This window comes from Sphingorhabdus buctiana (assembly GCF_042680825.1).
Classification (GTDB): Bacteria; Pseudomonadota; Alphaproteobacteria; order Sphingomonadales; family Sphingomonadaceae; genus Sphingorhabdus_B; species Sphingorhabdus_B buctiana.
In genome coordinates this window covers 218831-276501 of the sequence record NZ_JBHUEL010000008.1, presented here as the reverse complement: position 1 = coordinate 276501, position 57671 = coordinate 218831, and the positions used below count along the sequence as shown (strand labels likewise).

The 57671-nt window shown below is 57.3% G+C and carries 49 protein-coding genes and 1 riboswitch (2 of these 50 running past the window's edge); of the genes, 25 read left to right on the top strand and 24 right to left on the bottom strand.

The features are described from left to right. A protein-coding gene (locus tag ACFSAG_RS09570) for a hypothetical protein (RefSeq protein WP_381514020.1) crosses the window boundary here: on the bottom strand, window positions 1-256 show its beginning. The gene continues 3527 nt to the left of window position 1, outside the view; the window shows 256 of its 3783 coding nt (coding positions 1-256); the start codon lies at window positions 254-256; the stop codon falls past the left edge of the window. A gap of 232 nt (window positions 257-488) precedes the next feature. Here ACFSAG_RS09570 and ACFSAG_RS09565 point away from each other — a divergent pair, with 232 nt between their 5' ends. From ACFSAG_RS09565 to ACFSAG_RS09530, 8 genes are all read left to right on the top strand, one after another. Then, window positions 489-4973 (top strand): NACHT domain-containing protein, encoded by a 4485-nt coding sequence (locus tag ACFSAG_RS09565; RefSeq protein WP_381514017.1) that lies wholly within the window; start codon window positions 489-491, stop codon window positions 4971-4973. A gap of 560 nt (window positions 4974-5533) precedes the next feature. Continuing rightward, window positions 5534-6181, top strand: a complete 648-nt coding sequence (locus ACFSAG_RS09560) for a TetR/AcrR family transcriptional regulator (RefSeq protein WP_381514014.1) — start codon at window positions 5534-5536, stop codon at window positions 6179-6181. Between the two features lie 136 nt (window positions 6182-6317). Next, on the top strand, window positions 6318-8681 hold the full coding sequence (locus ACFSAG_RS09555) for a TonB-dependent receptor (RefSeq protein WP_381514011.1): 2364 nt from the start codon (window positions 6318-6320) through the stop codon (window positions 8679-8681). 24 nt (window positions 8682-8705) lie between these two features. Continuing rightward, window positions 8706-9674, top strand: coding sequence for an MBL fold metallo-hydrolase (locus ACFSAG_RS09550; protein ID WP_381514008.1), 969 nt, complete (start codon window positions 8706-8708; stop codon window positions 9672-9674). A gap of 39 nt (window positions 9675-9713) precedes the next feature. Beyond that, window positions 9714-10955, top strand: a complete 1242-nt coding sequence (locus ACFSAG_RS09545) for a thiolase family protein (RefSeq protein WP_381514005.1) — start codon at window positions 9714-9716, stop codon at window positions 10953-10955. Between the two features lie 11 nt (window positions 10956-10966). Further along, on the top strand, window positions 10967-11848 hold the full coding sequence (locus ACFSAG_RS09540) for an SMP-30/gluconolactonase/LRE family protein (RefSeq protein WP_381514002.1): 882 nt from the start codon (window positions 10967-10969) through the stop codon (window positions 11846-11848). Window positions 11849-11862: 14 nt separating this feature from the next. Then, window positions 11863-12708 (top strand): SDR family NAD(P)-dependent oxidoreductase, encoded by an 846-nt coding sequence (locus ACFSAG_RS09535; protein ID WP_381513999.1) that lies wholly within the window; start codon window positions 11863-11865, stop codon window positions 12706-12708. Window positions 12709-12712: 4 nt separating this feature from the next. Further along, window positions 12713-14248, top strand: coding sequence for a class I adenylate-forming enzyme family protein (locus ACFSAG_RS09530; protein WP_381513996.1), 1536 nt, complete (start codon window positions 12713-12715; stop codon window positions 14246-14248). A 483-nt stretch (window positions 14249-14731) separates the two neighbouring features. On the opposite strand, the gene ACFSAG_RS09525 is transcribed toward ACFSAG_RS09530, so the two are convergent. From ACFSAG_RS09525 to ACFSAG_RS09490, 8 genes are read right to left on the bottom strand one after another with little or no spacing between them, the layout of a single operon-like run. Next, window positions 14732-15268, bottom strand: a complete 537-nt coding sequence (locus tag ACFSAG_RS09525; RefSeq protein WP_381513993.1) for a molybdenum cofactor synthesis domain-containing protein — start codon at window positions 15266-15268, stop codon at window positions 14732-14734. 2 nt (window positions 15269-15270) lie between these two features. After that, the gene (gene moaA / locus ACFSAG_RS09520) at window positions 15271-16284 is read right to left on the bottom strand and encodes a GTP 3',8-cyclase MoaA (protein WP_381513990.1); all 1014 of its coding nucleotides are present in this window, start codon (window positions 16282-16284) and stop codon (window positions 15271-15273) included. Then, window positions 16281-17093 (bottom strand): peptidylprolyl isomerase, encoded by an 813-nt coding sequence (locus tag ACFSAG_RS09515; RefSeq protein ID WP_381513987.1) that lies wholly within the window; start codon window positions 17091-17093, stop codon window positions 16281-16283. Before ACFSAG_RS09515 ends, moaA begins: the two co-directional genes overlap by 4 nt. Then, the gene (narI, locus tag ACFSAG_RS09510; RefSeq protein WP_381513984.1) at window positions 17086-17790 is read right to left on the bottom strand and encodes a respiratory nitrate reductase subunit gamma; all 705 of its coding nucleotides are present in this window, start codon (window positions 17788-17790) and stop codon (window positions 17086-17088) included. The genes ACFSAG_RS09515 and narI overlap by 8 nt, the downstream gene beginning before the upstream one ends. Before the next feature lies 1 nt (window position 17791). Then, on the bottom strand, window positions 17792-18505 hold the full coding sequence (narJ, locus tag ACFSAG_RS09505; protein WP_381513981.1) for a nitrate reductase molybdenum cofactor assembly chaperone: 714 nt from the start codon (window positions 18503-18505) through the stop codon (window positions 17792-17794). Further along, window positions 18505-20043, bottom strand: coding sequence for a nitrate reductase subunit beta (gene narH, locus ACFSAG_RS09500; RefSeq protein ID WP_381513978.1), 1539 nt, complete (start codon window positions 20041-20043; stop codon window positions 18505-18507). The genes narJ and narH overlap by 1 nt, the downstream gene beginning before the upstream one ends. Then, on the bottom strand, window positions 20040-23777 hold the full coding sequence (locus ACFSAG_RS09495; protein ID WP_381513975.1) for a nitrate reductase subunit alpha: 3738 nt from the start codon (window positions 23775-23777) through the stop codon (window positions 20040-20042). Before ACFSAG_RS09495 ends, narH begins: the two co-directional genes overlap by 4 nt. Window positions 23778-23790: 13 nt before the next feature. Next, window positions 23791-26505, bottom strand: a complete 2715-nt coding sequence (locus ACFSAG_RS09490) for a nitrate/nitrite transporter (protein WP_381513972.1) — start codon at window positions 26503-26505, stop codon at window positions 23791-23793. Window positions 26506-26722: 217 nt separating this feature from the next. Here ACFSAG_RS09490 and ACFSAG_RS09485 point away from each other — a divergent pair, with 217 nt between their 5' ends. Next, entirely contained in the window at window positions 26723-27433 is a 711-nt protein-coding gene (locus ACFSAG_RS09485; protein WP_381513969.1) for a helix-turn-helix domain-containing protein, read from the top strand. Window positions 27434-27472: 39 nt separating this feature from the next. Here the strand turns inward: ACFSAG_RS09485 and ACFSAG_RS09480 are convergent, their stop codons facing one another. Further along, window positions 27473-28690 carry an alginate export family protein gene (locus ACFSAG_RS09480; protein WP_381513967.1) on the bottom strand — a complete coding sequence of 406 codons (1218 nt, stop codon included), beginning with the start codon at window positions 28688-28690 and terminating at the stop codon, window positions 27473-27475. 94 nt (window positions 28691-28784) lie between these two features. Between ACFSAG_RS09480 and ACFSAG_RS09475 the strand changes: the two genes are divergently transcribed. The 3 genes from ACFSAG_RS09475 to ACFSAG_RS09465 are packed head-to-tail and all read left to right on the top strand — an operon-like array spanning window position 28785 to window position 31047. Then, window positions 28785-29249, top strand: coding sequence for a hypothetical protein (locus ACFSAG_RS09475; protein WP_381513964.1), 465 nt, complete (start codon window positions 28785-28787; stop codon window positions 29247-29249). Beyond that, a complete protein-coding gene (locus ACFSAG_RS09470) occupies window positions 29243-30445 on the top strand; it encodes an NnrS family protein (RefSeq protein ID WP_381513960.1) in 1203 nt (400 codons plus the stop codon). The genes ACFSAG_RS09475 and ACFSAG_RS09470 overlap by 7 nt, the downstream gene beginning before the upstream one ends. Beyond that, complete coding sequence (locus ACFSAG_RS09465) at window positions 30442-31047, top strand: carbonic anhydrase (RefSeq protein WP_381513957.1); 606 nt, start codon at window positions 30442-30444, stop codon at window positions 31045-31047. The genes ACFSAG_RS09470 and ACFSAG_RS09465 overlap by 4 nt, the downstream gene beginning before the upstream one ends. A gap of 171 nt (window positions 31048-31218) precedes the next feature. Here ACFSAG_RS09465 and ACFSAG_RS09460 read toward each other — a convergent pair whose 3' ends face one another. From ACFSAG_RS09460 to ACFSAG_RS09440, 5 genes are all read right to left on the bottom strand, one after another. Beyond that, a complete protein-coding gene (locus tag ACFSAG_RS09460; protein ID WP_381513955.1) occupies window positions 31219-32436 on the bottom strand; it encodes a tyrosine-type recombinase/integrase in 1218 nt (405 codons plus the stop codon). A gap of 244 nt (window positions 32437-32680) precedes the next feature. After that, entirely contained in the window at window positions 32681-33652 is a 972-nt protein-coding gene (locus tag ACFSAG_RS09455; RefSeq protein ID WP_374613697.1) for an NAD(P)H-dependent flavin oxidoreductase, read from the bottom strand. A gap of 31 nt (window positions 33653-33683) precedes the next feature. After that, window positions 33684-34460, bottom strand: coding sequence for an SDR family NAD(P)-dependent oxidoreductase (locus ACFSAG_RS09450; RefSeq protein WP_381513951.1), 777 nt, complete (start codon window positions 34458-34460; stop codon window positions 33684-33686). 13 nt (window positions 34461-34473) lie between these two features. After that, on the bottom strand, window positions 34474-35733 hold the full coding sequence (locus ACFSAG_RS09445) for an acyl-CoA dehydrogenase family protein (protein WP_374613702.1): 1260 nt from the start codon (window positions 35731-35733) through the stop codon (window positions 34474-34476). A 19-nt stretch (window positions 35734-35752) separates the two neighbouring features. Then, on the bottom strand, window positions 35753-36868 hold the full coding sequence (locus ACFSAG_RS09440) for an acyl-CoA dehydrogenase family protein (protein ID WP_381513947.1): 1116 nt from the start codon (window positions 36866-36868) through the stop codon (window positions 35753-35755). A 207-nt stretch (window positions 36869-37075) separates the two neighbouring features. Here ACFSAG_RS09440 and ACFSAG_RS09435 point away from each other — a divergent pair, with 207 nt between their 5' ends. From ACFSAG_RS09435 to ACFSAG_RS09420, 4 genes are all read left to right on the top strand, one after another. Beyond that, the gene (locus ACFSAG_RS09435; RefSeq protein WP_374613706.1) at window positions 37076-37618 is read left to right on the top strand and encodes a glycoside hydrolase family 108 protein; all 543 of its coding nucleotides are present in this window, start codon (window positions 37076-37078) and stop codon (window positions 37616-37618) included. 38 nt (window positions 37619-37656) lie between these two features. Next, the gene (locus ACFSAG_RS09430) at window positions 37657-38070 is read left to right on the top strand and encodes a holin family protein (protein WP_381513944.1); all 414 of its coding nucleotides are present in this window, start codon (window positions 37657-37659) and stop codon (window positions 38068-38070) included. Window positions 38071-38101: 31 nt separating this feature from the next. Further along, a riboswitch (cobalamin riboswitch) is annotated at window positions 38102-38284 on the top strand. Window positions 38285-38368: 84 nt separating this feature from the next. After that, the gene (locus ACFSAG_RS09425; RefSeq protein WP_381513942.1) at window positions 38369-40207 is read left to right on the top strand and encodes a TonB-dependent receptor plug domain-containing protein; all 1839 of its coding nucleotides are present in this window, start codon (window positions 38369-38371) and stop codon (window positions 40205-40207) included. A gap of 59 nt (window positions 40208-40266) precedes the next feature. After that, on the top strand, window positions 40267-40800 hold the full coding sequence (locus ACFSAG_RS09420; RefSeq protein ID WP_381513939.1) for a hypothetical protein: 534 nt from the start codon (window positions 40267-40269) through the stop codon (window positions 40798-40800). Here ACFSAG_RS09420 and ACFSAG_RS09415 read toward each other — a convergent pair. Further along, on the bottom strand, window positions 40784-41299 hold the full coding sequence (locus tag ACFSAG_RS09415) for a 2'-5' RNA ligase family protein (protein WP_381513937.1): 516 nt from the start codon (window positions 41297-41299) through the stop codon (window positions 40784-40786). The genes ACFSAG_RS09420 and ACFSAG_RS09415 overlap by 17 nt on opposite strands. A gap of 238 nt (window positions 41300-41537) precedes the next feature. On the opposite strand from ACFSAG_RS09415, the gene ACFSAG_RS09410 reads away from it, so the two are divergent. Beyond that, window positions 41538-43484, top strand: a complete 1947-nt coding sequence (locus tag ACFSAG_RS09410; protein WP_381513935.1) for an alkyl/aryl-sulfatase — start codon at window positions 41538-41540, stop codon at window positions 43482-43484. Window positions 43485-43491: 7 nt separating this feature from the next. On the opposite strand, the gene mltG is transcribed toward ACFSAG_RS09410, so the two are convergent. The 7 genes from mltG to ACFSAG_RS09375 form a co-directional block, all read right to left on the bottom strand. Then, window positions 43492-44463, bottom strand: coding sequence for an endolytic transglycosylase MltG (mltG, locus tag ACFSAG_RS09405; RefSeq protein ID WP_381513932.1), 972 nt, complete (start codon window positions 44461-44463; stop codon window positions 43492-43494). 4 nt (window positions 44464-44467) lie between these two features. Further along, a complete protein-coding gene (gene fabF, locus ACFSAG_RS09400; protein WP_374613720.1) occupies window positions 44468-45730 on the bottom strand; it encodes a beta-ketoacyl-ACP synthase II in 1263 nt (420 codons plus the stop codon). A 142-nt stretch (window positions 45731-45872) separates the two neighbouring features. Next, on the bottom strand, window positions 45873-46106 hold the full coding sequence (locus ACFSAG_RS09395) for an acyl carrier protein (RefSeq protein ID WP_374613722.1): 234 nt from the start codon (window positions 46104-46106) through the stop codon (window positions 45873-45875). A 102-nt stretch (window positions 46107-46208) separates the two neighbouring features. After that, window positions 46209-46946, bottom strand: coding sequence for a 3-oxoacyl-[acyl-carrier-protein] reductase (fabG, locus tag ACFSAG_RS09390; RefSeq protein WP_381513927.1), 738 nt, complete (start codon window positions 46944-46946; stop codon window positions 46209-46211). A gap of 1 nt (window position 46947) precedes the next feature. Next, window positions 46948-47742: a crotonase/enoyl-CoA hydratase family protein gene (locus ACFSAG_RS09385; protein WP_381513924.1), complete on the bottom strand. Its 795-nt coding sequence runs from the start codon at window positions 47740-47742 to the stop codon at window positions 46948-46950. Window positions 47743-47745: 3 nt separating this feature from the next. After that, window positions 47746-48684 carry an ACP S-malonyltransferase gene (fabD, locus tag ACFSAG_RS09380; RefSeq protein WP_381513922.1) on the bottom strand — a complete coding sequence of 313 codons (939 nt, stop codon included), beginning with the start codon at window positions 48682-48684 and terminating at the stop codon, window positions 47746-47748. A gap of 75 nt (window positions 48685-48759) precedes the next feature. Further along, window positions 48760-49845, bottom strand: a complete 1086-nt coding sequence (locus ACFSAG_RS09375) for a calcium:cation antiporter (protein WP_381513919.1) — start codon at window positions 49843-49845, stop codon at window positions 48760-48762. A 171-nt stretch (window positions 49846-50016) separates the two neighbouring features. Between ACFSAG_RS09375 and ACFSAG_RS09370 the strand changes: the two genes are divergently transcribed. Then, window positions 50017-50655, top strand: coding sequence for a cytochrome b/b6 domain-containing protein (locus tag ACFSAG_RS09370; RefSeq protein WP_381513916.1), 639 nt, complete (start codon window positions 50017-50019; stop codon window positions 50653-50655). After that, window positions 50652-51170, top strand: a complete 519-nt coding sequence (locus ACFSAG_RS09365; protein ID WP_381513914.1) for a helix-turn-helix transcriptional regulator — start codon at window positions 50652-50654, stop codon at window positions 51168-51170. The genes ACFSAG_RS09370 and ACFSAG_RS09365 overlap by 4 nt, the downstream gene beginning before the upstream one ends. On the opposite strand, the gene ACFSAG_RS09360 is transcribed toward ACFSAG_RS09365, so the two are convergent. Beyond that, on the bottom strand, window positions 51167-51988 hold the full coding sequence (locus ACFSAG_RS09360) for an LD-carboxypeptidase (protein ID WP_381513912.1): 822 nt from the start codon (window positions 51986-51988) through the stop codon (window positions 51167-51169). The genes ACFSAG_RS09365 and ACFSAG_RS09360 overlap by 4 nt on opposite strands. Window positions 51989-52044: 56 nt before the next feature. On the opposite strand from ACFSAG_RS09360, the gene ACFSAG_RS09355 reads away from it, so the two are divergent. The 6 genes from ACFSAG_RS09355 to rplI form a co-directional block, all read left to right on the top strand. Then, window positions 52045-53448 carry a UDP-N-acetylmuramate--L-alanine ligase gene (locus tag ACFSAG_RS09355; RefSeq protein ID WP_381513911.1) on the top strand — a complete coding sequence of 468 codons (1404 nt, stop codon included), beginning with the start codon at window positions 52045-52047 and terminating at the stop codon, window positions 53446-53448. A gap of 68 nt (window positions 53449-53516) precedes the next feature. After that, on the top strand, window positions 53517-54653 hold the full coding sequence (locus ACFSAG_RS09350) for a GGDEF domain-containing protein (protein WP_374613740.1): 1137 nt from the start codon (window positions 53517-53519) through the stop codon (window positions 54651-54653). A 52-nt stretch (window positions 54654-54705) separates the two neighbouring features. Continuing rightward, window positions 54706-56454, top strand: a complete 1749-nt coding sequence (locus ACFSAG_RS09345; protein ID WP_381513907.1) for a bifunctional metallophosphatase/5'-nucleotidase — start codon at window positions 54706-54708, stop codon at window positions 56452-56454. Window positions 56455-56594: 140 nt separating this feature from the next. Beyond that, complete coding sequence (gene rpsF, locus ACFSAG_RS09340; protein ID WP_374613745.1) at window positions 56595-56975, top strand: 30S ribosomal protein S6; 381 nt, start codon at window positions 56595-56597, stop codon at window positions 56973-56975. A gap of 3 nt (window positions 56976-56978) precedes the next feature. Then, complete coding sequence (gene rpsR, locus ACFSAG_RS09335) at window positions 56979-57203, top strand: 30S ribosomal protein S18 (protein WP_298604263.1); 225 nt, start codon at window positions 56979-56981, stop codon at window positions 57201-57203. A gap of 12 nt (window positions 57204-57215) precedes the next feature. Beyond that, window positions 57216-57671, top strand: the 5' portion of a protein-coding gene (gene rplI / locus ACFSAG_RS09330) for a 50S ribosomal protein L9 (protein ID WP_381513903.1). Its footprint extends 216 nt past the window's final position; 456 of the gene's 672 nt are visible here — the first part of the coding sequence; it begins with the start codon at window positions 57216-57218; the stop codon falls past the right edge of the window.

Here is a 57671-nt window from a genome sequence, read left to right as displayed (position 1 = left end):
TGGGATTGGGTGTCTGCTTCCCATTACCTACCGCCAAAGCGAGGTGAATCAGAGTCTCGATCCTAAGACAATTGCTCTGAAGTTCGGGTTGCAACAACAGGCCCGAAAATGTCGCGACAGTTGCTAATGGATCGAGCACTGTCAGCCGCTTCGTCAGCGCCGGGTAACGCTCCGAAATAGAATTCAATTTGACCTCGCCAAAAGCACCAAGAGAGGTCATCAGCTCGAGTGCCTGCGCATATTCGAATGCATCCATAATGCCTTGGATTCGTCTTTCACTTAGCGAGATGCAATCCCTAATGTTTGCACTTTATCGACAAGCGCGCCCAAATGCGCTTGCGATTTGTCTCTCAATTCTGCTCAGCTAAATGCGGGAGGGAACGTTGCATTTTAGCGCCGAAAATGCTTCCGATCTTTCTGCCGGTAAATGCATAATCTGCTACAACTGCATTGAGCGTGAGCAACAAAAACCGTAAGAAAGGCAATCTATGGCTCTGGACTTCGCTCGAATTAGAAGTGGAGTGGATGGGCAGAGGGGAGCGTTCGAGGCGTTGGTTCGGCAGCTTGGCCGCCTAAATCCGCCAGCTAGGGCTACGGAATTTCGACATATCAATGGTGCCGGTGGCGATGGCGGGATCGAGGCATTTTGGCTTCACTCCGGCGATAGGGAATATGGCTACCAAGCCAAATATCATTTGAGGCCGAGAGAAATCGACTGGCAGGCGTTAGATGGATCGATTCTTACAGCACTGCAAACGCACCCGAGATTAACTCACATTCAAGTCGCCATGCCCTGCGATTTGACCGCCCAGCGTACCACGGCGAAAGGCACTTCGGGCTGGCAGCTATGGGATTCGCACAGATCAAAATGGGAAGCGTCCGCGACACAACTTGGGTTGCATATCACCTTTGGCTTCTGGGGCGCTTCTGAGATCGAACAAATGCTGGCGTCGCCAGGAGCTGCCGGATTGCAGGAATATTGGTTCGGCGATGCCTCCTTCTCACAACCCTGGTTTGAGACGCAATTTGCTCGAACAGTATCGCAGCTTGACGACCGGTTTCACCCCGAAGATCATGTCGAAGTCAGCACCCGCTCGATTTTCGATGCGCTCCGGCGGACCACTGAGTGGTCGGGCCGCATTATGGACCGCGCGAACAAGTTGCGCGAAAGTAGGGTGGGCAAAGTGGAAACGGCAATAGCCGGCACCTTGAAGCGCGATTTCGAGGTGTTGGCCGAGCATCTCACCATCTTTGAAGACATTGAAATTGATTTGTCGGCACCTGCAGACCAGACATTTCCTTCTTCAAAATGGTTAGAGCACGTCAAGATTGCACGTGATCTAATATACAAATTGTCTGAAGCGGTTTGGGATACCGGTTCAGTGAACCTGAGCGGCAATCAATCTGAAATACCAATGCTGCCGAAGGAGAAGCGGGACGCGCTACGGCGTAGTCTTTATCAGCTCCGCGAGGCTATCGATGATTTAGACTACGCATTGTCAGCCTCAACACACGAGGCCGAACAAAAGAAATGCGCCATTATCCTAGGCAGGGCGGGTACGGGTAAGTCGCACCTGCTCGCAAGTGAGGTCGGACGGGCTTTAGCGGCAAAAGAACCGGCGGTCATATTATTGGGCACCGACTTCGTTGGGACGGAATTACCCGAGATACAAATTCTCAAGCGGCTGGGCCTCGGCAACCTGAGCGTTCCACAATTCCTTGGCGCATTACAGACCAAGGCCGAGCATCGGCAGTCTCGGTGCTTGATCGTAATAGATGCACTTAACGAAGGGGCGGGTGGTGCCGTTTGGCGAGAACGACTTAGCGGCTTTGTCGACTTGGTTTTGCAGTATAGCCGATTGGCGCTGTGTGTATCCTGCCGTTCGGAATATGCTGACTTTGTCCTCACTGACGCAGCGAAACGGAAATCGATCACTACAGAGGTAATGGGCTTCGCGACCGTTGAGGAGCAGGAACGCGCCGCGCAGATATACATGGACCGGCGCGGCATACTCCGGCCACCGACACCATGGCTGTCGCCAGAATTTTCCAATCCGCTTTTCCTGCGAACAACGTGTATTGCTCTCGAAAAGGAGAACCAAAAGGAGTTTCCCAAAGGATTGAGAGGCACGCGCCATCTACTGAGCTTCTATTTGAGCACTGCGGCAAGGCATCTCGGTACTAGTTACGATGGTTCGAATGACCTTATCGCACCTCTAAAAACCGCCATGCTCGGCATGGCCCAAGCTATGGCGACGCGTCGAATTGACTTTTTGGAACGTGCGCAAGCGGCGCAAATAATCGACCTGGCGTTTTCGACGTTTCCAGCGCAATCGCGCGCATGGATCGATATATTGCGATCACGCAGCTTGCTGAGGTTCGACATAAATCCCGACATCGATCCATCCAAACTCGATCCGATGGAGCCAGTCGAGGAGGTTGTACGGTTCGGGTTCCAGCGTTTTCAAGATCACCTTGTTGCGCAAGGCCTGCTTGAAGGCGTTGATCAACCAACAGGGCATTTTTCAGCAGGAGGGCCTCTGTCATTCATGCTAGGGGCACATGGTGTCGACTGGCGTTGGAATGGAGTATTTCAAGCGCTTACGATCGAATTCGCCGATCGGTGGAGGGTTGAAATTGTCGATGAATTGCCGGGTGGCACCGCCAAATGGTGGGACGATTACTACGTGCAAGACGCTTTTGTGGAAAGCGCTCGGTGGAGACAATGTGAATCGTTTAGCGACCGCAGCATAGAACTGCTAAACGTCTTGCCTCGTAACCATGAGCAGAAGATCGATCTGCTTCTGGAATTGGCGTTGGTCACGGAGCATCCGTGGAATGCTAAGATGCTCCACAATAATCTAGCGGCAAAAAAAATGCCGCAGCGCGACGCTTGGTGGACGCTTGCCATCAATGAGAGCGAATGGGACGAACCAAGACCAAGCGAACGCATCGTTCGCTGGGCGTTGGGACCGGCAGTCAGCCGTTGTTCGAACGATTGCTTATCGCTGGCTTTAGTCGCTGTGGGATGGCTCTTCACCTCAACAAACTCGCGGCTGCGAGACAGAGCGACGAAGGCAGTCACGCATATATTGCTTCACAGCTCCGAGTTATTTCCTGAGATGCTGAAGCGGTTCAAGGACATCGACGACGTTTACGTACTTGAACGTGTTTTGGCAGCAGCTGCCGGGGCTTGCTTGCGAGATCCTGATCCGGATCGCCTCAAAATTTATGCTCAATCAGTCTATCTGGCAATTTTCGCAAGACCCAAGGTTACCCCTCACATTCTGCTACGCGACTACGCGCGGCTGATTATCGATATGGCGGAGCAGAAGGGGGCTCTGCCAAAAGGCATTGACCCGTTGCTTTGTCGTCCGCCTTACAAAAGCGCGTTGCCGCGCTTCGGCTTGGCTGAAGACAAGGTTCAGGCAAGGGCAAACAAGGTCGGCGACCGTTCGATTATGTCTTCTTGCGTTGGGTTTGTAGGCGATTTCGGTCGATATGTCGTGGAAAGTCACACCCGGGACTTGACACTTCAGCCGCTTAAAGGTGCGAAGCCACTGCGCCCAGACGAAGCTATCGGTAAATTCAAAGAGGATTTCATCGTCGGAAATGCCAGCAATGAAGATTGGATGAAATTGGTCGAGCAAGCCTATGTTCTTCGGCGGCCAGAAGAGAAAGCAGGCGATGAGGATACAGAGGGGCTGATACCTCAACTAGAATCTTACTTGTTTCTTGGCCTGACCAAGGACCAGCAGCGCCGCTATGAAACTGAGATTCGCCCAGCTCTGGAACATCGAAACGAATGGATTTTGCCTAATGGCAATGTCCTTGCGCGGCCCGATCCGCGGCAATTAAGGCTTTGGGTCGCCTACCGTGCGCTCTCGATGGGTTGGACAGAAAAACTTTTTCCGCGCGACGCTGGCGGCGGACACTCGCGCCATCGGTCGCACAAGATCGAACGAATTGGCAAAAAATATCAGTGGATCGCTTATCACGAACTTTTGGCACGCATGGCAGACAACTATTGGTTGGTTGAAAAGTGGGGAAGCAAGTCGGCGAAGGTTTACGACAACCCTCTGGATCTGGAATACAACCGCGACATCGACCCGACCACGCCGCCCGTTTCCGAAGAAGTGGACCTGCCTCTCCCCGACGGAATGTCGGCGCCGAAAAAGCTGAAAATCGAACATGTTGAGCCTGACGATATGGTCGCTTGGGTCGAGGATGCCAATTTGATTAGTGGCAGCCTTTCACTTGCGCTTTGCCACGATGTAGATGATGCTGACGACTGGATTGCACTATATCGCTCTGGTTCGGTTTCGACGAAATACGATGACAAATTGACCTTCACCGGCGCACCATTTCGACAGGACGAATTTCATTATCTTCAAATGGTCGCCATTGAAAAGCGGGCGAGGGCGGGATTTGTCAAGAGTATCGAAGCCGCAGGTATTGATTTCCACGAATGGTTGCCGCCCGACTTTACCGATGGTCCTTATTTATATGAAGCTGGACTGAGAAACACTTGGCCGACTTCGAAATGGGCCGTTGAACATCAATGGAAAGGTCCGGAGTTCCGCTTTGTCCGCTGCAGTTATGGATATCATTGGGAGCACCATCTCGACGGTTCAATGCCAAATGGTTTCCAGTTTCATGTCCCACATCCTTGGCTGTTTGCGGCATTAAACATTCGTCCCGATCCGATTAACTTGGGCCGCTACTTCAACACGAGTGGTGAGTTGGTTGTAATCAGCGGCGGAGGCGACCGCGCGTATTATTGCCTTGTGCGTAAAAGCAAAATTCTGCCCGTGCTGGCCAATGAGGGACTAGATCCAGTCTGGGTAGGATTCGGAGAACGCACGGGCTGGCCCGATCCAAAAGCAAATGAGGGGCCACGCAAAAGGTGGAATGGCTGCCTCTGGCTTTCGAAGGCTGGAGTAAAAACAACCAGTTGGTTCGAACGAGCCTGAGCAGCTAAATTTCCATATCAAATGATAGTTGGCAACTGAGTACGCGACCAGCTATTTCCTCACCTGCTGGCACAGCTAATAAAGACGCGTTTCGTCTCCAGCCCGCACTAGATTTACGATGGAAACTCGAGGACTCACGATTGGTCGAGTACACGCGCACGTGGCGAGCTGCATTACTGCCCGGAAGCTCTCTCGAAAGGAGACGAGCCGGAAGGTCTGACAAGTTTGCCGCCAGGTGACTATATTAACCACCGGCGGCTTTTCGGCGCCGCGGTTCAAAACTCGACTGTCCCCTTCCTCCAGAAGTTGACGTTCGCAAATTGTCCGAATGTCGTTTCTCGCAGCTGAGCGTCCTCAGTCTCAAAACGCAGAAGGTCGCAGAACGGCCAATTCGCGACATTGGGCCACGCGGGTCCGGCGCTGAAAATGCGGCATTCCCTTTGGCTCGTCCAGCCTGCCGCTAGGTTCAGGAACGCGGAGTCAAACCGATTGGTTACTTAATTGAGTCATGACTCAAATAAGTCATTGCTCAGTTTTTGCGATTGTGCCATAAGAGCGCAATGGGAAAAGCTGATAAACTCGAATCGACATCCAATCTGCCCGCAAAAGGGCGGATTCGGGGCGTTTCCAAAAATTCTGCGGAGGCGCGGCGCAAGATACTTGATTCGGCGACTCTGATTTTCGGCAAGCAAGGTTTTGCCAGAACGAAGACGGAAGAGATTGCCGAGCATGCAGGCTATGGTCAGGCAACTGTCTTCTTCCACTTCAAGACCAAGGCTGGTTTGCTTGAGGCGTGCCTCGACGAAGCGCTTTCACGCGCCAAGGCAAATTTGGTGCCTGCCGAGAACTCCGGGACAATCGATCTGATCCAGCGTCTCGACCGTGCGTTTGACAATTCATCGACGGCAGATTTCTTCGCAAGGATGTTGGTCGAATTTGGCGACAATTCCACCATCCGCCCGGTTTATGCCGACTTTCATGAGCATCTGCGCCAACTGATCGCAGCAGAATTGACGCGTGAAACAGGTGTCGAAGGGCGGCGCGCTTATTTAGCTGCTGCATCGATCCTAGCGATGATGGTTGGCATTCATGCCGAACAGCGTCTGGAACTCACGCGCTTCACGCGCAGCGATTTCCGCGAAATGTTGATTGAGGTGACGCGGCTGGTGCTGAGTGACCTGAAAAAGCCCGCAGGGACCGGGCCATGATTTAAGTCCCCGATTTTAATACAAAAAGGGAAGTTCAATTCACTCGCTGCTTCAGCGGGATAGGGAGGTTTTGTCTATGGCACAGGGTAATTTCAGGCTTGCACATGCAAGCAGCATCTCGATTGCGGCTGCTTTGATGGCAGCGCCAGCGATGGCGCAGGATGCGCCTGCAGACGATAGCGGCATCGAAGAGATCGTCGTTACCGCGCAGAAGCGCGAACAATCGTTGCAGGATGTTCCAATGTCGATCTCTGCTGTCGGTGCAGATACGTTGCGCGATGCAGGTGCAACCGGAATTGCCGGAGTTGCAGCTCTTGTCCCTTCGCTTTCGCTGGTAGCGAACAATCAGCCGCTGGCGCAAAGCTATCGCATTCGTGGCCTGGGTACCGATCCCAATATCCCGACTTTCGAGCCCAGCGTCGCGCTATTCATCGACGGCGTTTACATGCCGCGCAGCGGGATTGGCGTCGACGATCTGGTTGATCTGGAACGAGTTGAGGTTCTCAAAGGACCGCAATCGACCCTCCACGGTAAGAACGCGACAGCAGGCGTAATCAGCGTCGTTTCCAAGCGCCCTTCGGACAGCTTTGAAGGCAGCATCGAAGGCACACTCTCCTGGATTGAAGGCGGGCGGACACCGTTGGCCTATCGGATTGCCGGATCGCTGTCTGGCCCGATCTCCGACCGCGTTCGTGCACGAGTGACTGGTGTCTATTATGATGCTGGAGCGAGTTTCCGCAATCTGACCAGTGCCGAACAGGCAAATGAAATGAAGCGCTATGCACTGCGTGGGCAAATCGAATTTGACCTGTCGGATTCGATCACCTTCAATCTGACCGGTGCGCGCAGCGAAGTGCTTGACAGTAACGGCACCAATCCAGACTGGACGCGCGGCGTGTCGCCCGAACCCAGCTACTTGCTGGACAATAATCCGATACTCAACGCCCGCTTCGGCGTTACGGCTTGCCCGGATAACAACCCGACAAACCGGATAATCTGCACCACCGATCCCAATCGTTCGAACAGCAGTTCGGATATGGTGTCGGGGACGTTGACCGCCGATCTGGGATTGGCGACTCTGACCTCGATCACAGCCTGGTCGCAATATGAAAGCGAATTGCTCGCCACCGATATTGATCAGGTTGCGCTGCCATTGATCACCTTCCGTGACACACAGGCAGGAGAGAGCTTTTCGCAGGAGCTGCGCCTCGTTTCACCCACGGGCGGGACAGTCGAATGGCTGTTGGGCGGTTACTATCTGGACACAAAGTTCGAGCGCGGCGATCGCGGACAAACGGAGATGTTTGAAATCCAGCCCGCTGCAGCCCTATTCCCGCTCGCACCGGGCATACTTCCGGCGCAAGTGGTATATGGACAGCCCGGCGACAAGGGCTTCCAGGATTCGAGGGCGAGTTCAAAATATTTCGCGCTGTTCGGCCAGGCTACCTATAGTTTAAGCGATTTGTTCTCTCTCACGGCAGGCCTGCGCTGGCAGACCGAAACTAAAAAGGCCTCTATCAACAACCGAGCAACGTTCACGCCGAACCCGAACTTGCCCGTCGGTCATCCGCTCGCCGGGATCAATATCCTGACCGCAAGCCTTGTACCTGCAGCGACCTTCCCGGCCGGTGTTCCGATCAATGGCAAGCTTCCGGATATAAAGGATGACAACTTCACATGGAATGTCACCGCCAACATTACGCCGAATGACGATGCGTTGATCTATGCGAGTTATGCGCGCGGTTCGAAATCGGGTGGATATAATATCGGCTTCGGTAGCGCGGTTCCTGCCCTGCGTGGCTTTGGCGCTGAAACGGTTGATCATTGGGAACTGGGCGGCAAGTTCGATCTGGCAGATCGCCGGGCGCGCCTTGCGCTCAGCCTGTTCCGGTCAGACTATAACGATTATCAGAATGCCGGTTTTGTAGGCCTGCAGTATCTGGTCAACAATGCGGACAAAGTCCGGGTTACAGGTATTGAAGCTGAAGGAACGTTCAGGCTGGCCGATGGCCTCACCATGAATCTGGGCGGTGCCTATATAGATTCAGAGTTCAAATCCTATACCGGCGGTGCCTGCTGGTTTGGACGTACGCCCGATTCTAATCCGACTCCGACCGGTGTGTTCACCAGTTGCGATCTTTCTGGCTCGCAATTGCCGCTGGCACCCAAGTGGCGGATGACCGGCGCACTGCAATATGAGCATCAGCTATCGGTGGGTGAGCTTTACGCCCGCACCGATCTGAATTGGCAGAGCAAGGCGAACGTCAACAGCGCCAGCCTTGATCCCCGCCATGTTCAAAAGGCATTTGCGCTCGTGAATGCGCGGATGGGCGTGCGCTTTGAAAACGGGCTGGATCTTTCATTCTGGGCAAGCAACCTGTTTAACAAAACCATTGTGCAGCAATCGGGTGTTCTGAGCTTCTTTGGAACAACTTCTGGCTATCAGAACTATTTGGGTGCGCCACGCCAGGTCGGTGTCACCGCCCGGTTCGGGTTCTGATCGATGCGCGGCGGAGCAAGACGATTGGCCAGTGTAGCGGTTCTGGCTGCGAAAGGCATTCTGTTCGCCGCCGCGATCCTCGCGGGATCAAGCAGAGCCGCGACGACTGACGCGCAGCCTGAAATCATCACACTTGGCACCATGGCCGGACCGATGCCGAACCCCTCGCGCGGCCAACCCGCCACGCTTCTCCGCTGGGAAGGTGGCATGATATTGGTCGATGCTGGGGACGGCGCGGTCGAACAGATGGCGCGCGCCGGAATCGATCCTCTGCCACTGAAAAGTGTCGTGATTTCCCACATCCATGCCGATCATGTCGGTGGGCTGTTCGCGCTACTTTCGCGGCGCTATCAGCTGATGGATCCGCCGATCACAGTCTATGGACCACCGGGTACCAAGGCGCTGATCGCGGGGCTTGTCGCTGCAATGGAACCTCTAAAGCTAACCAGCCCCGCGTTGCCAGGTGTACCGGTCAGAATTCCGGCAGACGGGGTGAAAGTTGTCGAATTTGGTGACGGTGCAGAACTGACTGTCGAAGGCGTCACAGTTCGCGCGGTTGCCAATACGCACTATCTTTCGGGTGACCAGGCGCCCGATCCGGCATTGGCACAATCTTTATCGCTGCGGTTCGAATTGCCGGGACGCAGCATAGTCCTGACTGGGGACACCGGACCCAGCGGACTGGTTAGCGAATTGGCACGCGGTGCGGATGTGCTGGTCTCATCGATCCTCGATCTGGACGGTGCCGTCGCTACAATCCGTGCCAGTCGGCCCAATGCGCCGCCTGCATTTTTCGAAACAGCTCGAGCACATTTTGCCCAGCATCATTTGAGCCCCGAAGCCGCAGGACGCCTGGCGCAATCTGCTGGCGTGAAGAAGGTCGTCTTTACGCATATCGGCATCACCCCCAACCGGATGAAGGCGGCAAAGGCGGAACTACAGAAAACATGGAAAGGGCCGGTTGTGTTTGCGCATGATCTTGGCCGCTATTGAGAGAGTCCGAGCGATGGCCCATTTGAGGAAAAGCAAAAGATGACCACCATCCATGTCGCAGGCGTCGCGATGACGAAGTTCGGCCCCAACCCGGGCGCCACGGTCAAATCGCTCACTGCAGAGGCCGTCGCGGCCTGTCTGGCCGATGTCGGCGCCACGCCTGATGACGTGCAGGCCGCCTATTTCTCCAACACGCTGCAGGGCCTGCTTGAAAGCCAGTTGTCGATCCCCGGCCAAATCGCGCTGCGCCACGCCGGCGTTGAAGGCGTGCCGATCGTCAATGTCGAAAACGCCTGTGCGTCGGGATCGACCGCGCTGTGGCTGGCCTGCCAGCATCTGCGTTCCGGTGCGACCGAAATCGTGCTTGCCGTGGGCGTGGAAAAGATGGTCTTCGACGGCGAGGCGCAGCGCGCCACCGTCATGCGCGCCTTTGAAGGCGGCATGGACGTCAGTGCCGGGGACGAAGCGCTTAATGATCTTCTGCGGCTGGGCGCCGGCGTCGATGGCCCCTCCGGCGACGGCCACCGCACCCGCTTCATGGATATCTATGCCGCGCTGTGCCGCGCCCACATGGCGCGCTTCGGCACCACGCAACGCCAGCTGGCGATCGTGGCGGCCAAGAACCATGATCATTCGGTCCACAATGAAAAATGCCATTTCCGCAAGGCGATGACGGTTGATGAGGTGCTGGCCTCACGGCCATTGGGCTTTCCGCTCACCGTGGCGATGTGCTCGCCACTGTCTGACGGCGCGGCGGCGGTGCTGCTGTGCACCGATGCCGGGCTGAAAAAGTTGCAGGGACAGACGCCGTCCATCCTGATCAAGGCCTGCGAGTTGACCTCGGCCGCCACCCGCGACTTTGCCGATTTCGAAGCGCATGTGGCCCGGCGCGCGGCGCTGACCGCCTATGACCGTGCCGGGCTGGGCCCAGACGATATCGATGTCGCCGAAGTGCATGATGCGGCCGCGTTTGGCGAAATCTTCATGACCGAGCTGCTGGGCTTCTGTGCAATGGGTGACGGCGGCCCGTTGGCCGAGCGCGGCGAGACGCGGATCGGCGGGCGCATCCCGGTCAACCCGTCGGGCGGACTTGAATCCAAGGGTCACCCCATCGGTGCCACCGGCCTCGGCCAGATATATGAGTTAACCCAGCAGCTGCGCGGCACCGCAGGCGCCCGCCAGGTCAGCGGCGCGCGCACCGCGCTGCAGGAAAATAGCGGCGGTCTGCTCGGTATCGAAGAAGGCGCGGCCGTCGTCACCATTCTCCAACGCCAATATTGAGGAACGTCATCATGCAGCATACCCCCGTCTTGTTTGCCGAAAGCTTCCTCTTTCCTGAAGCGCCGCGCTGGCACGCCGGACGCGGGCAATTCATCGTGAGCGATATCGATCGCGGCCAGGTGTTTGCGGTCTCCACCGATGGCCAGCGCCAGCAGGTCTATCAAGGGCCTGATTGGGTTTCAGGCACGGCATTTGAGAACGACAAGACCATGCTGGTCACCAATGCGCGTAGCCGGGGCTTGGTGCGGGTCCAGCTCGATCAGCCCGATGCTGTACCCGAAATGGTGGCCTCGCTCGCCGAAATCGCGCCCTATGGCATCAATGATATGGTGCGCACGGCATCGGGCGTCTGCTTCATCGATACGGTCAGTTTCGATTTCGTCGCCTATGCTCGTGGCGAGATCGCGGCCCAACCCAGCGTGCTGGCCCGCGTCGATGCCGATGGTCGCGTTTCCGTGGCCACGACGGAAGTGAATTTCCCCAACGGCATGGTGATCACGCCCGACGGCAAGCGCCTGCTGGTGGCGGATTCGCTTGATCAATGCGTCCACGCCTTCGCGCTCGCCGCCGATGGTACGATAAGCCAGCGCACCTGCTTTGCCGCGCTGCCGGGCGAGATGCCGGATGGGATGTGCCTTGATGCCAGCGGGGCGGTCTGGGCTGCTTGTCATGGCCGCGTGGTGCGGGTTGCCGAAGGCGGCGCTGTGCTGGAGGAGATCGACATGGGCACAACCTTGGCCACTGCCGTTGCCCTGGGCGGTGCCGATGGCCGCACGCTGCTGATCACCGCCTCGGACAGCTATGACCGCGTGGTGATGGCGGGCAATCCGACCGGGCGACTATTTACTGTGCAGGTCGACGTACCAGGCGCCGGGCTTCCGTCGGTTTATTGAAGGGAACGGGTATCATGACACAGCGATTGGCCGGCAAGACGGCCCTCATCACCGGGGCGACATCGGGCATCGGCGTCGACGTCGTCCGGCGCTTTGTCGCCGAAGGCGCAAAAGTGCTATTCTGCGGCCGCTCCAGCGAAGCTGGCGCCGATGTCGCCGCCGAGATCGGCCCGGGCGCCCGCTTCGTGCGCGCCGACGTGACCGACGAGACCGACGTCATCGCGCTGGTCAAAGCCGCGGAGGACCTCGGCGGCGGGCGGATCGATTTTCTGTTCAACAACGCCGCCCCGGCCTTGCGCGACACCCCGGTCACGGCGCTGCCGGCCGAGGAGATTGCCAGCGCGTCCATGGCAATCTTTGGTAGTGTCGTGCTAGTCACCAAGCACGTGGCCACGGTGATGCAGGCGCAGGGCGGCGGCTCCATTCTCAACAACGGCTCGACGGCGGCACACCGCGCCAACAGTTCGCCTTCGCTGTACAGCGCTTTGAAGGCAGCGGTTTGCCATTTTACCCGCTGCATGGCGCTTGAACTGGCCGATCACGGCATCCGTGTGAACACGGTATCGCCGGGCGCAATCCCCACACCAATCTTCCTGCAATCGCTGGGTATCCAGCCTGCCGATCAGGACCGCGCTCTAACCGCGTTGCAGGGCGTTTTTGCGAAGGCCATGCCCGTCGGCCGCGCCGGCAACGGGGATGATATCGCCGCCGCCGCCGTTTTCTTCGCCAGTGATGAATCATCCTATGTTACCGGGCAGGACCTGGTCGTCGATGGCGGCCTCACCGCCGGGCTGTCGAACGCTGCCAAGCGGGGCCAGGCCGACATGATGCGCACCGTCCTCGCCAACATCGGGAAATAGCACTATGTCAATATTCAGCTTGCTCGAACGCGGTGCCCAGCGCTCTGATGGCCGCCCGTTCGCAGTGTTTGATGGTGTGGAAACCAGCTATGCCGAGGCCGTCAGCCTTGCAAAGCGGATTGCCTCAGCGCTGGGTTCCGCCGGCTTCGGGCTGGGCGACCACGCAGCTGTCCTGAGTCCCAATGATCCGGTCGCCTTTACCGCTGCATTCGGCATCTTCGGCGCCGACATGGCCTATGTGCCTGCCAATCCGCATAACCCGCCTGCCGCGATCGCCAGTGCGCTTAACCTCGTCAATGTCCGCGTGCTGTTTTATCACAGCGCTCTGGCAGCGGTAGTGGACGAGATCCGCGCCTCTCTACCCAAGGTCGCGCTGTTCGTGGCGCTAGATGCGCCATCCGGCGGTGATCCCACGCTGGACCAGTTCATCGTTGGGCATCAGTCATCGCCGCCGCCGGCCCGCGCCACGCTCGCCGACACAGCTTTTGTTGGTCAGACAGGCGGCACCACTGGTGAGCCCAAGGGCGTGCTGCTTAGCCACCGCGCGGTGTTCGCTTTCGTGGAAAAGTTTCTCGCCGAAATGTCCTACCCGGCGCCGGTGCTGCTCGCTGCCACCCCGCTTACGCATGCGGCGGGAATGCTGGCCATGCCGATTGTCGCGCAGGGTGGAACTATCGTCATGATGGCCCGGCCCGATTTGCCGCGCTTTCTCGATTTGATCGCCGAACAGCGGGTGACTACGACCTTCCTGCCGCCCACGGCGATCTATCGCCTACTCGACCTGCCGGGTGCCGACACTCACGATTTTTCTAGCCTGCGCCACTTCATATATGGCGCGGCCCCCATGTCCGTAAGTCGATTGAAGCAGGCCCTCGCCCTGTTTGGTCCTGTAATGGCGCAATGCTACGGCCAGACCGAGTGTCACACATTCGTGACCTTCATGCGACCGGAAGACCATTTTATCGATGGCCGCCTAGCTGATGACGACCGACTGTCAGCCTGTGGGAGGCCGTCAATCGGCACACGGGTGGTGATCAAAGGCGATGATGACAGCATTTTGGCAGACGGCATCCCCGGCGAAATCTGCTTAGAGAGCGATCTCGCCATGAGTGGATATTACCAAAATGACAGCGCCACGGCTGAGGTTCTGCGTGGCGGCCTAATCCACACCGGTGATATCGGCTTTGTCGATGCCGATGGCTTCCTACACATCGTAGATCGCAAAAAAGATCTGATCATCACAGGTGGCTTCAACGTCTATCCAGCCGAAGTCGAACAGGTGGTAAACAGCCACCCCACCGTGGCCGATTGCGGCGTAATCGGCCTACCCGATGCCGATTGGGGCGAAGCAGTGACGGTCGTCGTCGAATGCAAGCAGGGCACTGCCGTTTCGGAACAGGAGCTGCTCGATTATTGCCGTCCCCGGCTGGGCGGCGTGAAAACGCCCAAGCACGTTTTCTTCTGGCCCGAACTGCCCCGCAGCCCGGTTGGCAAAGTGCTGCGCAAGGAAATTCGTGCGCGGATCAGTGTGCCGGTTTAGGATAAATAATTGGCGAAAGTGGCAGAGAGGTAAGGATGCTACACTGGCTGACAAATAGATAATCATCAATGGGTTGCAATCAATTATCCCTTCATTTGCGCCACAAATCGTAACAAAGTGTGGCTACCAAAAGGCGGCGTTCCAACGACGGAGTGGCGATTGTCCACTTTCGGGTGGTTGAAGAATGGTCATCAACGACCAGTATTGGGCGCCAAGCGGACTTAGTCCGGTGCCGTGAACGTACTGCAGCTTATCCCAGCTGTGCTCCGAAACCGGACTGTCAGGATTGTCCAACGAAGCTGCCATTTTCTCCGCAAATGAGTGTCGCACTTTGCGCGACCGCAGTTGCTTCATGCAGTCAGTCGAACGTCTTGAAACGGCCAAATTGTGGCCCTTTAGAGGGATGGCGAGAATTGGCCGTTGTGCGACCTTCGTTTGCGCCTCCTGCCTTCGTGCGAACTTGGAAAGTGATAATCGCCTTCATTATGAACAGACCTCACGCAGCCGTGGTAAAGCGCCTGCAATCGAGCAGGGCTTGTGGCGGCTGTCGAATTCCAGTTCGAGCAGGCCGTCCCAGGCATCGCGACAGGCACCGGTCGATCCCGGGACACAGAAGATGAAGCTGTCGCCCGCCTGTCCGGCAAAGGCGCGTGATTGCATTGCGGCGACACCGACGGTTTGCAGGCTCTTTTGCTGGAACGCGATAGCGAACCCGTCCATTTCGCGGCGCAACAACGGCTTGACGGCTTCTGGCGTATTGTCGCGCGGGGAAAATCCTGTGCCGCCGGTAGTCAGGATGATTTCGATTTCGGGATTGGCAATCCAGCCTTTGAGAACTGCTTGAATTGCATCAATTTCGTCACGGACGATGGCGCGGTCGATCAGTCTGTGCCCGGCTCCAGTTAATCGCTCGAAAAGCAGCGCTCCCGATGTGTCGGTTTCTTCGCTGCGCGTGTCCGAAATGGTCAGCACCGCCATGCCGAGCGGGTAAAAGGGTAAGCTTTCGTCTATTCCTGCCATATTCATCCACCAATAGATGCGAGATGTGGGGTCGCACCGCTGTTGTCTTGATGCAGCAAGTGCGCAGGAGCCTTGGTCGTGACCAGCCGCTGCAATCGTGCGATCAGTTCGCCTTTCTGGCTGTCCTGCTGCAACAGTGGACGCAGGTCGATACCTGCATCGCCAAACAGACACAGGTGCAGTTTCCCAGTCGCCGAAACGCGCAGCCGGTTGCAGCTGGTGCAGAAATCTCTCGAATAGGGCGCGATGATACCGATGCGGCCTGGTCCATCAGGATTGGTATATTCGATCGCTGGCCCTGCGGCAGCTTGCCGCGCCTGTTTTAGCCAACCGATCGTCTCAAGCCGCTCGCTGATAAAGGTTCCGGGAAGATGATGCGCCGCGAAATAGCCTGGATTGTCATTGGTGCGCATCACTTCGATGAAGCGCAGGGTAAGGTCATGCTCACCGACAAAGGCCAGGAAATCATCCACCTCATCGTCGTTCAGTCCCTTGAGCAGTACCGAGTTCAGCTTCACCGACGATATGCCTGCCGCACGACAGGCGGCAATGCCTTCTAAGATCTGGCCTAACCGGTCGTGACCTGTAATAGCGCGGAAACGCTGAGGTTGCAGAGAATCCATACTGACGTTGATCGCGCTGATCCCTGCATCGGCAAAGCTTTGCGCCCGCTCCGCCAGCCGGTAGCCATTGGTGGTAACGGCAACTTTTCGGATGCCTTCTATGCCAGTGACTGTTCGTGCAATCTCCAGAAATTCTCGCCTCAAGGTCGGTTCACCGCCGGTAAGGCGCACCTTCCAGAGTCCGAGCTGGGCGAACGCCTCCACCAGCCTTCGAATTTCATCGATCGACAAGTTGGATGGCGCTCCACGCGCTTTTCGGAAACCGTCTGGTAAACAATAGCTGCAGCGGAAGTTGCACATATCGGTCAGCGACAGGCGGAGATATTCGAAGCGACGACCATGGCGATCCGCCAGTCTTGCCCCGCCAGCATGTTGGGCATCAAATTCGCTCATTGCACAAGCGGGCCGTCGGCTCCCCCGATGTCAACGCCTTCGATCTTTGCCTGCGATGCGAGGATTGCCAGATATTGCGCGACTGCCCGACGCCAGCTTGCTTCCTCCAGATATTGGGCAATCTTGTCGCGTACAAACTCCAGCGGTATTTGCTCGCCAACAATGCGGCGACCAGCGCGAATGACATGGACGCCGAAACGCGTCTTGACCGGTTCCGGGTGCAGTTCACCTTCGCCAAGATCGAACAAGACATCCTCGAACTCCTTGACGGTCTGTCCCGGCCCGATCTGGCCCAGATTTCCGCCCTGTTCTCTTGAAGGGCATGCCGAATGCTTGAGTGCCAATTCGGCGAAACGTCCGGGATCCGTCATCAATGCCCGTATCGCCATGCGTGCATCACCGGTTGCCAGCCCATAGGCCAGATCATCGTCGGGCGAGGCCGAAAAAAGGATATGTTCGGCCTCAACCAATGTTGGCGAGGTGAAGCGATCGGCATGGCGTTCGTAAAAGCGCTGGATAGTTGTCTCATCGGCGTTCGGACAGCGAACCTCCTGTTCGAGCAACGCCTCGATCCGGGCATCCTCGTCAGCCAGCTTGCGGCCCTCTGCGTCGACCAACCCAACGCTCATAATTTCGAGCCTGTTGGCCTCGTCGATCAACAGCTGGCGGAAAACCAAAGCGCGTGCGGCGCTCTCCCAAGCCGTATCAGCACCCGATGCTGGGTGGTTCTGAACTTCGACACCTATGGCCGCCGCACTGATCTCGCAACCGTTCACTGACACCGGTGGGTGTTCGAAAACCTCAGCCATGACGCATCCCCAGTTTGCGCGAGCGCACGACCTGATAACCGGGACGCCAGACATAGCGGATCGGTGCCGACAGCATGTGCACCAACCGCGTGAAGGGGAAAAGCAACAGGATGGTCAGGCCCAGAAACAGGTGCAGTTTGAAGATGATATGTGCGTCCGCGACATAGAAAGCCGCATCACCTTGGAAGGTGAAAATGCCTTGCGCCCAGTTCATGAATTTCACCATTTCATGCCCGTCGAGATGGTCCATCGACACTGGAATGGTGCTGAGGCCCAAGGCCAGTTGCAACCAGAGGAGAACAAGAATCATGATGTCACTGAAACTCGATGTTGCGCGGATGCGCGGATCGGTCAAACGGCGATGGAGCAGCAGGCTGGCACCGGCAAAGGCCAATATTCCAGCCACGCCACCAACAACGATGGCCATCACCTGCTTTGAGCCATGCGGAATGCCAAGGGCATCGAATATGGCGATGGGCGTCAGCAATCCTCCGGCGTGGCCGAAGAAAATGACCAGTACACCAGCGTGGAACAGCACCGATCCCCACATCAATTGCTTGCGCCGCAAGAGCTGGCTTGAGCCGGAGCGCCAGCTATAGGGTTCGCGATCATAACGGATGACCGACCCCAGACCGAGCACCGCCAGCGCGATATAGGGGTAGATGCCAAACAGGAGATGGTTGAGGAAATCGGCCATGTCATAGGCTCCTTGGCGAAGAGGGAGGTGTGGCAGGTTCGAGCATGCGACTCACCATCGCCTGCACTTGCGGGCAAGATGCCGAAGCATCCGGTGCGGTCGGAGCCATAGCCCCAAAAGTGATCTGCTCTTCCTCCCAGGCTGCATCAAGCGCTTCCAGATCATCAGGATCCTCAACCGCAACCATGTCTTCAGGCGCGACGCTCTGCCCGCCCGAAAGGTCGCGCAATATGGCCAACAGTCCTGAATAATCGCTGCCGCGGCTTTCCAGCCTGTCGGCCAATGTCGCGATAATCGTGCCGGGTTCGGCCAACTCTGCCAGTGCTTCGTTACGCGGAAGGGTGGAGCAATATTCTAGGAACAGCGGCAGATAGTCAGGTAGTTCGTTGCTCGCCGGATCGAGCCCAGCAGCAACATAACGGTCGCGCAAATCAACCATCGCCTGACCCCGATCACGGCTTTCGCCATGCACATGCTCGAACAAGTGCAAGCTGTGCGTCCGTCCGCGATCAAAGGTTTCAACATAGTGTTCCTGCAACGAAATCAAGTCTCCGCCGGTCAGCCGGAACAGCAGGGGTTCCAGACGCAGCATCTGCTTTTCACTGATAATTTGTTCGCGTAGCAGCACGCGTCGGATTTCAGAAACCGCAGCGCGCAGATCTTCATCGGGATAATGGAGCAGCGCCGAAAGAGCGCGTAATGTGATAGTGCCCATCAGAATACCTCCCCTGAAATTTGGGGCGTCGGGGTTTGAAGTTTCTTGCGGGCTGGCGCGCCGAACAGGTTGGCTTTGGTTTCGCCACCCGAGCACCCATTACCGAAGGAGAAGCCACAGCTGCCGCGTTCATCATACATGTCTTCGGCATCCTCCCGGTGGCCGGTCGGGATGACAAAGCGGTCCTCATAATTGGCAATCGCCATGACATGATACATGTCTTCAATCTGTGCGCCGGTCAGCCCTACCGCACGGGCGATGCCTTCATCGACCACGCCCTCCACTGTTTTTGAACGCATATAGCCGCGCATGGCCAGCATTCGCTCAAGGCAAAGCGCAACCGGTTCGGTTGCACCAGCGGTTAGCAGATTGGCGAGATATTTGAGCGGGATACGCAACGAGCGAACATCGGGCATGTTGTTATTGACCGAAATCTGGCCCGAATTCGCTGCCGCACTGATCGGTGACAAGGGTGGCACATACCAGACCATCGGTAGCGTGCGATATTCGGGGTGGAGCGGAAAGGCGACCTTCCATTCCATTGCCATTTTCCATACCGGCGAATGGCGTGCGGCCTCCAGCCATGCTTCGGGAACGCCATCCTTGCGCGCCTGTTCGATTACCTTGGGATCATTGGGATCAAGGAAAATGTCGAGCTGGGCCTGATACAGGTCTTCGACATTTTCTGCCGACGCGGCTTCCTCGATGCGATCCGCGTCGTATAGCATCACGCCCAGATAACGAATGCGACCGACACAGGTTTCCGAACAGACGGTGGGCTGCCCGGCCTCGATCCGCGGATAACAGAAGATGCACTTTTCCGATTTGCCGGTTTTCCAGTTGTAGTAGATCTTCTTGTACGGGCAGCCGGAAACGCACATGCGCCAGCCCCGGCATTTGTCCTGATCAATAAGGACGATGCCGTCTTCCTCACGCTTATAGATCGACCCTGACGGGCACGCGGCGACGCAAGTGGGGTTGAGGCAATGCTCGCACAGCCGCGGCAGATACATCATGAAGGTGTTTTCGAACTGGCCGTAAATTTCCTTCTGCACGCCTTCGAAGTTGTAATCTTCCGATCGCTTGGAAAATTCGCCGCCGAGTATTTCTTCCCAGTTCGGTCCCCAGTTGATCTTCTCCATGCGCTCACCGGTGACCAGTGATCGCGGCCGAGCGGTTGGGAACGCCTGACTTTCCTTTGCCTGCTGCAAATGCGCATAGTCGAAGGTGAAGGGCTCGTAATAATCGTCGATTTCGGGCAGGTCGGGATTGGCGAAAATCTTCGACAATAGCCGCCACTTGCCACCCATGCGCGGTTTGAGCCGTCCCCCCTTCACGTCCCAGCCACCGTTCCAGCGCTTTTGATTTTCCCAGTCCTTAGGATAGCCGATGCCGGGTTTGGTCTCGACATTGTTGAACCAAGCATATTCCATACCGTCACGGCTGGTCCAAACATTCTTGCAGGTGACCGAGCAGGTATGGCAGCCGATACATTTATCAAGGTTCAGAACCTTGCCGATTTGTGCGCGGACTTTCATTCTGCTGCCTCCAGATGGGTGGCCGGACCTTCGAGCCAGTCGACCTTTGATAGCTTGCGGACGATGACATATTCGTCGCGGTTGGAACCGACGGTGCCATAATAGTTGAAGCCGTAACTCTGTTGCACATAACCGCCGATCATGTGGGTTGGCTTCAGCACCGCCCGCGTTACCGAATTGTGGATGCCGCCACGCTGCCCGGTGAGTGGCGATCCGGGCACATTCACAATCTTCTCCTGCGCATGATACATGAAGAGCGTGCCTTCCTTCATGCGCTGCGAGACGACGACGCGGGCGACGAGCGCGCCGTTCGAGTTGAAGGTTTCGACCCAGTCATTATCGACCAGCCCGGCTTTTGCGGCATCGACCTCGCTCATCCAGACGATTGGTCCGCCGCGCGAGAGCGTCAGCATCAACAGATTGTCGGTATAGGTCGAATGGATGCCCCATTTCTGGTGCGGGGTAATGAAGTTCAGGATGACGTGTGGCGCATCCTTCGCTTGATCGAGCATCGGCTTCACGGCCTTTGTGTCGATTGGCGGGCGATAGACACAGAAGCCCTCACCAAAGGCCAGCATCCATTTGTGATCCTGATAGAGCTGTTGCCGCCCCGTTAGCGTGCGCCAAGGGATCAGTTCGTGGACATTGGTGTAACCCGCATTGTAGCAGACATGCTCGCTCTCCAGCCCCGACCAGGTGGGCGAGGAAATGATCTTGCGCGGCTGTGCCTGAATGTCGCGGAATCGGATTTTCTCCTCTTCCTTGGGCAAGGCCAGATGTGTGTGATCACGCCCGGTGTTTTTGGACAAGGCCGCCCATGCCTTCACCGCAACCTCGCCATTGGTTTCGGGCGCGAGGCTGAGGATGACTTCGGCAGCGTCGATCGCGCTTTCAATCTTTGCCATGCCCTTCGAGGTACCTTCGTCGACTACTTCGCCGTTCAGGCGACGCAGTAAATCGACTTCATGCTCTGTATTCCAACTGATCCCTTTGCCGCCATTGCCGATCATTTCCATCAGCGGTCCCAGCGCAGTGAAGCGCTTATAGACGTTCGGATAATCGCGGGTGACGACGGCAACATTGGGCATGGTCTTACCCGGGATTGGTGGCGTCTGACCTTTGCCCCAATCCTCAACATCAAAGGGCTGCGCGATTTCGCCTGGCGTGTCGTGCAGGATAGGCGTCAACACGACGTCCTCTTCGACACCCAGCACTTCCGGCGCGACCTCGGAGAATTTCTTGGCAATCGCCTTGTAGATTTCCCAGTCCGATTTCGATTCCCACACCGGATCGACCGCAGCAGACAGCGGGTGGATGAAGGGGTGCATGTCAGAGGTGTTGAGATCGTCTTTCTCGTACCAGCTTGCGGTCGGCAGGACGATATCCGAATAGACACAGGTCGTAGACATGCGGAAATCGAGTGTAACCAGCAGGTCAAGTTTCCCCTGCGGTGCATCATCATGCCAGACGACATCTTGCGGCTTTTGCGCGCCGGTTTCACCCAGATCCTTGCCCTGCACACCATGCTGCGTGCCCAGCAGGTGCTTGAGGAAATATTCATGCCCCTTGCCCGATGATCCCAACAGGTTTGAACGCCAGACGAACATGTTGCGCGGCCAGTTGGCTGGGTCGTCAGGATCGCGGCACGACATTTCAAGCTCGCCCGTTTTGAGCGCCGATGCGACATAGTCCTTGGGTTCCATCCCGGCAGCCTTGGCCGCTTTGGCAATGTCCAGCGGATTGGTCTTGAGCTGCGGTGCACTGGGCAACCAGCCCATGCGTTCGGCGCGGACGTTATAGTCAATCAGCGAACCTGACCAATCGCCCTCGGGCGCCGTCGGCGAGAGGATTTCATCCACATCGAGCGTCTCGTACCGCCACTGGTCGGTATGCGCATAGAAAAAGCTGGTCGAGTTCATATGCCGTGGCGGACGCGCCCAATCGAGCCCGAATGCCAGCGGAGCCCAGCCGGTTTGCGGGCGCAATTTCTCCTGCCCGACATAATGCGACCAACCGCCGCCTGACTGGCCAACACAACCGCACATCACCAGCATGTTGATGATGCCACGATAGTTCATGTCCATATGGTACCAGTGGTTGAGGCCCGCTCCGAGGATGACCATCGACTTGCCTTTGGTCTTTTCGGCATTGGTCGCGAATTCGCGCGCGACGGTGATGATCTGCTCTGCCGGAACGCCAGTTATCCTCTCGGCCCAAGCGGGCGTGTAGGGGATGTTATCGGCATAATCATTGCTGACATGTTCACCGCCCAATCCGCGATCCAGACCGTAATTGGCGCAGAAAAGATCGAATACCGTCGCGACAAATGCCTTGCCATCCTTGGTATCAATCTGCCGCGCGGGAACGCGCCGGTTCAGCACATCGGGATGATCGGTACCTTTGAAATGGTCGTGCTCGCGATTGCCGAAATAGGGAAAGGCTACGTCGAGCACATCGTCGCGATCGCCATCGAGGATGAAAGTGGTCCGCAGCTTGACGTCGCTACCTGCGCCGTTCTTTTCCTCCAGGTTCCATTTCCCCTGTTCGCCCCAGCGAAAGCCTGCCGATCCGAGCGGTGTCACCAGCTTTCCGCTGGCATCGTCGACCGCAACGGTTTTCCATTCAGGATTGTTCTTCTCACCCAGATTGCCCTTGAGGTCGGAAGCACGGAGCAGTCTTTCGGGCACATATGCCCCATCCTTCTCAACCAGCCGGACAAGCATCGGGAAATCGGTGTAGCGGCGGCAATAATCGTCGAAATATTCGACCTGCCGGTCGAGATGATATTCGCGCAGGATGACATGGCCGATCGCCATGGAAAGCGCAGCGTCTGTGCCCTGTTGGGGGTTGAGCCAGAGATCGGCGAATTTGGTTGCCTCGGCATAGTCGGGCGAAACCACCGCAACCTTGGCGCCGCGATAGCGGGCCTCGGTCATGAAATGTGCGTCAGGAGTCCGGGTTTGCGGGACATTTGATCCCCACATCATCAGGAAGCCGGCATTATACCAGTCGGCGCTTTCGGGAACGTCGGTTTGCTCGCCCCATGTCATCGGCGAGGAGGGCGGCAGGTCGCAATACCAATCGTAAAAGGACATGCAGGTGCCGCCGATCAGCGACAGGTAACGCGATCCGGCAGCGTAGCTGACCATCGACATCGCCGGGATGGGCGAGAAGCCGATGATCCGGTCGGGACCATATTTCTTCGCTGTATAGGCATTGGCGGCGGCGATAATTTCGGTCACCTCGTCCCAATGCGCACGGACAAAACCGCCATGGCCGCGGATGGCGGTATAGCTTTTGCGCTTCTTGTCATCCTCAACGATTGAGGTCCATGCCGCCACCGGGCTCATCGTTTGTCGGGCTTCGCGCCACAGGCGGACAAGGCGTGATCGGATCAGCGGATATTTCAGCCGCTGTGCAGAATAAATGTACCAGCTATAGCTCGCCCCGCGCGGGCAGCCGCGTGGTTCGTGATTGGGCAGCTCGGGCCGCGTACGGGGATAATCGGTCTGTTGTGTTTCCCAGGTGATGATCCCGCCCTTGACGTAAATCTTCCACGAACAGCTTCCGGTGCAGTTCACGCCATGGGTCGAGCGGACGATCTTGTCGTGCTGCCACCGCTTGCGATAGCCATCCTCCCAGTCGCGTGCTTCGCTGGTAGTCACACCGTGGCCGTCCGAAAATGTCTCGCATATCCGGTTGAAGAAGGTCAGGCGGTCGAGAAGTTGGCTCATGGTCTTGGCCCTTTCAAACGGTAGCTAATTTGGCGCTGGGTGCGCGTTCGATGGAGTGGAGAAGCCCGCCGGGCCTCGTGTACACAAACCAGGTCAGGGCCGCGCAGGAGGCGTAGAAGATAAGGAAGCCGATCAACGCTCCCATTGGAGAGCCAGTGGCCGCGATAGCGCTGCCAAAGCTCTTCGGGATGAAGAAGGCGCCATAGGCGGCAATCGCCGAGGTGAAGCCGACGATGGCTGCCGATTCCTTTTCCGCTTGCCGCACTTGTTCGGGACGGCTCAGCTCTGGCATCAGGCGCGAGATTTCACTGCGCATGATATTGGGGATCATCTGGAAGGTGGAGGCATTGCCGACGCCCGTCACGAAGAACATGAAGATGAACGCACCAAGGAAACCCCACCAGTTTCCTGCCTGGAGAAAATACATCACACCAAGCGTGCCAATCATCATGAAAACGAAAACCCAAAAGGTCACGCGTCCACCACCCCATTTATCGGACAGCCAGCCAGTAGCTGCTCGGCTAATCGCGCCAACCAGCGGACCGAGAAATACGAATTTCAGCACATCGACATCGGGGAATTGGTGCTTCGCGAGCAAGGGGAGGCCAGCCGAGAAGCCGATGAACGAGCCGAAGGTGCCGGTGTAGAGCCAGCACATCAGCCAGTTATGCTTGCGTTGGAAGATTACCGCCTGCTCGGCAAAGCTGGCTTTTGCATCGGCGATGTCGTTCATTCCGAACCACGCGAGCAGCGAGGATGCGATGATGAACGGGACCCAGATAAAGCCCGCATTTTGCAACCACAGTTCGCCGCCTTCCTTGTTGGGCAGCGGATCACCGCCCATCGCGCCAAACACGCTGGCGGTAATCACCAGCGGGATGATGAACTGCATCACCGAAACGCCCAGATTGCCGAGACCTGCATTCAGGGCCATCGCATTGCCCTTTTGCGCTTTGGGGAAGAAGAAGCTGATGTTCGACATCGACGAAGCGAAATTGCCGCCGCCAAAGCCGCACAGCAGCGCCAACACCAGAAAGATGATGTAAGGCGTATCCGGGTTCTGCACTGCATAGCCGATGCCGAATGCGGGGATCAGCAACGAAGCGGTGCTCAGCGTCGTCCATAGCCGTCCGCCGAAAATCGGTACCATGAAGCTGTAGAATATGCGGAAAGTCGCGCCCGAAAGGCCTGGCAGTGCCGCCAGCCAGAAAAGCTGGTCGGTGGTATATTCAAAGCCAATCAGAGGCAGTTTTGCCACCACCATCGACCACACCATCCACACCGAGAAAGCGAGGAGGAGCGCCGGGATCGAGATGTAGAGATTGCGACGGGCGATGCGTTCGCCGGTTTTTTCCCAGAAATCGCGATCCTCTGGCTTCCATTCGTCGAGGACGCGCGTGCCGCCTGCTTCGTGCCGTGACGGATCATGCAGTTCTGCCATTTCGGGGAATTGTGGCAGACTGCGTGCATCGATGCCGCTTGCCTTCTGTTCCATCTGGCGGATTGCCATGTGCATCCACACCAGCGCGACGGCGACCAGCGCAAACAACACCATGAAACAACTGGTCCAGATATTTGTCAGGTCGCTGACGACGCCGAACACGATAGGGAGAACAAAGCCGCCAAGGCCACCCACCATCCCGACCATGCCGCCGACCGAACCGACATGGTCGGGATAATAAACCGGAATGTGCTTGTAGACAGCGGCCTTGCCCAGCGACATGAAAAAGCCGAGCACAAAAATCGTGATCACGAATGGTATAAGACCCATCGAGGTTGAAAAGGCGATGTCGCCCTTTACCCCGTGGATGACATAGTCGGTCGAAGGATAGCTGAGCATGAACAGGCAGATCATCGATACGCCGAAGGTCGCGTACATGATCTTGCGTGCGCCATATTTGTCTGACAGCATCCCGCCATAAGCGCGGAACAGGCTGGCAGAGAGCGAGAAGGTCGCGGCAAGCATGCCGGCGACCTTGATGTCGACATGGTAGACTTCGCTGAGATATTTGGGCAGCCACAGTGCCAGCGCGACGAAAGCGCCAAAGACAAAGAAATAATAGAGTGAGAAGCGCCAGACCTGCTGGTGCTTGAGCGGCTCAAGCTGTTCGGCGAGACTCTTTGGTTTTGCACCGCTGGTTCGGCGTGCCGCCAGATCGGGGTCATCCTTGGCGAACAGGAAAAACAGCACCGCCATGATACCGAGGCCAACCGCCCAGATCTGCGCGACCGCGGTCCAACCCATTGCCACCATAACGAACGGTGCGATGAATTTGGTAACCGCAGCACCGACATTGCCCATGCCGAAAAAACCCAACGCGGTGCCCTGTCTTTCCTGCGGAAACCATTTGGATACATAGGCGACGCCCACGGCAAAGCCGCCACCTGCCAGACCGAGACCTAGGGCAGCGAGCAGCATCATCCCGTAACTGTCTGCCATCGAAAGCAACCAGGTCGAAACTGCCGATGCCAGCATGGTCAGCGGGAAAACCAATTTGCCGCCATATTGATCGGTCCAGATACCGAGAAACACACGAACCAGCGAACCAGTTAGGATTGGAGTGCCGACCAGCAAACCGAACTGCGTATCGCTGAGGCCGAGTTCGGCCTTTATTTCGACACCGATGATCGCGAAGATCGTCCAGACTGCGAAGCAGGCCGTGAAGGCCAATGTGCTGAGCCACAGCGCCCCCTGTTGTTGTTGCGGTGAAACCGAAGCCGTAGCCATAACTGCCCCCTATGCGGCGTGTTGAATTTCGGCTTCGGGTTGACCGCTTTATTGAGGGAGAATTGTTGACGTGGATCAACCAAAGACGTTGCGCAAAGGCAAAATCATCTTCGGGTGATCAACGTCAAAAGGCTGTAGAATTTACATCATCTCACTGATTGATAATTATCAATCGAGCCCCTAAAGTTGGCGAAATTCAGACGCGAAGGGTTGCAGGATGCGCGCCGCAGAAAAACCGGAAATTGCCGCTCTCCCTATTTTCGCGGAAATGGAGACCGAGCAGCGTGAACGTATTTTTGCCAACGCATTCCTGCAGGTTTTCCCGCCCGCTCTAAAGCTGTTCGATGTTGGCCAAAAACCGGATTTCCTGCACATTCTGGTCGATGGCCTTGTCGAACTTTATACCAGCAACGGCGACCGCACGACCACGATGGCGATCATGCGACCCGTGCGCAGTTTCATACTGGCCGCTGCTTATACGGACCAACCCTATCTCATGTCCGCGCGTACGCTTTCCGCTTCGCGGATATTGATGATCCCTTCCGCGCTGATCCGCGAAGCAATCGACAACGATCGGGCCTTGATGCAGGCAGCGATGAAGGAATTGTCGTTTGGCTTTCGCTACTTCGTCCGCGCATTGACGGATATGAAGCTCCGCCAGTCAGTCGAGCGCCTCGGAAATTACTTGCTGGTCGAGAGTGACGAGCGCGGCGGGGCCTTTCAGTTCGACATTCCGATCGAGAAACGGACACTGGCTTCGCTGCTGGGTATGACGCCCGAAAATCTATCGCGCGCGTTCAGTGCACTTGGATCGCATGGCGTGAATATCGAAGGCTCGGTCGTGCAGATTGTTGACCGGGGCAAGCTGGTCGCTTTTGCCAAGCCGGATGCCTTTCCGACCAACGACATTGCAAGTCTGGGGCTATAAAGCCGGGGGCATCAGGCATGGCCCGCAGCAACAAGAACCTCAGAATTTGGCTTCAACAGCGAACCAGAATTTACTGGTGTCGCTAGCGAAGCTGTTGGCGTTGTAACGGCTGAATTTCACGGTGGTTGATATTTGCTTGGTGATTGGAACGCCGAGCATCAGCCCCCATTCACTCCCATAGTCAATACTACCCCGCGTCGCGTTAAAGTCATGATATTGTAAGCGCGCATTTGCACCTTTTATCGTTGCGATTGCAGGCAGCTTTATTGCCACATCGGCATAGAGGTCACGTAAGCCATTGGCGGGTGTGGTCAGAAACTTATCCGTCCAGCCATTGAATGCATGCAATGTCGCCAATGGTGTTTGGAGTGCAGCAGTGCCATTGCCTTCCAACCGCTCCAGACCTGCCTTCACGGTCACAGCACCAGTCACAATGCCGGGTTCGACGAGCAGATAATCGAGCGAGAAATTTCTGGGGTTCGACCCCGTATCGCGCTGATTGGCATATTCCAATGCGTATAGCAACTTGGCCTTGCCTGAGAGCTTCTGTTCACCCGCGAGTCGAACCCCAACGGTTTTGGAGGATGACAGGGGCGCATCAGGAATGTCGAGGAAATAGCCATAACCCGTGAGCGTCCCGACCGGCCTGGCGTCAAGATTGGCGTGGATCAGGTGAATATCATTGTCGCGCCAAATGCCTTGCGGCGAATCCGGGCCAAAAACACGATTGACCCGCCAAGCATAGCCATAATCCAGCGTGACGCCCTTAACCGGATTGATGTTAAGACGTGCCGCATCGAGTGTTTGGTCATTCTGCCGCCAGCCAACCGAACCGATCCAGCGTTGATTATCGAAGTTTACAGCTTGCCTGCCTGCGAGCGCTTCAACTTCTTTCACCGGTTTGAATTTGATCCAGGCCTGATTAAGCAAAATGTCCGAAGGATCGGCAACTACAGGATAGGCCGTCAAGCCATTGACCGTATCATTAAAGTGTCGTGGTCCGACCCTCGCGATCGCCTCACCCTCGATTAGCGCGCTCAGGCCATTCCATTCCGCAGTTTTCAGTCCGGCGCGCAACCGGATGGTGGATGCAGTCGCATCTTCTGGCAGGCCCTCCTGATCGACCAGTTCGAGCCGAAAGCGTATGTCCGCATAAGGCGTGATTGGATCAGCTTTGGCAGCATCGGCCAAAGCCGGCTGCACAGCAGCAAAAGCCGACGACAAGGCAAGCAAGGATAAGAGCGGTGCGTTTTTCATGGAGGAGCCTTTATACTCTCCGCTAAGAGTTTTGTTTGACATTGGTCAAAGCCATTGATGATTATCAATTGCAAAGGATCGTCAGGATATCGCCATGGATGACTTCACAATTGCCCGCATCGTTCATGTTGTCGCCGTACTGATGTGGATCGGCGGCGTTGCTTTTGTCACGACCGTCATCATGCCAGCACTGCGCCGCGACCGCGAAGCAGCCGACAGACTCGCCGCCTTTCACCGGATCGAAAACGGCTTCGCCTGGCAGGCAAAAATATGGGTCCTGCTGGCCGGTGCCAGCGGCTTCTGGATGGTCTGGCGCACCGACATGTGGAGTCGCTTTGCTGACCCGCACTTTTGGTGGATGTGGGCCATGCTGCTGGTCTGGCTCGTATTTACGATCATGTTATTCATCCTCGAGCCGCTTTTCCTTCACAAGCGCATGGCTGCATCGCCGCATCCGCAGCTCGATTTCCAGCGTATGGAACGGGCTCACCGCATCCTTCTGCTCGCTTCCATTATTGCTGCAATCGGTGCTGTGGGCGGGAGCCATGGGCTATGGTGAGCCCAGTCACGATCCTTGCAGCGCCGCATCGTCTGTTGTTCCTGGTCGGCGCAGTGCAACTGGTGGCTATGCTCTGCTGGTGGCTGGCAGTGCTTGCCGGGCTATATTTCGGTACTGCCGCACCTGCAGGCGGGGATATTCCGGCAGCTTTGCTACACGCGCCGTTGATAATCTATCTGGCACTGCCACCGCTGTTTCTCGGTTTCCTGCTGACGGTATTCCCGCGTTGGATGGGCTATCCCGATCTGGGCAAGACCGCATATGCACCCGTCGGCTTGGGCTATGCGGTTGCGACGCTGGCGGCATGGGCGGCGCTGGCAACTGGCGATGATGAGCTGCTGGCTGCAGCCATCATAAGCGCGCTGCTGGCTGCCCTATGGGGTGGTGCCGCATTGCTGCGCGTCGCTTTGTGTGAACGGACCGATGGTAAAGACCCGACCTGGCACGGCTGGTCTATCCTTGCCGCCCTTTCCGCGGGGGTCATCGGGCAGACCGCCTTTCTGTTTTTCTTGGTTGATCCAGCAGGTGCGCTGGCGCTGCCACTATCCAACCGGCTGGGCCTCTGGGCGTTCCTGCTGCCTGTATTCGTTACTGTCTGCCATCGCATGGTGCCCTTTTTCGCAGGCAATGTTGTGGCGGAGTATGAACGCTGGCGGCCCTATTGGGTACTCGCTGCCTATTGGGGAGCAACAGCGCTGCTGGTAGCAGCCTTGCAATTTGAATTGGCCATTCTGGTCACCGGCGGTGCGTTGATACTAGCCGCTTTAACCGGACTGATGGCATTCAAATGGTGGCCGCGTAACGAAGCCCCGGCGTTGCTCTGGGTGCTCATTATCAGCTTTGTCTGGGCGCCAATCGGATATGCACTGACCGCACTGTCCAGCATCGGCTTGCAGCTTGGCCGCGCACCCGAACATGCGCTGACCATCGGCTTTGCGAGCAGTCTGATTGTCGCGATGGTAACTCGCGTGACGCAGGGCCATTCGGGCCGACCGCTTGAGCTCCCGATGGTCGGTCGAATTGGCTTCATCGGGATACAGTTCGCCGCAGTGGCGCGCATTATGGCCGCGATAAAGGGAGAGGATGGCCCATGGCTGGTCATCTCCGCCGTCATATTCGTGCTGGCAATTGCGCCTTGGGCATCGCGCAATGCCGCCATTTACCTGCTGCCGCGAAAGGACGGTAAAGCTGGATGATGCCGTTGCTCACCCCCGATGACGCGCTGGCGCTATTGAAAGACGGCAACCGTCGTTTCCTCGACGATGCACCGCTGTCTGTCCACGGTGACCGGATGAGCCGTCTGCGGATGGCGGCGGCCCAACGACCGATTGCAGCTTATCTGAGCTGCTCGGATTCGCGCGTTGCGCCTGAACTGCTTTTTGGCAGAGGGCTCGGAGAATTGTTCATTGTCCGCAATGCAGGGAACAGCCTCTGCTCCACCGCTTTGGGCAGCCTCGAATTTGCGGTCACGGTGCTGGGAGTTCCGTTAATCGTAGTCATGGGCCACGAGAATTGCGGTGCCGTCAGGGCAGCGGTATCGGTCGTCAAAGAACATTACGGCTATTCAGCCAATATCAGCAAAGTGCTGCAACCGCTTTATCCAGCGATCATGGAGGTTGGTGAAGACTGCCAGCACGATCTGGTCAACGCTGCGGCCCGGCACAATGTCCACCGCGTTGTCCGCGAACTCATCGAAGAAGCTTCTCCAGCCCTTCGCCGTCCGCAAGAGCATGGAGTGCTGAAGATCGTCGGTGCCTTTTACGATCTCGCCAGCGGGGCCGTTCATTGGTTTGACTAGTCTCGCTGAAATAGAGCTTAATTTGCTATCTCATTTACCCTGCGCACGAAATCAGAGTTGCCACCACAGGCAGGTTGAATGTCGCATTCGGAGAAACCAATGTGAATTGGCAAATGTCGCGAATGTCTCGGAAGCGGCCGTTTCAATCCGACCTAAATCAGCAACAGCCGATTACGCTTGATCCAATAGTTCCACGGCGCGCCGCTTATGTTGGGGTGCGAGATGTGCATAGCGCAAAGTCATTTTGTAATCGCTATGCCCTAGCAACTCTCGCACGGTATTGAGGTCAACGCCAGACATCACAAGCTTGGACGCAAAATGATGTCGGAGATCGTGCCATCGAAAATTGCTGATGCCAGCCTGCTTAAGCAACCCCGCCCAAGCGGTTTTGATTTGTCCGAAACGCTCACCCAGATGATTTTCAAAAATGAGCTTCTGGTCGGCGCTGCTCATTTCTCCCCAGCTCGACAAACAGTGAAGCGTTTCCTTATTCATCGGGATGTGCCGCGTCTGGCTCGATTTTGAGGCCCATGCAGGTACGGTAATCATTTGATTGGCGAGATCAATATGTTCCCATGTCAGGTCGAAAACTTCCCCTCGCCGCATGCCCGTATTGAGCGAGAGCAAAACCATCGGCTTGATGTGATCACAATAAGTCAACTTCCGAAGGTCTGGAAGCGTAGGATATCCTCTACTCCGCCGCCATTCATTCGCTCTATCGCGCTCTTCGCGCATACGTTCTTCTCTATCATCGAGCGCCACACGCAAGCGCCGCTCTTCATCATCGGTCAGGAAACGGACTTTGGGAGTTGGATCAGTCTTGGGGCGTTTCACCTTCGCAATCGGGCTGACCGCGATTAGCTCCCAATCCACCGCACGATTGAACGCAGCCTTTAGCGACGCAATGTCGCGCCTAACTGTCTCCGGGCTCAAACCTCGCTGTAAGGCATCATCTTTCCATGTTTCTAGATCCATTGCCTTTAGCTGATCCAGCCTTCGTCCCAAAAAAGATCGAAAAGCAGTTTCTAGCCGGTCCAGATTTTTAGCATGCGCCTTTTGGTTTGCCCGAGCCCAAATAGCGTAAGGCCCCAAAAGAAATTCGCCCAATGTCGGTAGGAGCGCATTGGCCGCGCGTTTGGCGCGCGGGTCATCGCCCTTGAAATGGTCGGCCAAATATGTGCGCGCAACTTCTCTGGCTTCTGAAAGTCCTAGTGCGTCTGCGCGTCCGACAAATATCCGCTGGCCACGTCCCAGCTCGCAATAATATGATTTGGACCCATTAGGAGTTACCCGCAGGAGGAAGCCTTTTAGGCGGACATCCCGATATTCTTTGATCGCGCTATCTGGCACGATTTTTTCGACTGACTGTTGGGTGAGTGCAAGTTTCATGGCGCTTCCTAAAAACTCACGTAGCAGACTCAGAAGTGCGCTGGAAGTGCAAAATGCTGCATCAGGCAGCAACACAGTGCATCATAAAGCAACACACCGTTCAAACATATCTAATTTAATATCATATGTTTACATGTTTTTCTTGTTGCGCAGCGTTGCAACAAAATCAACCAAAATTCTCTCTGGGGGTGTGGGGGTCGGAGGTTCGAATCCTCTCGTCCCGACCAAATTTCCAAAACCCCTGTTAAGCAGCCACTTTTTTCCGGACAGCTTCGGCCTGCGCCATGATGTTCTTCACAAGGTCGGCACAGGTCGGTATGTCGTGGATGAGCGCCTGGCTCTGTCCGCTGGTCCAGATTCCGCCATCGGTATCACCGTCACGCAACACATTATCGCGGCCACGCTGGCCGGCCATCAATGCCTTCACATCTTCGAAGGTCTTGGTCGGATCGCGCTGGATTTCAGCAACCTTCTCCGACACCGCATTGCGGGCGACGCGGGCGGTGTTGCGCAGCGTGCGGCCGACAAGGACGGTATCGAGCTCGTTATTCTCAACGATCTTTTTCTTCACATTCTCGTGAATCTTGGCTTCAACAGTCGCGCAGAAGCGGGTGCCCATGTTGACACCATCGGCACCCAGCGCGAGCGCCGCAACAAGGCTGCGGCCATCGGCCATGCCGCCCGAAGCGATAATCGGCGTATTGGGCAATGCATCGACGGTGGCAGGAAGCAGTACGACAAGGCCCACATCGTCTTCACCCGGATGCCCCGCGCATTCAAAGCCATCGATCGAGATCACATCGACGCCCTTGTTCACGGCAGACACCGAGTGACGCACACTGGTGCATTTGTGGATCACCTTGACGCCATTTTCCTTGAAACGTGGCAGGTGGTCGGTCGGTGCACGGCCAGCAGTTTCCACAATCTTCAGGCCCGATGCGATGATCGCTTCACGATAATCGTCATAGGGAATGGGGTTGATCGAAGGTAGCAACGTCAGGTTCACGCCGAACGGCTTGTCGGTCAGCTTTCGGGTCTTCTCGATCTCGTCAAACAGCGCCTGCCCGCTTTCAAACATGTGCGCAGTGATGAAGCCAAGCGCGCCTGCATTGGCGACAGCGGCCACCAGTTCACCATAGCCAACGCCGGTCATCCCACCCATCACGATGGGGGTTTCGATGCCAAACATCTCTGTGATGCGGGTCTTGATTGCCATTTTTTCTTCTCCTGATCCTGTTATTTCTGAATTAGTTACGCGCGCTCTGTCCGTCGTCGACGCGGATCACCGCACCGGTCACGCATTCGGATGCGGGTGAAACGAGGTAGAGCAAAGTGCTGTCCATCTGTGCCGGATCGCAGATGCGCTGGCGCACCACATGCTGGCTCAGGTCACCCACCCGCTCCAGCATTCCATCCAGCATTTCCGTCTTGAACATGCCGGGGCAGATCGCGTTGACGTTGATGCCATATTTCGCCCATTCAAGCGAAAGCGCCTCGGTCATCCGCGCCACCGCGGTCTTGGTGATGGCATAGAGAGCTGCGCCATTGCCCGAATAGCTGTAGTGCGCGACCGAGCTGATATTGACGATACGCCCCGGCTTTTTCGCTGCAATCAATCGGCGGGCGAATTCGCACGACAGGATATAAGGCGCGCGCAGGTTGACGCCCAAGACCCGGTCGATCAGCTCAACCTCCATCTTGTGTGCGCGCTGCGCATCGGGAATGCCGGCATTGTTGATAAGGATGTCGACCGTGCCATAGGCTTTTTCGAGCGTATCGACCGCTGCAAACAACTGGTCGGCATCGGTCGCGTCCATCGAAATGCAAATCGCTTCGCCGCCAGCGGCGCGGATTTCCTCCGCGACCGCTTCAAGCCGGTCGGTCCGGCGTGCTGCCAAACCGACCTTGGCTCCGCAAGCGGCGAGCGTCTTCGCAAAGCGGACGCCCAGCCCCGACGAGGCACCGGTAACGAACGCCACCCGCCCGCTGAGATCGTTAGACACATTGGGCAGTGGGAACGTCATCGGTTAATCCTCCTCAACGCCCGGTGGGCAAGTCTTTGAACGGAATGTTCTTGTCCACCCGGATTTCACCCGGCAGGCCAAGTACGCGTTCTGCGATGATGTTGCGCAGAATTTCGTCGGTACCACCAGCGATACGACCGCCCGGCGTGCCGAGGAACATTTCCTGGAAGTCGGCATTTTCAACCGCATGCGCCGGATCGCGAATGATGCCGGCCTGATCCTGTAGATCGACCATGAAATCGGCCAGATCCTGCATCGCGGAAGCCTGCACCAACTTTGAAACCGACTGTTCCGGCCCCGGGGTCTTGCCCTGCGACAATGCGGTCAACGAACGCATGCCAGTGAAGCGGAGACCTTCGGCACGAACATAATGTTCGGCAATCTTTTCGCGCACCGTGGTGTTGTTCGACAACGGATCGCCATTTTCGTCCCGAATCTTCTGCGCGACCTGCAGCGCTTTGAGGGCACCGCCCCCGCGCGCACCGCCACCACCACCAACCGAAGCACGCTCATTCATCAGGGTGATGATCGAGACATTCCAGCCATCGTTCAGCGCACCGAGGCGCTGGCTGTCCTTCACACGAACATCGGTGAAGAAGACTTCGTTGAAACCGCGCGCACCCGACATCTGGTGGATGTTCTTGCACTCGATCCCGGGCGACTTCATGTCGATCCAGAACATGGTGAGGCCCTTATGCTTCACCGCATCGGGATCGGTGCGGACAAGGACGATGCCATAATCGGCATAATGCGCGCCCGAGGTCCAGATTTTCTGGCCGTTGATGACCCAATCGAAATCACCATTCTCGTCGACGCTGCTTTCATCCTTGATCGCACGCGTACGGATAGCGGCAACGTCGGAACCACCTGCGGGCTCTGAGAAAAGCTGGCACCAAATGGTTTCACCGCGCACGGCGGGGCCAACGAAGCGCTTCTTGGTTTCGTCGTCAGCGGTCGCCATCACGGTGGGGATGCACATGCCAAGCCCGATCGCGAAGGGACCGCCAAGCTGCACACCCATGCGCGATTCTTCCTGTGCGAAGATCACGCTCTGGATGGTGGTACCGCCACCGCCGCCCCATTCCTTGGGCCAGCGGATCTGCGCATAACCGGCAGCCGCTTTCTTTGCCTGCCATGCCTTACAGGCATCCATCTGGCTTTCATCCTCGTCACCGAGCGATGCGCCTTTGACGCCGCGCGGCGCATTTTCTTCGAGCCACGCGCGAACCTTGGCGCGATATTCGGCTTCTTCGGGAGTGTCGTTGAAATCCATTTCTGCTATCCTCTAAAATTCAGGCCGCGTTGCGGCGTTCAAGCATGGTCACCAGCCGATGTTTCCAGCTGCGCGCCGAACCGGCGACAAGGCCAAGCTGGCGGCTACGGCGATAATGAAGGTGGCAATCGACTTCCCAGGTGAAGCCCATGCCGCCGTGCACCTGCACATTTTCGCGGGCTGCAAACCAATAGGCGTCGGATGCGGAGATGCGTGCACCCGCTGCCGCAATCGGCAATTCGGGGGCGTCGCTGTTGAGCGCCCATGCACCATAATAGGCATTGCCGCGCGCAAGCACATTCTTCGCATACATGTCGGCCAGGCGATGCTTGATCGCCTGGTAACCGCCGATCTGGCGACCGAAGGCAAAGCGATCGAGTGCATAGTTTTTCGCCATTTCAAGGCACATGTCAGCGCCGCCGACCTGTTCAAACGAAATCAACACCGCGGCACGATCATTGATCGCTTCAAACAGTGCGAGTCCATCACCTACTTCGCCTAGACGCTCTACCGGGGCATCCTTGAATTCTACGCGAGCGGCTTCACGCGAACGATCGATTGTGTTGACCGCTTCGCGGCTGACACCCGGACCGTTCAAATCGACGATGTACAAAGTGGGCTTACCGCCCTCCTTCGCCAGCACGACTGCATGGTGCGCGACCACGCCATCGGTGACGGGCATTTTCACGCCGCTCAACTTGCCGCCGGAAACCTCCGCACTGATATTGGCGGCTGACACCGGGCCCGCCTGTTCGGCGCTGGCGATCGTGCCGATGATTTCACCAGTAACAACCTGCGGCAGATATTTCGCCTTCTGCTCGGCGGTGCCAGCACGCAGCAATGCTTCAGCAAAGAAATAGACGGTCGAGGCGAAGGGCACCGGCGCAACCGCGCGGCCCAGTTCCTCAGCAATGCAGCACAATTCGAGATAGCCGAGGCCAAGGCCGCCATGCTCTTCAGGAATTGCGGCACCCAGCCAGCCCTGCTCGGCAACCTGTGCCCACAGTTCGGGATCAAAACCCGGGCTATCCTCGTCCATCAATTTGCGGACGCGATCGGGCGGGCATTTGGCGGCAAGGAATTTGCGCGCCTCATCCTTCAACGCCAATTGCTCGTCGGAAAAATCGAAATTCATCTGCGTGCCTCTCCTAATTCGCCCTGCGGCTTTTATCGATTCTTCATTACGCCATTCAGTCTATCGGGCAACAAGATTTAATCGCGCGATTAAAAAAAATCCGCATTACCGGAAAACACCTGCATGTAGGTAATTGGAAAAACATCTGTCCTACATTGTTCCTATTTGGTTATTTAGATTCGAATGATGAAGGAAACTAAACGGACTATGGCCAATATTGACGATCTGATTGACGACGTAATCGAACGTGAGGGCGGATATGCGAACCATCCGGCGGATCGAGGCGGTCCAACAAACTGGGGAATAACCGAGGCTGTTGCCCGACGGCAGGGCTATGTAGGCGACATGCGCGCCCTTCCCCGCTGCGAGGCGGCGGCGATCTACAAAAGGCTCTATTGGTTCAGACCCCGCTTTGACCAAGTGGCTAGCGAAGCCCCTGCCCTTGCTGCCGAACTGTTCGATACCGGGGTGAACATGGGCACCGGAACGGCGATCGCATTCCTGCAGAGAGCATTGAACGCGCTCAACCGCGAGGGGCGTGATTATACGGATCTTGCCGTCGACCGGCGGATCGGGCCGCGCACCCTGCACGCCTTGCAAGCGTTTCTAAACCGACGCGGAATGGCAGGAGAGACGGTCCTCCTAAAGGCAATCGAGGCGCTGCAAGGCGCCCATTACATCAGCATCGCGGAGGCGCGGCCATCACAGGAAGCCTTTGTCTATGGCTGGCTGGCGAACCGGATCGGCTGAAACCTTCCACCAGCAATGTTTATCTGAAAGGACGCAAAATGGCGATTATTGAAACGCTTATCGGCCCCATAGCCGCGCTGATCGACAAGCTGATCCCCGATCCAAAGGCGCGCGATGCAGCCAAGATCGAACTCATCAAATTACAAGGTAGTCAGGAACTGGAAACGTTGAGAACGCAGCTGTCGGCGATATTGGCAGAGGCGCAATCGCCTGATCCATGGACAAGCCGCGCGCGCCCTTCTTTCCTTTATGTGATGTACGCCATAATCTTCTGGTCGCTGCCGATGGGCCTGATCGCTGCATTTCGTCCACAAGCCGCGCTCGACATCGCCGCGGGGATGAACGCCTACCTCAATGGCTTGCCGGAGCCGCTCTACGCACTTTTTGGCACCGGCTATCTGGGCTACACCGCGGCGCGCCAATGGGGGAAAGTAAAAGGCGTCGAGAAATAGGCTCTATTGACGGAGTGATTGCGTCGCCCTATCCGCCCACCTCGTAACAGGTGCCTCGGGAAACCGGGGTGAAAAGGGAAGCCGGTGGCAATCCGGCGCTGTACCCGCAACTGTGACCGGCGAGCGAAGCCCAGAATGACCACTGTGCAAACGGGAAGGTCGGGCCGAGCAAAGACCCGGGAGCCAGGAGACCTGCCTGTTGCGGCCAGTCCTTCGCCCGTGCGGGAAAACACGGTCGATCGGGGGGTTTCCTTCGTGTGACGGCATTTGAGTGCAACGTCATGCGAAGGAGAAGTTCATGACAGTCTTGAAATATGCGGTCGCCGCATTGGCGATCCTGCCGTCTGTGGCCTTGGCGCAAGATGGTGACGAAAATTTTGAAATCGTGGTGACAGCCACCGGCGCGGAAACTTCTGACGACCGTGTTGGCCTCGCCATCACAAAGATCGACGATGAAACAATTGAGCGGCTGAGCATGTCGACTGTCGATCAACTGCTCGCCACCACCGCAGGTGTGACTGCGACCCAGACCGGGCCAATTGGCGGTTTTTCGGCCGTTCGCATTCGCGGGGCAGAGGGCGAGCAAACGCTGGCCCTGCTCGACGGTGTCAAGATCAACGATCCTTCAGCCCCGGGTGGCGGTTTTGATTTCGCCAATCTCCTCACCGGAAATATCGAGAGCATCGAAATCCTGCGTGGTGCCAACTCTGTGCCATGGGGCAGCCAGGCAATCGGTGGAATCATTAACATCACGACGCGCCTGCCGAATGCAGGTATCGGCGCGGGTAGCCGTATCGAATATGGCGCAAATGAGCGGTTCACAGCCGTTGGTCATGCGAATTATGGCGCTGGAGCGCTCCGCGCGAGCCTTGGCGGCGGCTATTTCAGTGACGAGGGCATTTCCGCTGCAGCCGGCGGCAGCGAGGCCGATGGCTACCGCCAATATGCCGCCAATGGCCGTGTTGAATATGATCTTTCGCCTGCCGCAACCATCGACCTTCGCGGTTATTATGCCGATAGCCGGTCCGAACTCGATGGCTTTCCGCCGCCCAATTACGAACTCACCGACACGGCTGAATATTCGACGGCACGGCAATTGGCCGGCTATGCAGGGCTGCGCCTCCAAACTAGCAACGTGGCGCATCGCTTGTCAGCGACCATCAACGATATCGACCGCGACAGCTTTGATGCGCCAGGAAGCAATGCTACTGCCTTTTTCTCGCGCGGGAAAGCGACGCGTTTCGAATATCGCGGTGACTGGGAAATTTCACCTGCGCTGCGCACATTGTTTGGTGCAGAGCATGAACGCACCAAATTTGACGACGGTTTCCTGACTGCAAAATCTCACATCAGTGGCGGATACATCCAGTTGGTGGCTGAACCCATCGCAAATCTCACACTCACGGGCGGTGCACGCCTAGACGATCACAAGACTTATGGCAGCAAAGCGACCTTCAGCGCCAATGCCGCCTGGCGGGCAGGCGCACACACAGTCGTGCGCGCCGCCTATGCCGAAGGGTTCAAGGCCCCTACCCTGTACCAGCTTTTCAGCTTTTATGGTGATGTAGACCTGCAGCCCGAAGAAGCCAGAAGCTATGAAATCGGTGTGGAGAATTGGCTGCTTTATCGCAGGTTGCGCTTCGCCGTCACGGGTTGGCAACGCCGCACAGTGAACCAGATCGACTTTGACCTATCGGCTTATCGCTACAACAACATCGCCCGTTCGCGCGCCAAGGGTGTCGAGGCCGAAATCGAGTTGCGACCCAGTAACCGGCTGACGCTTTCCGCCAATTACAGCTATACCGACAGCGAAGGGCGGCAGGAAAATGTCGCCGACTACAGCCGACTCCTCCGTCGGCCGGTGCATAGCCTCAATGTGGCCATGGACTGGAATGCATTTGATGCCGTCAAACTGGGCGCGTCCTTGCGCATCGTCAGCGATAGCCGAGATGGTTTCGGCGGAAGCACGCGCATTGATGGATTTGCAATTGCATCGGTGCGAGCTGCCATCCCTGTGACGGAAGATCTGGAACTTTACGGCCGGGTCGAGAACCTGTTCGACACCGAATACCAGACGGTCGCCGGTTACAAAGCCTATGGCCGCAACGCGCATTTCGGCCTTCGGGCAAAATTTTAGGGAATTGACGGTGCGGCAAAGCCCGCTACCGTCGAATACAAGTGGAAGGGAATTTTATCATGGCAAATGAATTGCTGAATCCGAAAACCGCAGCATGGCCCGCAACATTGGCAGGCGCAACAGTGCTTGGCAGCCTTGCCTTGGCATGCATTTTTCCTTTCGCCGCGATAGCAGCTTTGGCCGCCCTCACCATGGATCGCCGCAGCGGGATTGCCCTTGTTGGCGCAGTCTGGGCAGCCAATCAGGCTGTCGGCTTCCTGCTGATGAACTTCCCCTGGGATGCACAGGCCGTCGGCCATGGCATCGCCATCCTCGCCGCGACACTGGCTGGATTTGGCATTGCCCGTCTCGTTGCAGCCAAGGTTGAAGGCAGCGTCCTGCGCAGCGTCGCCGCGCTTGTCTCGGCATTTGTTGTCTACCAGGTTCTGCTTCGGGCCTATGCCCAGTTCGGCGGCGGGGCGGAAAACTTCTCGGCGGAAATCGTCACGGGCGTCGCGATCAACGATGCGATGTGGTTCGCCGGGCTGCTGGCATTGCGTTGGGTCATCGGCCAGGCGACCGGCGAAAAAGCCTTGCTCAGCGTCGCCCGCTGAATTTCCAATCCTGAATAAATTCCCACGGGCCGCCGCGATAATAATGCGCGGCGAGCCCCTTTATTTCGATCGGGCGCGGTTCGAAATCCGAAAGCAGTTCGGCGAAAAGAGCCTTTGCAACTGCTGGCTCCTCTTTGTTTTGCACAGTGATGTGCAGGCGCGGTTTGGCTTGATCCTGCGGGGTCAAAAGGCCTTGCAAATCATCTGCCAACTCCTCGCGCATCATCAGCAAGTCGGGGCAATCGATCCGATATGCGACCCCCCTCCCCAAAAACATCACGTCGCTCAGCATAGCCTTTGGCGCTGCATTTTCACGCGCCAGCGATGAAAGCCGGGACTTGATCTCGGGCCAATGCATCGGCGGAAGATGGTGGAACAATGTGATGTGCGCCGACAGAAAATTTCGTTCGGGTGGGAAATGCGCTTGTCGCATCCGATCGGCCCACGCCTGGTCTGCCTTGCCCATGGTCGCAGTGATGATAATTGGCGCGTTGTCCATTTCCATCGCCTAAGGCCCAAGCTCGTTTCGGGCAACCCGAACTGATTGGGGCCCACCGGGGCGGAGCGGGATTTGGAGGGGGTTTCGGCTGATCGCCCCGGTGGTGGAGGCGCACTAGTGCCATCCACATCAAAGCTGAAACAAACTGTGTCGCATTCACTAATCGACACCGCCACTTGCAATCCGGCTTGCGGCCGAGCGCCTTACTGACCTAGGTGTCAGTCAAGGGAGAGAATATATGCGACTGATTCCGCTTTTGCTGCTGGGCGTTGCAACGCCTGCGTTCGCCGCCAATCCGGCCTTGGAACCCAAACCCGCCAGCGAGGCGACGATCGCCGCGCAAAAGGAAATAGCTGCTAGTTTACCTGCCGATGACGGACGAGACCTGGAATTTTCGCAGCGTGGATTTATCGCGACGCGCAGCGACCCCATCATTCGTGCAAAAGATGGTCGCCCCGTCTGGAACGTGGAAGCTTATAGCTGGATGCAGGGCGATGCGCCGGCGACGGTCAACCCCAGCCTTTGGCGGCACATGTCGATCCTCCGCCACCACGGTCTCTACAAGGTCGCTGACAATGTGTGGCAGGTTCGCGGATTCGACATTTCGAACATGACCGTGATCAAGGGAGAGACTGGATGGATATTGATCGATCCGCTGACCACCCGCGAAACCGCATCGGCCGCACTTGAACTGGTGAACAAGGAACTCGGCGCACGTCCCGTCACCGGCCTGATCTACAGCCACAGCCATGGCGACCATTTTGGCGGCGCACGCGGCGTCACCAGCGAAGCCGACATCAAGGCCGGCAAGGTCGCGATCATCGCACCTGCGCATTTCATTGAGGAAACGGCATCCGAAAATGTCATGGCCGGTGCTGCGATGGGCCGCCGTGCCAATTACCAGTTCGGCACAGGCCTTGCGCCCGGGGCACAGGGCCAGATGGGCAGCGGCATCGGCAAGGGTGTTGCCGGTGGCGAAATCACCCTGCTGACGCCGACCGATACCATCCTGAAGACAGGTGAAAAGCGCACCATCGACGGCGTGGAGTTGGAATTCCAGATGGTCCCTGAAACCGAAGCACCTTCAGAAATGAATGTCTATTTGCCCGCCGCACGAACCTTCCTGGCGGCGGAAATTGCGACCTGCACCTTGCACAATATCCTGACGCCGCGCGGTGCAAAGGTGCGCGATGCACTGGCCTGGTCTCAATACCTAGGCGAAGCGGTGAACCTGTATGCCGGACGTAGCAATACAATCGTATCGAGCCATTGTTGGCCGCGTTTCGGGCAAAAGGAAGTCGAAAGCTGGCTATCGGGCCATCGCGATAATTACCGCTATCTCCACGACCAGACCGTGCGCCTGATGAACAAAGGCTATACCCAGACTGAAATTGCCGAGAAGCTGAAGGCACCGCCCGCGCTGGCCAACCAATGGTTCAACCGTGGTTATTATGGCACCTACAGCCACAACTCCAAGGCGGTCTACCAGCGCTATCTGGGCTGGTATGATGCCATTCCTGCCAATCTCAACCCCTATCCGCCCGAAGAGCGCGGCAAACGTCTGGTTGCAGCCATGGGCGGAGCGAAGAAGGTGCTGGCCGAGGCAAAGAAAGCCATGAAGGCCGGTGATTATCGCTGGTCATCCGACTTGCTCCACCAACTCGTCTTTGCTGAACCCAAAAATGCGGAAGCCCGCGCCTTGCTTGCCGACAGCTACGAGCAACAGGGATACCAGGCCGAATCTGCCATCTGGCGCAACCAGTTCCTCACTGCAGCACGCGATTTGCGGCAAGGGATGACGCCCAGCATTGCTTCGCAAAGCGTCGACATGATTTCGGCAATTGCCACGCCGTTGCTTTTCGATTCGGTGGCAACGCGGCTTAATCCTGAGATCATTCAAGACCGGAAGCTGGCGATCAATTTTGTCATTCCGGATCGACAGGAAAAGGCAAAGATCAGCGTGGGAAATTCGGTGATGATCACCGAAATGAATTCCGCGCATACCGCACCAGATGCGACGGTTACTGGCCCGCGCCAGCTTTACCTTGCCATGCTGTTCCTCAAAATGCCGCTGGCGCAATTGGAAGCGGCAGGATTGAAGATCGAAGGGGACAAGGCTGCAGTCGAAGCATTGCAGGCGGCACTCGATCCCATGCCGGCGGCCTTCAACATTGTGGAGCCATAAGCGGGGGTTACATTTCCCCCCGCTCGCGGCGGATAGCGTACCAGCGCTCTACATTGGCGTTATGCTCTTGAAGCGTTTTGGCAAAAATATGGCCACCTGTGCCATCGGCAACAAAGAACAGATAGTCGGTCTTTTCTGGATTGAGCACCGCCTCAATCGCTGCGCGTGACGGATTGGCAATCGGCCCTTTTGGAAGCCCGGTCATCGAATAGGTATTATAATCGTTGACCGAGGCGATTTCCGATTGGCGGATGCGCCGCCCCAGCGGTTTACCCTTGGTTATCGGATAGATAATCGTTGGGTCCGCCTGCAGCATCATCCCGACGCGCAAGCGGTTCGAATAAACGCCTGCGACCATCCGCAGTTCCGATTTCTTCGAGGTTTCCTTTTCAACGATCGACGCCAGCGTAATCGCCTCTTGTGGCGTTTTCACAACCGTGTCGGGGCTGCGCTTGGGCCACAGCTCATCAATCGCCTTTTTCATTGCTGCCTGCATACGGGCAACAACCGCAGCGCGTGGTTCACCCTTTTGGAAGGCATAGCTATCGGGCAGGATCGATCCTTCGGCAGGAACAGGAATTTCGCCGGTGAGCCGATCATTAGCCATCAGCCGCTCATAGACCATGATCGAAGGCATCCCTTCAGGCACCGTGACCATGCGCTGAACTATTTTGCCGCCCGTTAGGATAGAGAGGATATCGGAATTGGAAGCCTGCGCCGGGATCAGGAACTCACCCGTCTTGATCGTGCTCGATGCCCCGAAAATGCGGGCGCGATTGACGAACGCATCGGCGGATTTGATCGCGCCAATCTCTTCCAACTGGCTGGCAGCCGAACGGATGCTTGTGCCCGGCTTTATGACGACCGCGGTTTCCTTGGTCAGCGGCCCTGCAGCCGTCCAGCCATAAACGAAATTCCCCGCGATAATCAGGAACAATAGGCCGCCTGCAAGCAGCAGCCCTTTGACCAGCCGGTTCATGCCGTCAGACGGCCTTTACGATCAGGCTGGCATTGGTTCCGCCAAAGCCGAAGCTGTTGTTTAGCGCTGCCTTCACCTCACGCTTGCGCGCAACATGCGGGACAAGGTCGACGCCTTCGGTACCTTCATCCGGATTGTCGAGATTGAGCGTCGGCGGCACGATTTGGTCACGGATGGCGAGGATGCAGAAAATCGCCTCGACCGCACCGGCACCGCCCAAAAGGTGGCCGATGGCCGATTTGGTGCTGCTCATCGATGCGCCGCTAAGGTCATCGCCCAACACGCGCTTCACAGCCGCCAGTTCGATTGTATCCGCCATGGTCGAGGTGCCGTGCGCGTTGACATAGTCTATGTCGCCGGCCGCAAGCCCGGCCTTGCGCAATGCCATGCGCATCGCAAGTTCGGCACCCTTGCCTTCGGGGTGCGGGGCGGTGACGTGGTAGGCGTCACCCGAAAGGCCATAACCTACGACTTCGGCGTAGATTTTCGCACCGCGCGCCTTGGCATGTTCATATTCTTCGAGCACGACAACGCCCGCGCCTTCGCCCATAACAAAGCCGTCGCGATCCTTGTCATAAGGGCGGCTTGCCTGTTCGGGGCGATCGTTAAAGCTGGAATTGAGCGCGCGTGCCTGGGCGAATCCGGCAACGCCGAGCGGGTTGATCGTGCTTTCGGCACCGCCGGCAAGCATGACATCAGCATCGCCATCCTTGATCATGCGGGCGGCGTCGCCGATCGAGTGCGCGCCAGTCGAGCAGGCGGTCACCACAGCATGGTTGGGGCCCATCAGGCCATATTTGATCGAAACCTGGCCCGAGATAAGATTGATTAGCCTGCCATGCACAAAATGTGGCGAAACTCGACCGGGGCCCTTTTCATGGAGCACGATCGATTCGCTCTCGATACCCGGAAGCCCGCCAATACCTGAACCGATCGAGCAGCCAGTGCGCGTCTTCAGATCATCATCCATATCAGCGAGACCGGCATCTTCGAGCGCTTGGCCGGCGGCATCAATGCCATAAACGATGAAGGGATCGACTTGGCGCTGAATCTTGTGATCGACGCGCTTGTCTGGATCGAAACCCCAAGGATGATCCTTGGGCTTCACTTCGCACGCGATGAGGCATTTCTGGCCACCGGCCTCGGCATCAAAGCGAGTGATCCGGCCTGCGCCAGACTTGGATGCCAGCAAGTTCGCCCAAGTCGTTTCGACATCGCCACCCAGCGGCGTAACCAGACCCAGACCTGTAACTACAACCCGACGCATGTGAAGCTCTCCATCGTGCAATTTCTTTGCGCCCATTAAGGCGAGCGCGAGCAAAAAAGCAAACGGCTTTCCAGCAGGTTCACGCCTGTCCGGAAAGCCGTTTGAAAAATCCGTTCATTCAGCTGCGCAAAGCAGCCTCAACTCAGCTGTTCGAGTTGATGAAATCGATCGCGTCCTTGACGGTCGAGATCTTTTCGGCCGCATCGTCGGGGATTTCGACGTTGAATTCTTCTTCGAAAGCCATGACCAGCTCAACGATATCGAGGCTGTCTGCGCCCAGATCGTCGATGAAGCTTGCAGCTTCGGTAACCTTGTCAGCTTCAACGCCGAGATGTTCGACGACAATCTTCTTAACCCGATCCGCGGTGTCGCTCATTTTATGCCCCTTCTTGTTTGGGATTCGAATAACGAAATCCGCCCCTAATGCCCAGCAACGCGGCTGGCAAGGGGGGAGTGATTTTGTGGCCGATGAAGCGCGTCAGAGCATCGCCATTCCGCCATTCACATGAAGTGTCTGGCCGGTGACATAGCCTGCTTCCTTCGAGGCAAGATAGGCAACAGCGGCGCCGATATCGCTGCCTTCGCCCATGCGGCCCATCGGGATTCGTGCGTTGAGCGCTTCCTTTTGCACATCGGGCAAAACGTCGGTCATGGCGGTACGGATAAAGCCCGGCGCCACGCAGTTGACAGTAACATTACGGCTGGCAAGCTCCGCAGCCAGTGCTTTGGACATGCCGACGAGGCCCGCCTTTGAAGCGGCATAGTTGACCTGCCCCGGATTGCCTGTCGCGCCAACGACGCTGGTGATGGTGATGATACGGCCAAAACGCGCCTTCATCATCGGCTTGGTCGCCGCGCGCATCAGCCGGAATGCTGCTTCGAGGTTGATGCGGATCACCTCTTCCCACTCCTCATCCTTCATCCGCATGGCGAGGTTGTCGCGCGTGACGCCTGCATTGTTCACAAGAATGTCGATTTGGCCGAGCTTTTCGAGTGCGCCGGGTACCAGTGCTTCCACGCTATCCTTGTCGCCAAGGTTGCACGGCACAGCAACATGATCGCCGCCCAGCGACGCACGAAACGCCTCCAGTTTCTCGACATTGCTGCCCGAAACCGCGAGCCGAGCGCCCTGCCCTGCCAGCGCGGCGCAAATCGCGCTGCCAATTCCGCCCGAAGCGCCTGTCACAAGCGCCGTCATGCCTGAAAGATCGAACATCTTATTCTCCTGTGAAAACCGGTGCGCGCTTTTCGATGAAGGCGTTGATCGCCTCATCATTGTCGCGGGTGTTATGTGCCAGGCTCTGCATTGCGGCTGACATTTCGAGGATATTCTTGAGGTCCGCCATCTGTCCTTCGCGCAACAGGCGTTTGGTCATGCGCACGGCGTGTGGAGGATTGGAGGCAATCTTGGCAGCGATTTCGCGTGCTTTTGTCAGCAGGTCTGCATCGGGCACAACATGGCTGACCAAACCAATCTTAAGTGCTTCGGCCGCGTCGATCATTTCACCGGTCAGCGCCAGTTCGGTGGCGCGACTGAAACCGACGATACGCGGCAGCAACCATGCACCGCCATCTCCCGGAATGATACCAAGCTTGACGAAGCTTTCGGCAAATTTGGCGCTTTCTGCCGCGACGCGCACATCGCACATCGTCGCAAGGTCCAGCCCGGCACCAATGGCATGGCCATTCACGGCAGCCACCACAGGCACTTCCAATGCCTGGAACATCAGCGGCAGGCGCTGAATACCATATTTGTAATTGCGCCGTGTTTCGACCGGATTGCCCGAACGCAGTCCGCCGCTGTCGGGGCGCATCTGTTTCAAGTCTCCGCCAGCCGAAAAAGCTGTTCCTGCGCCGGTCAGGATGACGCAACGCACCGAAATATCGCGGTCTGCTTCTTCAAATGCTTTGCACAACGCATCGACGACGCCGACGTCGGAAATCGGATTGCGCTTTTCCGGCATATTCAGGGTGATGGTCAGGATAGAACCATCGCGTTCTTGCAGCAACATGGCTTAGAGCTCCTTCAGGGCAGCTTCGATATCGTCCATCGAAATGATGCTGGTGGTTGCAACTTCATCACCCGCGCTGCGTTTGACCATTGGCGAGAGAACCTTTCCGCCAAACTCATAGAAATGCGTCACACCGGCATCGCACATCGCAATCGCCGATTCCCGCCAGCGCACGCGCCCGGTAACCTGCTCGACCAGAAGCTTGCGAATTCCATCGGGCTCCGAAACAGGCGCAGCGAGCACATTGGCAAATACCGGCACATAGGGTGCATTGATCGTGGTTTGCCCAAGCGCATCCGCCATGCGGTCAGCTGCAGGCTGCATCAGCGGGCAATGGAATGGTGCGGAAACCGGAAGGAGAATGCCGCGCTTTATGCCATGGTCTTTGACCAGCTCCACCGCGCGGTCAATCGCAGCCTTATGGCCCGAAATCACAACCTGCGTCGGGTCATTGTCATTGGCGACGGTGCAGGTTTCGCCCTGCGCCGCGGCAGACGCAAGCGCCTCTGCCTTTTCGATATCGGCGCCGAGCAAGGCAGCCATTGCGCCCACGCCGACAGGGACTGCGGCCTGCATCGCCTGCCCGCGCAGCTTGAGCAACTTGGCGGTGGTCGCAAGGTCAAAAGCACCAGCCGCGCAGAGGGCCGTATACTCCCCGAGGCTGTGGCCCGCAACGAAATGCGCCTTTTCGGAAAGCTTCACACCGCCTTCCTTCTCCAGCACACGCAAAGTCGCGATGGCGTTGGCCATGATCGCGGGCTGCGCATTTTCGGTGAGAGTCAGGTCGGCTTCGGGGCCTTCGCACATAAGCTTGAACAGGCTTTGCCCCAATGCGTCGTCGACTTCCTGGAACACCTCACGTGCAACCGCGCTCGCCTCGGCCAGTGCATTGCCCATGCCGACAGCCTGGCTGCCCTGCCCTGGAAAAATAAATGCCCGCATGTTTGCTCCCTCATGCAATTCGTCGTTTCTTGCCGCCTATGGCCGGATGGCGAACGATGCAAGCATGAGTGCGTATCAGGGAATGATAGTTGTGAACAAATAGACCCCGAAGATAACGAGATGTACCACGCCCTGAAGGATCGTGGTCTTGCCGGTTGCAAGCGCCTGCGCGCTGACGAGCAGCGTCAACATCAGAAGGACCATCGATTTGCTATCGAGGCCCAGGGCAATGGGCATTGCCATGGTAATCGAGAGCGCAGCGACCGCTGGAATTGTTAGCCCGATCGTGGCCAAGGCGGAGCCCAGCGCCAGATTAAGGCTGGTCTGCAGCCGATTGGCCAGTGTCGCCCGAACGGCAGCGACACTCTCTGGCAAAAGCACCAAAGCTGCGATGATCACCCCGACGAGTGCACGCGGGGCACCCCATTCGGCTACCATTTGCTCGACTGGATCTGCCAACTGTTTTGCCAGCAAAACAACGGCAACAAGGCATGCAATCAAAAGCATGAAGGAAAATAACGCCGCGCGGGCGGTAGGCCGCTCTGCATGCTCATCGACATTGGCCGCCTTTTCCTTGGGCGGAAGGAAATAATCCCTGTGACGCACCGTCTGGACCGCGACAAAAGTGCCGTACAGGATCACAGAGATGATCGCGACGAATGCCAGTTGCGATGTTGAATAGACCGGCCCCGGTTCGGAAACGGTGTAATTGGGCAAGACCAGGCTGAAAACGGTTAGCGCCGATAATGTGGCAAGCGATGCGCTGACGCCTGTTTGCTGGAAACTTTGTTCCCGGTGCCGCAATCCACCAATCAACAAACAAATGCCGACCAATCCATTGAGGATGATCATCACTGCAGCAAAAACAGTATCGCGCGCCAGTGTGGCCGCGCCCTCACCAGCAGCGGACATCAGGGTGATTATCAAACCAAGCTCGATCACCGTCACCGCAAGCGCAAGCACCAGTGTCCCGTAAGGTTCGCCGATCCGATGCGCCACGAGTTCGGCATGATGCACCGCCGCGATAACCGCGCCAGCGAGCAGGATGCCAATCAATGCAACGGGCATAGACGCGGTCAGGCTCGCGAGAACGGCGGTCAATGCAAGCGCTGGAACGAGCCAGACCCAGTTGGATAGCCATTTTCCGAAAGTGCCCTGCATTGCGCCAATGTAGGCGACAAAGCCCGAAATGAAAGAGTTCGCTCAAGCTTTTGGTCAACCCATTGGCGGTAAGCATCTGCTTATGCAGCGCGTATCAGCAATTGTCGGATGGACAGATGGCGTGAGGCGTCACCAGTTGCGGGAAGGACCAATTCCGAAACGGAGACCGATATGCCAAACCCTGCCCTTCCCAAACGCTGGGATCCTATCGTCAAGCTGACACACTGGGGCGTTGCTGCCGCAGTCATTGCCAACGCGATTTTCACCGAAGAGGGCTCCGGATGGCATGTCTGGGTAGGATACGCCCTCGCCGGATTGCTGTTGCTGCGCTGGCTTTGGGGATTTGTCGGCACGCGTAATGCGCGCTTTTCGGCATTCCCGCCCAACCCGTTCCGGGCTGTGCGTCACATCGCCAGCGCGCGAAGCGGTGAGGCACAACATCATACATCGCATAATCCGCTCGGGACGATGATGGTATATGCGCTCTGGGCCTGCCTCGCGCTGATCATCGGCAGCGGGATTGCAATGTCAGGGCCGCCACCTGCCAATCCGAACGTCCGCGAAGTCGGCGAAGCCTATGAAGCAGCTTCGTACCAAGTCGGGAACGAAGAAGAATCGGAGGAAGAAGAAGAAGAGCATGAGGGCGACGAAGGCGGTGAGGAACTCATGGAGGAAGTCCACGAAACCGCGGTGAACCTGCTTTATGCGCTTATCGCTCTGCACATTTTGGGTGTCCTGTTCGAAACAATGCGGCATGGTCGCGGCACATTGGGGGCAATGATTCCCTTCATGAACCGAAAGAAGCAATGACGGATAAAGTCGCCAATCCAGTAACGACCGGCCCCGCAAGGGCCGGTCTCGTTGCGATCATTGTCGGCATTCAGGCAGTTGCAGCCATTTTCTTCATAGCTGATGCCATCGGCGATCTTGCTGCGGGCGAGATGGATTTTCACATATTGGTCGAGGCATTGATTGCCTTTGCCTTGCTGGCGGGTGTTGGCATTGGCGCCTGGATGGCGAGGCGGCTGCTGGCCGAAGCGCAAGAACGGGAACGGATTTTGGCAATCGCCTCGGGCGCGCTTACCGATCATATCCAGATGCGCTTTCAAGACTGGAAGCTGACCGATGCCGAGGCTGAAGTGGCGCTGTTCGCCATAAAAGGATGCGATGCCGCCGAGATAGCCCGATTACGTGGCGCCGCGCAGGGCACGGTCCGCGCCCAGCTCAGCCATGTCTATGCCAAGTCAGGCGTTGCTACGCAGGCCGAGTTGGTGAGCCTGTTCATTGACGATCTGCTGCAGGTGGATTTGCGCAATCCCGCCTAGCCGATTGCACCGAACGGAACGACCTTGTTTTCGATATCGTGTCCGATATCCGCCTCACCAAGAAACGGTATCTTGAAGCGCGCGCACCAACGTTTGGCAATTTCCTCCGCCGTCTCGCCAAAGGGGCGGTCATTTTCGGGCACGTCGCTGACCCGGCCAAGCCGCAGCCCGGCAAGACCTGCGTCCTTCAAATGCTCCCCGACATGAAAGAATGCGCGGTCGAACGCGTAGAGATATTCGCTGACCTCTTCGACCATCAACACATGCCCTTTGAGGTCGGGCATCAGGGGCGTTCCGACGAGCATGGCGAGCGTCATCAGGTTGAATGCGACATAACTTCTGCCACTTTCAATATTTGATTCCAGAGACTTGGCGTCACCTTTTACCAACCAATCCAAAGACCGCTTGACCGCGCCGTCGCCACCGTCACGGCGAATATCCGTCGGCATAGGGCCATGAACAGGCCAACCAATCCCAGCCTTGTAAAGCGCCGCCAAAAGGTTGCCCTGATCGCTATACCCCAAATAGGTTTTCGATCGCGCAGGTGCCTTGAGCTGCCGAACAGCCTCTTCGGCAATCCGGCACGCACCATATCCGCCGCGTACAAACCAGATGGCGTCGAATGCGGGATCGTTGGCAAGGCGCACAATGGCTTCCAGCCGCTGCTCGTCAGTGCCTGCGAAATGGCCATTTTCGATGAAACATTGGTCATCAAAGACCAGTTCGGCCTCCGGATGGCTGTGCGCGGCGAGTGTGATTACCCGCGCAGCATCGTCTCGGGTAAAAGGGGTTGATGGTGCGCAAATGCCGATCCTCATTGTCCCTCCACCGATAAGCGATTGCCAAAATTGCCCCTGCGCAATAGCGGGGCCGGATGTCAAAAAACAAATCCTATTTCTTTTGCGGTATTGGCGGCTCGGGAATGTTGCCGCTCGCGAATATCGTGCGCGACGGCGGGGCGCAGGTTGCAGGATCGGATCGTGCGCTCGATCAAGGTCGTCTCGCCCCCAAGTTCGAATGGCTGAAAAGCCTCGGCATCGATATTTTCCCGCAAGACGGCAGCGGCCTGAAAAGCGCTGACCAGATACTGGTCGCATCTGCCGCCGTTGAAGACAGCGTTCCCGATGTAGCAAAGGCAAAGGAGCTTGGCTGCGCACGCATGACCCGCGCCGAGCTGCTGGCCGAACTGTTCAACGCGGCAACGCGCTCCGTCGCTGTCGGCGGGACCAGCGGCAAATCGACCGTCACCGGCATGATCGGCTGGATCCTGACCGATGCAGGTTTGGACCCAACCATCATGAATGGCGGAGTGATGAAGAATTTCGTTTCGGACGGAACACCCTTCGCCAGCGCGCGCGTTGGCCATGGTGGGGTTTTCGTGTCGGAAGTGGACGAAAGCGATGGCTCGATCGCCCTGTTCCGGCCCGAAGTCGCAGTGCTGAACAATATCAGCCTCGATCACAAATCGCTCGATGAACTGCGGCAGTTGTTCGGCGATTTTGCCCGCACCGCAAAGCGCGCTGTCTGGAATGCGGACGATATTGAAAGCGTTGCCCTGCTCGCCCCTATGGGACTTGGGGACGCGATCAGCTTCGGCTTTACCGATCGGGCAGATGTACGCGCGGTCGATGTCGTCGAATTGCCTTTGGCCAGCCGCTTCACGCTCAAGGCGAATGGGCAGAGCTGGCCAGTGACGCTGCAAGTGCCCGGTCGGCACAACATATCCAATGCCCTTGCGGCGATCGCCGCGGCGCTGGCCCTTGATGTTCCACTAGCACAGGCAGTGCATGGGGTGGAGCGCTTTGCCGGCCTCGCACGCCGCTTCGACATTGTCGGCATTGCAGGCGGGATCACCGTCATCGATGATTTCGGCCATAATCCGGATAAGACGGCGGCAACCCTTGCGACGCTCAAGGCCTTTCCGGGCCGCGTCATCGCCTTTTTCCAGCCGCACGGCTATGGCCCCATCCGCGTCATGGGCAGCGAACTGGCCGCGGTGTTTGCCAAGCACCTCAACCGCGACGATCATCTGATTCTGTGCGATCCGGTCTATTTCGGTGGCACGGTGGACAAAACTTTGGGTAGCCAGTCGATTACCGACGCTGTCGTCGCAGCAGGCAAGCAGGCCGAATATATCCCCTCGCGAGAAGACTGCGGCAACCGCATCGTCGAAATTGCCCAGCCGGGCGACCGCATCGTTATCATGGGCGCACGAGATGACACGCTGAGTGCTTTTGCGGCCGACATATTGGCGAAACTGGTCAAATCGAGCGTATAGGCGCTGCGCCATTCGCTGGCAGGACGCTGCGGATTCAACGACCACAGATATCTGCCGTTAACGAAGCCATGACGATGTTACATGGCAATTTCGAAGGCCAAGCTGCGCCTCATAATCCCGGGCTGTTCGAATGGCTATTTGGGCAGCGAAAGCATGCCCCCGACAAACAGGCGAATGATCGAGACAATTTGTCCGTCGTGGAGCGCTTCCGCGTCCGCCACCTGCCACTTATTGAGCAAGTGTGCGAGTTTCTGGCCAATGCCGGGCTCGATCCAATTCCGGATCATTATGAGCTGGGCTGGCTTTATGTCGCCGGCACTTCGGGAATGCAGCGACTGAAAATCGAAACGCACCTGCTGGAATATGGACGGATCGATCCGGTCGATGCAGTCAAATTGCTCGACGACATTCGTGCCACGATGAGCGAACGGGCGCTTTCGGACATGATTGAGGAAGCGAAGCACAAAATTGGCGAAGCGCGGGCAACCACGGAGCAGTCGAGCCGCGATGCTGCAAGCTTCGGCATAAATCTGGGGATTTCGCTATCCGACCTTGGCGATCCCGAAAAGAGCAAAACGGCTATCGTCAAATTGCAGAAAATCACGGCGCAGATGATGGAACGTACTGCACGGGCAGAGGCTGAACTGAAGAACCGTGCGAAGACCATGGGTCAGTTGCGCAGCCGCCTTGTGCAAAGCCAGAAACTGGCGCTGAGCGACCCCTTAACCGATTTGCCCAATCGCCGCGCGTTCGACATCAACATCAAGGAAACGATTGAACTGGCACGATCCAAGCGGCAGCCATTGTCGATCGGCTTTTGCGATATCGACCATTTCAAATCGATCAATGACGCACATGGCCATGCCACCGGGGATCGCGTCATCCGCTATGTTGCCGATACGCTGAAAAAGGTCGTCGGCCAGTCTATCCATGTTGCCCGGCACGGCGGCGAGGAATTCGCCCTGATCTTTCCCGACAAAACGGCGGAAAAGACCGCCGACATTCTGGACAATGCCCGCCTAGCGCTAAATGATCGAACCCTATACGCCCGGAATACATCGGCAGAGATCGGGCATATCAGCTTTTCGGGCGGCGTGGCGGAGCTTCGATGTGGAGAGAATGTTTCGGCCTTGCTGATGCGCGCGGATAATGCGCTTTATCGGGCCAAGGAAACTGGCCGGAACAAAATCCTGATAGCCCCCTGAACCAGCCTTAACACGCGCTTGAACGCGCGCCCCCGCTTTGCCATGGAGCGGCATGAGAAAAATATACTCGACCGTCGCGATTCTCGCATTGTCTGGATGCGCCAGCATATCGGACCGCGAAGCTGCCATTCAACCCGTCGACATCCGCATAATCGGCATCAATGATTTTCACGGCCATCTCGATCCACCACGCACAGCCACCGAGGCACTGAATCCTGCTGGCGAGAAGGTGCGTATTCCATCGGGGGGCGCTGCTTATCTCGCGTCGGCAATAGACTCGCTTAAGGCGGGCACACCCAACAATGTCGTGGTAGCTGCTGGCGATTTGATCGGTGCATCGCCGCTTTCATCATCGCTGTTCCTCGATGAACCCGCGATCATGGCGATGAACATGGTCGGGCTGGAGTTCAACGCCGTTGGCAATCACGAATTCGACCGCGGCACTGAAGAATTGCTGCGCATGCAATCAGGCGGGTGCGAAAAGTTCACCCAGTCCGAACCATGCCGCATCGACAAGCCGTTCACAGGTGCCAAGTTCCGCATGCTCGCCGCCAACACCAAAAAAGCTGACGGCGGCACGCTGTTCCCACCCTATGGCCTCAAGAAATTCGGCTATGGCAAAACGCAGGTGACAGTCGGTTTTATCGGCATGACGCTGGAGGGCACCGCAAATCTGGTTTCGGCTGGCCGCATCAAAGGCATCAGCTTCGCCGATGAAGCGGACACCGCCAATGCGCTGGTGCCCAAACTGAAGGCTGAAGGAGCAGATGTGATTGTGGTGCTGATCCACGAAGGTGCCAGCAACAGCGGAAATATCAACAATCCGAAATGCGATGGCGTTTCGGGTACGCTGCTGCCGATATTAGACCGGCTTGATCCCGCTGTCGACGTGGTCGTTTCCGGCCACACCCACCAAAGCTATGTCTGCGATTATGGCAATATCAATCCGGCAAGGCCGATTTTGCTGACCAGTGCGGGATCGCAAGGCCGGCTGGTGACGGGCATAGATCTGAAAGTGGATCCGGTTACGGGCAAGGTCCTATCCAAAACCGCACGCAATGTGGTGGTGCAGAGCGAGGCCTTTACCGGGTCGCGCGGCCCCGTTCCTCTGGTAGAAGGCTTGCCCGTTTTTGGCCCACGAGCCGATCTTGCGGCGCTGGTTTCGCGCTATCGCGACGCGGCCAAGGCAGATGAAAGCCGTATCGTCGGCACCTTGGCCGGCCCGGTAACGCGCGATGGCGGCAAAACAGGCGAAAGCCTCCTTGGCAATCTGATCGCCGATGCACAACTGGCTGCCACAGCCGGGCCTGACAATGGCGGGGCGCAGATTGCCTTTATGAACCCCGGTGGATTGCGTGCCGATATATTGCCCGGTACCGATGGCAAGGTGACCTTTGGCTCTGTCTTCGCGGCCCAGCCTTTCGGCAACACGCTCGTCACCAAGACAATGACCGGCCGGCAGATACGCGAATTGCTCGAACAGCAGTTCAACGATCCAAATTGGGTAAGGGTGCTCTCGCCATCATCGGGCTTCCGCTTTGGTTTCGATCTGTCGCGGCCGGTCGGCCAGCGCGTGCTTTTTGCCACATTGAACGGCGCGCCGCTCGATGATGCCGCATCCTATCGCGTCACCGTCAGCGATTTCCTTTCCAATGGAGGCGATGCCTTTTCGCTGTTTAAGGAAGGAACTGCACCCGCAGTTGGACCGACGGACCTTGAGGCATTGATCGCATGGCTTTCGCGCGGAGGGGTAACTGCGTTGCCGACACTGGACCGGGTTGAAAACCGGACACCGCAATAAATCGGCCAAAGTCCTTGCATTTCGGGGCAATCCCGCCTAATGGCGCGCCTTCGCTCGGGATTGCCCGGCCGAAATGAAGAAAGCCGGAGGGGCGTTCGCACGGGGCGGCGTCAGCGATCGGTAAGAGAAGGAAGACGTCCATGCCGTTGTACGAGCATGTTTTTTTGGCGCGTCAGGACCTGTCACAGGCACAGGTAGATGCGCTGGCTGAAAATGCCACCAAGATCGTCGAAGAGAATCAGGGCAAGGTCGTGAAGACCGAGACCTGGGGTCTTCGCAGCCTGGCCTACAAGATCCAGAAGAACCGCAAGGCACATTTCGTGATGCTTGACCTTGACGCGTCGGGCGAAGCTATCGCCGAGTTGGAGCGCCAGACCCGCATGAACGAAGATGTGATCCGTTACATGACCGTCCGCGTTGACGAGCATGAAAAGGGCCCGTCGGTGATGATGCGCAAGCAGGAACGCAGCGACCGTGGTGAACGCGCGCCGCGCGCTCCGCGTCGTGAAGAGGAGTTTTAATCCATGGCTCGTCCGTTTTTCCGTCGCCGTAAGTCCTGCCCCTTTTCCGGCAAGGATGCTCCGCGCATCGATTATAAAGATACCCGTCTGCTCCAGGGCTATGTCTCTGAGCGCGGCAAGATCGTCCCCTCGCGCATCACCGCCGTTTCGGCCAAGAAGCAGCGCGAACTCAGCCAAGCCATCAAGCGTGCGCGCCATCTCGGCCTCATGCCCTACGTCGTGAAGTAAGGAGAAGACCCCATGGAAATCATCCTGCTTGAGCGCGTGGAAAAGCTTGGCCACATCGGTGATGTTGTCACCGTTAAGGACGGCTATGCACGCAACTACCTGCTTCCGAACAAAAAGGCGCTTCGTGCCAACGAAGCCAACCGCAAGGTGTTCGAAGCCAACCGTGCTAAAATCGAGGCCGATAACGCCAATCGTCGCAGCGATGCCGAAAAGCACGCCACCAATGTCGAAGGCAAGCAGATCATCCTGATCCGCGCCGCTTCGAACACTGGCCAGCTGTACGGCTCGGTTTCGGTGAAGGACATTGTCGACGGCCTCAACGCGCAAGACGCAAAGGTCAGCAAGTCGATGATCGTTCTCGAGCGTCCGATCAAGACGCTTGGCGTGTTCGACGTCAAGGTCGTCCTGCACCCGGAAGTTTCAGTCAACGTCACCGTCAACGTCGCCCGCTCGGACGACGAAGCCGAA

Bases quoted from the DNA above. Each gene is read 5' to 3' on its own strand.
- ACFSAG_RS09385 (WP_381513924.1), bottom strand. From the start codon at position 47,742: ATGTTGCTGCAAGAACGCGATGGTTCTATCCTGACCATCACCCTGAAT.
- ACFSAG_RS09565 (WP_381514017.1), top strand. From the start codon at position 489: ATGGCTCTGGACTTCGCTCGAATTAGAAGTGGAGTGGATGGGCAGAGG.
- ACFSAG_RS09430 (WP_381513944.1), top strand. From the start codon at position 37,657: ATGGCGATTATTGAAACGCTTATCGGCCCCATAGCCGCGCTGATCGAC.
- ACFSAG_RS09540 (WP_381514002.1), top strand. From the start codon at position 10,967: ATGCAGCATACCCCCGTCTTGTTTGCCGAAAGCTTCCTCTTTCCTGAA.
- narH (WP_381513978.1), bottom strand. From the start codon at position 20,043: ATGAAAGTCCGCGCACAAATCGGCAAGGTTCTGAACCTTGATAAATGT.
- ACFSAG_RS09420 (WP_381513939.1), top strand. From the start codon at position 40,267: ATGGCAAATGAATTGCTGAATCCGAAAACCGCAGCATGGCCCGCAACA.
- ACFSAG_RS09495 (WP_381513975.1), bottom strand. From the start codon at position 23,777: ATGAGCCAACTTCTCGACCGCCTGACCTTCTTCAACCGGATATGCGAG.
- ACFSAG_RS09375 (WP_381513919.1), bottom strand. From the start codon at position 49,845: ATGCAGGGCACTTTCGGAAAATGGCTATCCAACTGGGTCTGGCTCGTT.
- ACFSAG_RS09470 (WP_381513960.1), top strand. From the start codon at position 29,243: ATGGTGAGCCCAGTCACGATCCTTGCAGCGCCGCATCGTCTGTTGTTC.
- narI (WP_381513984.1), bottom strand. From the start codon at position 17,790: ATGGCCGATTTCCTCAACCATCTCCTGTTTGGCATCTACCCCTATATC.
- ACFSAG_RS09425 (WP_381513942.1), top strand. From the start codon at position 38,369: ATGACAGTCTTGAAATATGCGGTCGCCGCATTGGCGATCCTGCCGTCT.
- ACFSAG_RS09435 (WP_374613706.1), top strand. From the start codon at position 37,076: ATGGCCAATATTGACGATCTGATTGACGACGTAATCGAACGTGAGGGC.
- fabF (WP_374613720.1), bottom strand. From the start codon at position 45,730: ATGCGTCGGGTTGTAGTTACAGGTCTGGGTCTGGTTACGCCGCTGGGT.
- ACFSAG_RS09395 (WP_374613722.1), bottom strand. From the start codon at position 46,106: ATGAGCGACACCGCGGATCGGGTTAAGAAGATTGTCGTCGAACATCTC.
- ACFSAG_RS09370 (WP_381513916.1), top strand. From the start codon at position 50,017: ATGCCAAACCCTGCCCTTCCCAAACGCTGGGATCCTATCGTCAAGCTG.
- ACFSAG_RS09490 (WP_381513972.1), bottom strand. From the start codon at position 26,505: ATGGCTACGGCTTCGGTTTCACCGCAACAACAACAGGGGGCGCTGTGG.
- ACFSAG_RS09475 (WP_381513964.1), top strand. From the start codon at position 28,785: ATGGATGACTTCACAATTGCCCGCATCGTTCATGTTGTCGCCGTACTG.
- ACFSAG_RS09485 (WP_381513969.1), top strand. From the start codon at position 26,723: ATGCGCGCCGCAGAAAAACCGGAAATTGCCGCTCTCCCTATTTTCGCG.
- ACFSAG_RS09450 (WP_381513951.1), bottom strand. From the start codon at position 34,460: ATGACGTTCCCACTGCCCAATGTGTCTAACGATCTCAGCGGGCGGGTG.
- ACFSAG_RS09350 (WP_374613740.1), top strand. From the start codon at position 53,517: ATGACGATGTTACATGGCAATTTCGAAGGCCAAGCTGCGCCTCATAAT.
- rpsF (WP_374613745.1), top strand. From the start codon at position 56,595: ATGCCGTTGTACGAGCATGTTTTTTTGGCGCGTCAGGACCTGTCACAG.
- ACFSAG_RS09465 (WP_381513957.1), top strand. From the start codon at position 30,442: ATGATGCCGTTGCTCACCCCCGATGACGCGCTGGCGCTATTGAAAGAC.
- ACFSAG_RS09515 (WP_381513987.1), bottom strand. From the start codon at position 17,093: ATGGCTGAGGTTTTCGAACACCCACCGGTGTCAGTGAACGGTTGCGAG.
- ACFSAG_RS09535 (WP_381513999.1), top strand. From the start codon at position 11,863: ATGACACAGCGATTGGCCGGCAAGACGGCCCTCATCACCGGGGCGACA.
- ACFSAG_RS09410 (WP_381513935.1), top strand. From the start codon at position 41,538: ATGCGACTGATTCCGCTTTTGCTGCTGGGCGTTGCAACGCCTGCGTTC.
- ACFSAG_RS09545 (WP_381514005.1), top strand. From the start codon at position 9,714: ATGACCACCATCCATGTCGCAGGCGTCGCGATGACGAAGTTCGGCCCC.
- ACFSAG_RS09345 (WP_381513907.1), top strand. From the start codon at position 54,706: ATGAGAAAAATATACTCGACCGTCGCGATTCTCGCATTGTCTGGATGC.
- fabG (WP_381513927.1), bottom strand. From the start codon at position 46,946: ATGTTCGATCTTTCAGGCATGACGGCGCTTGTGACAGGCGCTTCGGGC.
- ACFSAG_RS09415 (WP_381513937.1), bottom strand. From the start codon at position 41,299: ATGGACAACGCGCCAATTATCATCACTGCGACCATGGGCAAGGCAGAC.
- ACFSAG_RS09355 (WP_381513911.1), top strand. From the start codon at position 52,045: ATGTCAAAAAACAAATCCTATTTCTTTTGCGGTATTGGCGGCTCGGGA.
- ACFSAG_RS09440 (WP_381513947.1), bottom strand. From the start codon at position 36,868: ATGAATTTCGATTTTTCCGACGAGCAATTGGCGTTGAAGGATGAGGCG.
- mltG (WP_381513932.1), bottom strand. From the start codon at position 44,463: ATGAACCGGCTGGTCAAAGGGCTGCTGCTTGCAGGCGGCCTATTGTTC.
- narJ (WP_381513981.1), bottom strand. From the start codon at position 18,505: ATGGGCACTATCACATTACGCGCTCTTTCGGCGCTGCTCCATTATCCC.
- ACFSAG_RS09560 (WP_381514014.1), top strand. From the start codon at position 5,534: ATGGGAAAAGCTGATAAACTCGAATCGACATCCAATCTGCCCGCAAAA.
- ACFSAG_RS09445 (WP_374613702.1), bottom strand. From the start codon at position 35,733: ATGGATTTCAACGACACTCCCGAAGAAGCCGAATATCGCGCCAAGGTT.
- ACFSAG_RS09360 (WP_381513912.1), bottom strand. From the start codon at position 51,988: ATGAGGATCGGCATTTGCGCACCATCAACCCCTTTTACCCGAGACGAT.
- ACFSAG_RS09455 (WP_374613697.1), bottom strand. From the start codon at position 33,652: ATGGCAATCAAGACCCGCATCACAGAGATGTTTGGCATCGAAACCCCC.
- ACFSAG_RS09365 (WP_381513914.1), top strand. From the start codon at position 50,652: ATGACGGATAAAGTCGCCAATCCAGTAACGACCGGCCCCGCAAGGGCC.
- rpsR (WP_298604263.1), top strand. From the start codon at position 56,979: ATGGCTCGTCCGTTTTTCCGTCGCCGTAAGTCCTGCCCCTTTTCCGGC.
- ACFSAG_RS09525 (WP_381513993.1), bottom strand. From the start codon at position 15,268: ATGGCAGGAATAGACGAAAGCTTACCCTTTTACCCGCTCGGCATGGCG.
- ACFSAG_RS09460 (WP_381513955.1), bottom strand. From the start codon at position 32,436: ATGAAACTTGCACTCACCCAACAGTCAGTCGAAAAAATCGTGCCAGAT.
- moaA (WP_381513990.1), bottom strand. From the start codon at position 16,284: ATGAGCGAATTTGATGCCCAACATGCTGGCGGGGCAAGACTGGCGGAT.
- ACFSAG_RS09555 (WP_381514011.1), top strand. From the start codon at position 6,318: ATGGCAGCGCCAGCGATGGCGCAGGATGCGCCTGCAGACGATAGCGGC.
- ACFSAG_RS09480 (WP_381513967.1), bottom strand. From the start codon at position 28,690: ATGAAAAACGCACCGCTCTTATCCTTGCTTGCCTTGTCGTCGGCTTTT.
- fabD (WP_381513922.1), bottom strand. From the start codon at position 48,684: ATGCGGGCATTTATTTTTCCAGGGCAGGGCAGCCAGGCTGTCGGCATG.
- ACFSAG_RS09530 (WP_381513996.1), top strand. From the start codon at position 12,713: ATGTCAATATTCAGCTTGCTCGAACGCGGTGCCCAGCGCTCTGATGGC.